This window comes from Dyadobacter crusticola DSM 16708 (assembly GCF_000701505.1).
In the GTDB taxonomy this organism is placed as follows: Bacteria; Bacteroidota; Bacteroidia; order Cytophagales; family Spirosomataceae; genus Dyadobacter; species Dyadobacter crusticola.
The window spans coordinates 403,700-461,370 of sequence record NZ_JNJB01000005.1; the positions used below are offsets into that span (position 1 = coordinate 403,700).

The following is a 57,671-nucleotide window of genomic DNA, read 5'->3' on the forward strand; positions in this document are numbered from 1 at the left end:
CAGTCAGGATTGCCCGAGTTGTCCTTCCAAAGACCTGGCGATGAAATACGCGGATCTGAGAAAGGACCTGGATTATATGCTGCAGCCATTGTTACCTGAGCTCAACAAAGACGCAAACGAGATCCTGGACGAGATATTTACGGGCATTCCTGAGATCTACGAAATGCTCCTGAAAGATGCCAAATCCATCACCGATAATGATCCGGCTTCCGTAAGCATTGAAGAAGTGATTGCAGTGTACCCCGGGTTCACGGCGATTGCTACTTACCGCTTCGCCCACCTTTTTGCGCATTGCGGTATCCCATTATTGCCCAGAATGCTGACTGAGTTCGCGCATAGCCAGACCGGGATCGATATTCATCCGAATGCAGTAATCGGCCATTCTTTTTTCATCGACCACGGCACCGGAGTAGTAATCGGCGAAACGACGCACATCGGTAACAATGTAAAATTATATCAGGGGGTTACGCTTGGGGCAACGCACGTTTCCAAATCGCTCGCTTCACGCAAGCGACATCCTACGATCGAGGACAATGTGGTGGTTTATGCAAATGCCACGATCCTGGGAGGAGAAACTGTGATCGGGCACGATTCGATTATCGGCGGAAATGCCTGGTTAGTAAGAAGCGTACCTCCATTTTCCCAGGTTTATCACCAAAGTAAAATAGAGATACGCCCGCAATCTGCTGCAACTACATAATACTGCGGATAAATCTTCTTACGCCTTCCATATAAATGGGCTCAGCCTGGGAGAATGCATATCTCGGCTGAGTTGTCATGGTAATACCGATGAAACCAAAGGTCAGGCACCACCATTCGTAGTAAGTCTTTGTTACAGCTTCCCCGGACTTTGGTCTCAGGCCCGCTATCATTTCCCAAACCGGGTTTCCCTTGATGCTCATTGCTTGCGAAAAAGCTTTTTTAGAATCACAATAAGCTCCTTCCAGATTAAACATCACCTGAAATACTTCGGGATTCTCAACAGCGAAGTTCCAGATCTTCTGGGCGACTTCCACAAGCTGCTTCTGCGGATTGCTGAAATGACCCTTTATCTTGATAAACTCGGCTTGCAGATGATCGAAACCTTCCAGACGGATCGCCTCCAACAGCTTATCCTTGCTATCAAAATATTCGTAGAGAATGGGGGGACTATATTCAATTACGTCAGCAATTTTGCGAATCGAGACAGCAGTCCAGCCGTCTTCACGGGCGATGTCTTTTGCTGTTTTAACGATGTCCGAACGTACCTGTATTTTAAGCCGTTCTCTTCGTTCTACTATTCCCATGCTTGAGTAGTATTTTGGGGTTGAGTGAGAATGATGTCTTTCAAATATAGTGATATACAACTTACTGCTCAAGAGAGCTCCCCGGCTTATTTGCAAAAATTCTTCCTGATTTTAAGATTTTTAAGAACAAAGTGCGTCCGTTAAATCCAGGCGCGGGTTAGAAAATTTTACGGGTGAAAAATTTTTTTTACCCGTTTTTAATGCGTTTATTCTGGTTTTCTGATAAGACCGCCTTTCTCGATCTTTTCAACCAACCGATAATTTGCATCCTGCGCCCGCACCTTCCCGCGGCCGTCTTCGCTAATCCTAAGGTTGTTCTGGTACAAATCCAGTCGCACTGATTTCTGATTATCATTTGCATAATTCCTAAGCACAATCCGCATTTGGTTTTTGAGCTGCTCGTCGAGTACGGGAAAGCAGATATCAATGCGTCGATGCAGGTTCCGGTGGGTCCAATCGCAAGAACTCAGGAAAATCTCATCATTGCCACGATTGGCAAAATGGAAGATCCGCGTATTTTCAAGATAGCGGTCCACGTGGCGGCTCACAATGATATTGTCGCTGATAGAAGGCAGCCCGGATATCAGCCCGCAGCTTTCACTGACCATCACATGCACCGGTACTCCGGCTTGTCCCGCCTGGTACAGCTTGTCGATCAGAATGTGATCTTGTAGTTGATTTATTTTAATAGTAATAAATGATTTGAGGCCTGCATTGCAGTTCGCGATCTCGCGGTCTATCAGGTCCATCAACTTTTTCTGTAATGTAAACTGCGTAACAAAAAGGTAGTTAAATGGAAGGTACTTGTATTTTTTTGGCTCGTCCTGCGTAGATAAGTAGCCGAAGAGCAGTTCGAGTTCGTTGGTCAGCTCGCGGTGGTGTGTCAGCAAAGCATGGTCGACTATTTCCCGGCTGGTAAGTCTGTAAAAGCCCCCGGTACCTAAGAATGCGTAACGCTCCCACCCTTTCTGCACTTTCCGCTTGATCAACGCCATTTTTGCATGCACTTTCAACCCTGGGACACTCAGGATGATCTTCACGCCGGCATCACGCATTTTCCGCGACCATTGCAGGTTTTCCTGAATATCCATTTTGTTATTCAGCTCCACATAGGTTGTTACCCGTTTTCCATTCCTGGCAGCGCTGATCAATGAGTTCAGAATGAACGAATTCGGGCTGATCTTGTATAAGGAAACGTGAATCTCCCGCACATGCGGATCGACTGCTGCTTCATTGAAAAACCGCACTATAGGCTCATAAGACTGATACGGAAGATGCACCAGCTGATCGCCTTTCTGAATTGCTTCAAAAATAGAGGTATTTTCCTCAAAACCTGGATTGTGGATCGGACGCTGGTGCGGATAATCGAGCCTGCGTGACAATGCAGGAAAGCGGCTAAAATCCTGCAAAAACAGGTAATCGCCGCGCTCGTGAAATTCATTCATCGGTATTGCTACCTTATTCACCAGGTATTCCCGCATATAAAGCGGCATTCCCGACTCATAAAAATACTGCGAGGGTTGAATAAAATTGCGCTTTTCCAGCTGTTTGAGAATGCGTTGCGCAATTTGCATCGGGTACTCATCTTCAATGGAGAGTTCTGTTTCGCGCTCCACGCGGACTGTATAACTTTCCAGCACATTGAAGCCTGGGAAAAGCAGCCGGAGGTTTTCACGAATAATATCCTCCATAAAAGCAACATGCTTTTTCCCATCCCATTCAGGCAGTTCCAGGAACCTCCCGAAAGGCTCAGATGGTATGTTCACCGTCGCATACCAATCCTCCTCAGAATCTTCCAGATGTTGCAAACGGACAACCAGATACAGCTGTTTGGATTCGAAAATCGGCGTTTTAGAGGATCGTTTGGAATCTAAGAACACCGGCTGCAAATACCTGAAAAGCTTGTCAATGAAAAACTTACGGATAAACGGCAGGTGCTCTGCCGCAAATGCTTCCCGGTAATACAAATGCACGCCCTGTTCCTTCAATGCAGGCAGAATACTAGCTGTCAGTATCTCATTGAACTCGCGCAACTGATTTTCAATAGTTTCGCTGACATGTTCCAGCAGTGACTCAGGGAAAAGGTAGAGTTTTGAGCGAATATCATTGCTTACCTCACACATCGCCAGTAGACTCGGAATGCGGACCCGGTAAAATTCCTTGGTCTGATAAGCATACATTCCCAAAAAGCGGAGCCGCTCCCTTACCGGCACTGTTTCGTCATTTGCTTCCAGTAAAAAACGGTAATTATTGGACAGCCAACTCAGATTGGTATCAAAGTAGGGATAAGCAACATCTATCATTTAGGCGGGGTGAAAAAGATTCAAATTTGGTCACAATATAAATACATTTGAGTGGTAAGGGTATAACTTTGCACCACAAAATATAACTCTGTACGATCATCGTTCACTGTTATATTTTGCTTAAAATCTAATTTCAGTTGAATATGCGTTATCAATTATTGGGCCGGTCGGGGCTTAGAGTTTCTGAGGTTTGTCTGGGAACTATGACCTTTGGAAAAGAATGGGGCTGGGGAGCGGATAAACACGAGAGTTACAAAATTTTTGAAGCGTTTGCTGCTGCGGGCGGTAACTTCATTGATACAGCGAACAGATACACAGAAGGATCTTCTGAAAAGTATGTAGGCGAGTTCATTGAGAGTGACCGTGACAGATGGGTACTTGCTACCAAATACACCCTCAAAGACAAAAATGACGATCTGAACTTCGCTGGTAACCACCGGAAGAACATGATGCGCTCAGTTACTTCCAGCTTGAAAAGACTCAATACCGAATATATCGACCTGCTTTGGGTGCATTTGTGGGACAATACAACTCCGACAGAAGAAGTAATGCGCGGCCTCGACGATCTTGTCACAAGAGGTCTGGTGCATTACATTGGTATCTCTGACACGCCTGCCTGGATTGTTTCTCAGGCAAACACTATTGCCGATTTCAGGGGATGGAATGCATTTGCGGCCATTCAGTTTGAGTATTCTTTGTTGCAAAGAACACCAGAGCGGGACCTGCTTCCAATGGCGAAAGCACTGGATTTGGCGGTTACGCCATGGGGCGCGATTGGCGGCGGCGCGCTGACAGGAAAATATTTGAGGGGAGAAAAAGGCCGGGTGCCGGATCACAGCAGCCGCCGAAGCGAACATAGTAGCAACATTGCGCAAACTGTGGTAGATGTGGCCAACGAACTCGGCGTTACTCCGGCACAAATTGCAATCAATTGGACCAGGCACAGGAACCAGGTAATGATCCCTATTATTGGCGCTTCAAAGGAACACCAGATCAAAGATTCGCTCGGCTGTCTGGACTTTACCCTTCCCGAAGCTGCATTGCAAAAATTGAATGCGGCAAGTCAGATTGAGCTCGGTTTCCCGCATGAATTTCTCAAATCGGACGGTGTCAAGGAAGAAGCCTTCGGGGGATTATTTGAGAAGCTGGATAATCATAGGGGCTAGCTTGGATTACTTCGGCTGTCGGCAGTCGGGTGTCAGACTTTGAATACTTCGGCTTTCGGCTGTCGGCTATCAGACTTTGTATACTTCGGCTTTCGGCTGTCGGCTATCAGACTTTGTGTACTTCGGCTTTCGGCTATCAGACTAAAAAAAGCCGACAGCTGATTGCCGACGGCCGAAGTCAAAAAAACTACTTCCCCCATTGATCAGGGGCCTCGCGCCAGGCGCTCAGGCTTTCTACCTGGGAAGCAGACACATAGTTATGCTCCAAAGCGGTTTCTATCAATGCATTATAGTTACTGATCGTACTCAGCTTTACATCCTTTTCTTTGAAGTTATTGGCCGCAACTTCAAACCCATAAGTAAAAATCGCGATCATCCCAGCCACTTCGATGCCGGCTGCTCTGAGCACGTCCACTACTTTCAGCGAGCTTCCGCCTGTCGAAATCAGGTCTTCAATGATGATTACCGATTGACCAGCTTCCAGCCTTCCTTCGATCTGGTTGCCCATTCCATGCTTTTTCGGTTCCGGGCGCACGTATGCGAAAGGCAGTTCAAGTAAGTCGGCCACCAATGCACCTTGCGCAATTCCGCCGGTTGCAACCCCAACTACCGCCTGCACGCCAGGATATTCCTGTTTCACCAGATCAGCCAGTGTCTTTTTGATGAATGTGCGGGTATCAGGATAAGATAATGCGACGCGATTATCGCAATAAATAGGCGATAACCAGCCTGAACTCCATTGAAATGGCTTGTCGGGACTCAACTTGATCGCTTGTGCTTCAAGCAATAGTTCTGCTACTCTTTTACTGATATCTGAACCGTTTAGCATATTATTCTTCTGATTCTTCTTCTTTATTATGATTTACGACTAACAACTTATCAATTCTGCTGCGATCCATATCCACTACCTCAAACTCGAAGTTGCGCCAGCTGAACCTCTCACCTGTGCTCGGAATATTTTTGAGAATATGGAGCACAAATCCGCCCAGAGTGTTAAATCCAACCAGCTCTCTACGGTCAGGTTCGGGAAGATTAATGTTGAAATACTGAATAAAATCGTCAAAAGGTAACTGTGCGTCAATCAGAAAACTTCCGTCGTCGCGTTTCACAATTTCGGATGCTTCTTCGATATCTTCGGAGATGTCGCCGACCAGCGCGTCCATAATGTCGTGCATTGTTAAAATCCCCAGCATACCTCCATATTCATCGACGATGATACCAAAGTAAACGCGCTGCTGCTTGAACTTCTCCAAAGCCTGGTAAGCGCGGTTGCTTTCCGGCAGGTAAACAGGGTCGCGCACGATTGTATTCAATGTGGCCAGTTGAGATTCAATGTCAGTCGCAATCAGATCTTTAACATATACCAACCCGACCACATCGTCGACAGTATCCCGGCAAACCGGATAAATGGAATGGCGGCTTTCGAAGATCTTGGCTTTATTTTCTTCTACAGTATCTTCCAGATCGAGCCAGACAATTTCCTGCCTATTGGTCATCAGCGAAGTAACTTTGCGATCCCCGAGCTGAAATACGTTGTGCACGATCTCCTGCTCGATTTCTTCGAACACCCCGCCGGAAGTTCCTTCCTGGATCAGGCTCTTGATCTCCTCTTCCGTAACCGCATTTTCACTTTGCCGGATATTCAGCACCTTGATGATGAGGTCGCTCGAAATTCCCAGTAATGCAATAAATGGCGCAGTAATCTTGGAAAGCAGGTTCATGGGAGTAGCCATGAACTTCGAAATCGCCTCGGGATTTGACATTCCGATACGCTTAGGTACCAACTCGCCCAATACCAGCGAGAGATAAGTGATAAACACCAGCACACTTCCAACTGCCAGCGAGTGGCTGTAAGCTTGCAGGTAAGGCACATTGTTGATCATGCGCTCGAAGTCAGCGGTGATATTGTCTCCACTGTACATACCCGTCAGAAGTCCGATCAGCGTAATGCCGATCTGAACTGTTGATAAAAACCGGGTTGGTGAGTTGGCTAGATTTAATGCCGCCTTTGCAGTGGCATCGCCACCTTTGGCAGCAGCTTCTAATCGGGACTTGCGGGAAGATACAAGTGCGATCTCGGACATGGAGAAGATACCATTGAGAAGCACAAGTAGTAAAATTATCAGTAGTTCCAAGAACTGTGTATTTGATATGGTTACAAATTTATCAATAATAATCACTGTCTAAACTAAACAGTTTACTTAATTTTGACGGTGATTCACGTACCATTTGAAAAATGACCATTTTTTTTGACGACCGTCCATTCAAAATTGTACGGACCAATCAGCTCTCCCCGGAAACATCCCAATTTGATCAGATCGTGGATTTGCGGCTGGAAAAATTGCAGAAGAGCATGTTTACCGGACATACTCTGTTCCTTAATGCAACCGCAACCACAGTTCTGCAAGTAGTTCAGCTGCTGGAAAAGGAGTTTCCGCGGCAAATGCTCTCGATTACAATGGCTACAAAAGAAAAAGCCGACATCGAGGAAAAGATCAAAGGCCAGTACAAAGTGATCAAGGCGGCCGGCGGTGTGGTGGTAAAAGACGGAAAATGGCTGTTTATGTACCGCCGGAAAAAGTGGGACCTGCCCAAAGGAAAGCTCGATAAGGGAGAAGATTCAAGGACAGCCGCTATTCGCGAAATAGAAGAAGAGACTGGCGTAAAATCAATTATCAAATCAAAAATCTGCACTACCTGGCATACCTATACTCTTAATAACAACCGCATTCTGAAACGTACGAAATGGTACCTGTGCGACAGTATCGACGATTCTAAAATGAAGCCGCAGGCAGAAGAGCAGATAGAAAAGCTGGACTGGTACTCCCCTGAGGACGCGAAGCCGCTCCTGATCAACTCTTACAGCTCGATCCGGTTTGTCCTCGACAGTCTGAATAAAATGCGCAGCGTAAAAAAATCAGGGAAGTAAATCAAATCTGAGAATTGATCTGGTTCAGTTCTGAGAGCGAGTATGGCAGGAAATTATCTACTTCCTGCCCATATCTGTGCAAGTCGCGGATAATACTGGAACTGATCGGCGCCAGAGCGGGCGAAGTGATCAGGAAAACGGTTTCAATCTCTTCATACAAATACCTGTTCACCTGCGAAATGCCATTTTCGTATTCAAAATCGGTGGTATTTCGCAGGCCGCGCAGCAGGAATGTTGCACCTAATTCCCGGGCGGTATGCGCGGTAAGGTCGTCGTAGGTGATCACCTTTACATTCGGGTAGGAAGCGAAGGTTTTCTCAATCATTTCCTTCATCACGTCGAGTGGGAAGTATCTCTTCTTCGTCGCATTGTTACCAATACCGATCACGACCTGGTCAAAGAGCCGCAGACCTCTCAGAACGATGTCCTCGTGTCCTCTCGTAAATGGATCAAAAGAACCGGGAAACAATGCAATGCGCTCCATAAGTGATAGTTATAAGCCCTAAGATGAGACAAGATAGGTATTAAATAGACCAAAATACCTGTGACCCGGCACTTCGGCGCACTGGCTGTTATACTTCAATGTAGTTGGTCGCCCTCCTATTTGCAAGCCGGGCAGAAAATGCGAAAGCTCCTGATATGCATCGGCGGTGGCAGAAATGTCGCCGTAACAGAGCACTTTTACTTCCTCAGGCTCGTAGCCAAGCTGGCCTAATGTAAAAAGAACAATGTAAGCCATTTCATGTACCTCTTTGAACCTAAACCGGTTGCACAAAATCAGCTGCTGACTTTCGGTGACTGTGATCGTAAATTGATCTTTCTCAAAATAAAGCGAAACAATCCTGATTTCCTGGTGTTCCAGGTGGCTCACCAATGCACCAATCACGAGCGGACTGGTAAAATGATAAAACGAAAGGTGCGACGATCTAAAATGGTTCAGGATCCATTCATGCCAGCTTTGCCGCATTGAAAACACGGTATGCGCATGAACCAGCGGCAACTCGTGATGGAGTACAATATCCTGCTTCAAAGGTGCATTTCCGGCTGAAAAAGATAGGTAACCGGCTGCATGCTGTTCGTCGAAAAGTAAATTGGGGACCAAACTGAAAAGTCCGGAATTAACAGAAATACGGACTGAATTCCAGGCGCTGGAAGACCATAGTAAATGTCCTGTAAATACTCTTTTTACCTTTTCGAAAAGCTCCTCCTGCGTAAGTGTCTGGTCAAGCGCATAGTCTTCCAGCCAGACGCATTCCATATTTTCTTCCTTGACAATGCAAAAACGAATCTGCTGATCGCCGAACTCGATGCAAAGTGTACTGGAAGGAATATTAGCCGGGTCAAAGGTCTGATCACCTACGAGTAAGGTAGGGATGATTTCAATGACCTGGTTTTCAGTATTTGCCACAATAAATGGGAGTAATTGCTTTTAACGACATTCACGTCTAAGCAGCGGGAATGTATTTATCTATTTCAAAAATGTCCTGCAAAGAATTCAGGTTTGAGAAAAGCCTGTGAACCTGTGTGGTTTTCAACTTCCTGATTTCCTCTAATGAAAGGAACGCCACATCCTCGATAATCTGTCCACCTGCCGAAAGTTCCGGATCAATGCCCCGGGAGATTTGTCCCTGAATTTGCAGGATCTCGAAAAACAACTCGATTGCGTGGAGTGGCGTTTGAATGTGCTCGTTTACAAAAAGTAACCGGCCTATCTCTGCTTCCAAGCCCGTTTCCTCAGCTATTTCCCTGACCAATGCATCTGGCGCTTTCTCGCCAAACTGAACACCACCACCAGGCGGACTCCAGAACGGTTCGTCGGCGCCGTAAAGCTGGTGACGCACCAGCAGAATGCGTTCATTTTGAATGCAAATACCGCAAGCCCGAACCCGCACGCGTCCACCAAATACCTCGGCTATTTCTGTCGCTACCCTTTGCAAAGCCTGTTTTTGAAGAACAAATATAACTATCCCGACATATTTGGCAAGATATAGTTCACCCTCCGGAATGACTGTCCGTACTGAATTGCAAAGATTGCCAATTTGTATTCAGATCATTTTCAGGAATAAGGACTGCCCGAAATGTAGCTTTCGAGCGTGCTGATATGCTCCTTTTGCTCGTGGATAATAGCGGATACAATGTCATTGATTGAGATAATGCCGACCAATGTACCGTTTTGATTGACAGGCAAATGGCGGATATGTTTGTCAGACATGATCTGCATACATTCCTCGATCTTGTCAAGGGTTTCCACCGTAATAACCTTGCTTGTCATTACTTCCCTGATCAAAGTGTCGCGCGACGCCCTGCCTTGCAGGATCACCTTTCTTGCATAATCCCTTTCAGAAAAAATCCCTATCAGTTCTTCATCTTCCAGTACCAAAACTGCACCAATGTTTTTTGCGGCCATGAGTTCGAGCGCCTCAAACACCGTATTGTCTTGCGTAACCGACCAAATCGCATTGACAGGCTTGTTGCCCATTACATGTTGTACTAGCATAGATGTTTAGGTTTGGAGTTGTGAGGTAAAAGGGATTTCAATATAGACAAATGGCCTGTTAAAATCCAACTAATTCTGAGTATATTTTTGTTACAGAAGAGGCATTTTGATATTGTTCAAGGTTCCGCTAGATTCGTCTCCATGGATACCGATAAAATGCTGCCTTCCCAGCTGCTACGAAAAAAATTCCCTTTCAGACCTACCGAGGGCCAGTTGCGCTTCTTTGAGCAAGCCAACGATTTCCTGGTTGAGGAAAAAGGACTGGAACGTTACCGGGATTGCTTTTTGCTGAAAGGTTATGCAGGAACCGGTAAGACTACCATTATTAGTACGCTGATTAAAGTGCTGAAAAACTTTGGCTACAAATCCGTTCTGCTTGCACCGACAGGCCGGGCGGCAAAGGTTATGTCGGGCTACTCGGACAAGATCGCATTGACCATCCACAAGAAAATCTACAAGCAGACCGCAGACGCATACTCGGGCACGCTGACGTTCCAGCGGCAGAAGAACTACCATGACAACACGCTTTTCATCGTGGATGAGGCCTCGATGATCACCAATGAAGCTGATTTTGGAAGCCGCAGCCTCCTGGCCGATCTGGTCGACTTCGTTTTTGAAAATCCCGGAAATAAGCTGATGCTGGTAGGTGACGTGGCGCAGCTGCCGCCTGTGGGTAAAGAATTAAGTCCGGCACTGGACAGGGAGTATCTTGAAAAAACATACTATATGTCTGTTTTTCAGGAAGAACTGAAGGAGGTAATGCGCCAGGACGAGCAATCGGGCATTCTCTACAATGCGACTTTACTTCGCGAACAGCTCGCATCAGAAAAGCCCGAGATACAAATTACCACGCGCTCTTTCCAGGATGTTTACAAAATGACAGGCGAGCGGCTGGAAGAAGGATTGCGTTATGCGTACGATAAATACGGACAGGAAAACGCGATCATCCTGACGCGGTCCAACAAATCGGCTGTGCAGTACAATGAGTTCATACGGAGAGTGATCAACTTTTCGGAAGAAGAACTCGACGCAGGCGACCGGCTGATGGTAGTGCGTAATAACTACAATATCCTGGACGAAGATTCACCTGCCGGGTTCATCGCGAATGGCGATTTTGTGGAACTGCTGAAAATAAGGAAAACGCAGGAAATACATGGATTCAGGTTCGCCGACGTGACTTTGCGACTTACGGATTACGAAAAACAGCCGGAATTTGACGCCAAAATTTTCCTCGACACGCTGCATTCATCTTCCCCGTCAATGTCCTCGGAAGATAACCGCAAGCTGTACGACAGTGTGCAGCAGGATTATATGGATATTAAATCCAATAAAGAAAGACTGGAAGCATTGCGTAAAGATCCTTTTCTGAATGCATTGCAGGTCAAATTCGCCTACGCGCTTACTTGCCACAAAGCCCAGGGCGGTCAATGGAGTTCCGTCTTCGTAGACCAGGGTTATTTACCTCAGGAGCAGATTAATGCAGAATTTATCCGGTGGCTTTACACTGCCATTACGAGGGCTACGGATGAAGTTTTCCTGATGAACTTTCATCCGCATTTCTTTCGCTAGTACTCCCCTACTCTTGCGTTGCGGCCCGCTTTAGTCTATCGTTGACCGCCAGTCCAAGCCCGGTCATCGGTACCCATTCTGCGACTATCGCTTTTGCATCGGACTTATCCAGCTCGCGCAAGTAAGCAAAAAGATTGTGCGCAGCTTCGCGCAGATCGCCCGTTTCGCTAAGGACAAACTGGTATTTCCTATCAATATTTTCCAGATAATGGTCAAAAAGCAGGTAGCCCATTCCTGTTGGATTAACAGAATGCATTTCATCCCGCGTCAACATTCGCAGTGACTTCCGCGGCGAATAGTGGCTTTTAAGCATCCCCGGCGCTTTTGGGTTGGAGGAGGAAACAGCAGTGAGCCGCACTTTTCCTGCTATCTCCTCAATCTCGCGCACATCAAGACCGCCTAACCTGAAAACAACTACTTCACCATCCTCAAAACCAACGATCGTTGACTCGATCCCTACCTCACAATCACCGCCATCGAGAATGTAAGGTATCTTATCGCCGAGTTGTGCATTGACGTGTCCGGCGGCTGTGGGACTAATATAGCCGAAAGGATTAGCGCTCGGAGCGGCAAGCGGGAAATCAACTAGGCTCAACAGCTCCAGCAATATGGGGTGACGGGGAATGCGCACGGCCACGGTGTCCAGCCCAGAGGTTACCAGATCAGGTATATTGTTCTTTTTCGGGAGCAGCAAAGTCAGCGGGCCGGGCCAGAAACGTTCAGCCAGCGCCCGGGCAGCAGATGGAAATTCTGCAACAAAACTGCTTGCCTTTGCAATCGAATCTGTATGAATAATTAAAGGATCGAATGCGGGTCGGTTTTTGGTCTCAAAGATGGAAAGGACAGCTTTTTCATTCAGCGCATTGCCTGCGAGCCCATATACCGTTTCAGTTGGTATACCTACCAGTTCTCCTTTAATCAAAAACTCTTTTGCAACCAGTATATCTTTTCCGATCTCAGCCAATGGAGTATCCCGTTTTTTGGTGCAAAAATACTTGCCTGGCCATTAAATCCGGCACTATCCCATTTAGATTCTTTTTAAATAACCTTGAATATTGAAGCCGACAGCGGCTCTTATTTAAACGGTGTTTATATTTATTGATCAAAAAATACTATCTAAATAACCCTTTACCTATGTTTCAAATCAAAGAACAACCTACCGTTTTTGATGTATGCATTGTGGGCTCCGGAGCAGGAGGTGGAATGGCAGCCTATCAACTTGCAAAAGCGGGCGCGAAGGTTGCACTTTTAGAAGCTGGCGGATATTTTGACCCAGCTGATCCTAAATACATTACACAATTAAAGTGGCCTTATGAGTCACCTCGCCGCGGTGCTAGCAACCACCGCCCGTTCGGTGATTTCGACGCAGCCTGGGGTGGCTGGGAAATTGAAGGGGAACCCTATACCCGCAAGAATGGTACCCAATTTGACTGGTTCCGGTCGCGCATGTTAGGTGGCCGTACTAACCACTGGGGACGGATTTCACTGCGTTTCGGTCCAAAAGATTTTAAAAGAAAAAGCATCGACGGATTAGGCGATGACTGGCCGATCAGCTACGATGACGTGAAACCATATTACGACCAGGTTGATAAGCTGATCGGGGTTTTTGGTACAGTTGAAAACATGGATAACGAGCCGGACGGGATCTTTCTTCCTCCGCCCAAACCACGTTTGCACGAGCTTTTCATCAAACAAGCAGGTAAAAAGGTAAATGTACCTGTTATACCTTCCCGCCTCTCGATCCTGACCAAACCGATCAATGATCAGCGCGGGGTTTGTTTTTACTGCAGCCAGTGCTCGCGCGCCTGCCAGGCTTATGCTGACTTTTCATCGTCTTCCGTACTTTGTATTCCTGCGGTCAAAACCGGAAACGTGACGCTGATCAACAATGCAATGTGCCGCGAAGTGCTTACCGACCCTACAACCGGACTCGCTACTGGCGTTTCCTATGTGGACAGAGAGAAGCTTACCGAGCATACCATAAAAGCGAAAGTAGTTGTACTTGCAGCCAGCGCAGCTGAATCTGCAAGATTGCTGCTGAACTCGAAGTCGGAGCGCCACCCTAATGGACTTGCAAATTCAAGCGGCGTAGTTGGCCGGTACCTGCACGATTCAACAGGCGCATCTCGCGGCGCATTCCTACCACACTTAATGGACAGAAAACGCTACAATGAAGATGGCGTTGGCGGAATGCACGTTTATACACCCTGGTGGCTGGACAACAAAAAACTGGATTTCCCAAGAGGTTACCACATTGAATACGGCGGCGGAATGGGAATGCCGAGCTACGGTTTCGGTTCCGGAATTGAGAACTTGAATGGGAAGTACCCGACTGCTGCGGGCGTAACGAAGCCGGCCGGCGGCTACGGTTCTTCACTGAAAGAAGATTACCGTCGTTTTTACGGAGCAAACATCGGAATGGCTGGTCGCGGCGAAGCTGTTCCTGATTTTAACAACTATGCCGAGATCGATCCTACGGTTGTTGATAAATACGGTATCCCTGTTTTGCGCTTTCACTACAAATGGTCTGACTACGAGATCAAGCAGGCGAAGCACATGCACGATACCTTCGAAGAGTTGATTCATGCACTGGGTGGTGTGGCAAACGGTGTGAAGCCGGGAGCGGATACTAACTACGGACTTGCTGCGCCGGGCCGCATTATCCACGAAGTGGGTACCGTACGTATGGGCGACGATCCGAAAACGTCCGCGCTCAATAAGTTCTCACAGGCGCACGATGCGAAAAACGTATTCGTAGTTGACGGAGGTTCTTTCGTTTCCCAGGCTGACAAAAACCCAACCTGGACTATCCTCGCATTGTCATGGAGAGCTTCCGATTACATTATCGATCAGGTAAAACAGAAAAATATTTAATTGTTTGAACAAAGTTTCAAATCAGATATATGAAACGTAGAGATTCACTCAAAGCATTAACCCTCAGTTCTCTGGGAATTACCGCACTCAGTCCGCAAGTTGCACTTGCAGAGCAGAGAGAGCTGGAAACACAAATGCCGCCCGAGACCCCGCTTAAAATTCCGGGTGGAAGAACAAAAGATGAAGCGATCCGCGATGCGCGTTTGATGAAGGAGAAATTCCTGACAGCAGCAGAAATGGCTACCATCAAGGTTTTGGTTGACATTATCATTCCTGCAGATGAAAAATCAGGTAGCGCGACACAGGCCGGCGTTCCTGATTTCATTGAATTCATCGTGAAAGATATGCCGCAAAACCAGACGCCTCTACGCGGAGGATTGAAATGGCTGGATCGCGAATCCAGCAAACGTTTTGGTAAAATCTTCACGCTTGCAACCAAGGCGCAGCAGATCCAGATTGTAGATGATATTGCTTATCCTGAGAAGGCCAAACCTATTTACAGTCAGGGAGTTGCATTCTTCAACTTAATGCGCAATCTGACAGCTTCGGGTTACTACACTTCCAAAATCGGCATTGCTGACCTTGGCTACATGGGCAACACACCGAATGTTTGGGAAGGTGTACCTGCCGATGTGTTAAAGCAATATGGTCTGAGCTACGATTAATTTTTTATTATACTATTGAAGACCCCGGTTGTGAAAACGACTGGGGTTTTTCATTTTTAGCCGGGGAATAATTAACAAGATCCGGTATGTAAAGGAAGCACACCTTAACGGACCCTATTGACTTAGTTCGCAGCACGGGCACACACACGCTCGCCAGACAACTGTGAACTATGCTCCCTATCTCTCCTCACCGTGTGCTCGTTGCTTTCATTTGGTTAATGGTTTTCGTAATCATCACCGTATTTTGGGCAACAGTTTTTTATTACGCATACAACTTTCCGTATTACGACGACTTTCAATCCATCGTTTTATTTTTGACTAATTACATTAAGTCGGAAAATGCGTGGGATAAGCTTGGACTGTTTTTCGAGCAGAATTTCGAGCATCGTGTAGTACTCGCGAAGCTCCTGACGCTGCTTGTATTCCTGGTGACTGGTCAGTTGAACATCAAACTCCTCATCATTCTCGGCGATCTGAGCTTGCTTGGAATGCTCTTACTGATGTACTGCTTCCTAATAAAACAGCAGTTATCACTTCCGGCATTCTTTGCGATCGTTTGTCTGCTATTCCAGGTCCAGCACTATGAAGACACCATTTCATGGGCAACTTGCAGTCTCCAACATGCGCCGTGCCTTTTCCTGTCCATGTGGAGCTTTTATCTGGCGCTGAACGGCCGCAAGATCTTCTGGAGTAGTATCCTAGCGATTGTTGCGCTGCTGACAAGCGCGAATGGACTGTTTACCGTTTTCATTATTCTCATCCTTACAGGGTTTTCCACTGTCCCCAGAATTGTAAAGGTGACTCAGGCCGCAGTGCTATTAATGATTACAGGCCTGCATTTGCTGACGATCAAGATACATTCCGGTTCTATCATCGATCACGTTTTCGATAATATTGGCGTTAAATCGATGTTGCTGCTTTCGTTTGTTGGTCAACTAGCTGACACTAATTTCACCAATAGCCTTGTTCCAAGCATTGTGCTTGGAGCAGTGTTCCTATTTCCTGTTGTAATAACTTTGGCTAAAATCATCACCGGCACTGCGTCCCAGTTGACGCAAGTACAATGGTTTAGCGTTATCGGGATTGCTTCACTTCTCTTCGTAGGATTTTTGATAGTGTTTGCGCGCGGTAGCATGCCCGACTTTTACGGCTACCGGCTGGATCGTTACAAAATATATTCCGCATTTTTCGGAATTTTCTCCGTCACTTTCTATGACAGTTGCGTCAAAAACTGCAAAGCGGTATCGGTTTCAAAATGGTTTGTAGCAGCGGGCGCGTTTATCTTTTGTGTCGGCTCCTACTACTTCTATTTCGAGAAGATTACGAATTTTAACAGGGAAATCAGCGCGAATGAACTGAATTACCAATGGAGCAAAACAGTCTACTATCCGGTTATCTATGAAGATCCGGGCCTGAGAGACAATATGGATTTTGCTCAAAGCTCTTTTATGCAGTCTCAGAACACCCGGTTGGCGAAGCTGATCAGCAACATCGACTGGCGCGAAGGTGCAGGGGAGATTAAAGTGGATTTTCAGGAAATGCCTGACTGCTTTGTTATTAAGAAGATAAGACAAGAACCAGAAATCCGGTTAGGCGACGAGCTTTATATTGTTGCCACCAATGCAGCTAATCACCAACCCAGATATTTTTGCCTGGCATCAAACAACTATCTTCCGTCAGTTCGATTTTTTTATTCCAATTTCAAAAGATCTGTCAGCTCTGAATTTGCCGCTACTATCTACAAAAAGAAGTTAGCCCCTGGAAAATACGTGTTGCATCTGCTCTCAATTGAGGATGGTCATTCAGTGACCCATCATACAATAACAAACGTTTCTTTTGAACGGGATTAAAGAAAAGAACGGAATTGCACATGATCCGATTCACTGTTTCGAATCTTAATTCTGCCATACCAGAAACAAAATGTAAAAGGGTGCCCATTTTGAACGTGAGGCACCCTTTTGTAAGTCTTAAGACTTAATGTCTAATAAAGTTTCTGACGCTGCTGTTTTACAGTTTCATCCGTCAGGAAGTCATCGTAGCTCATCAGCTTGTCCAGAATACCTTTTGGTCCAATTTCGATGATCCGGTTGGCGATTGTGTGTACGAACTGGTGATCATGAGAATAGAACAACAAACAGCCGGTGAAATCAATCAATCCGTTGTTCAATGCAGTGATTGATTCAAGGTCAAGGTGGTTGGTGGGATCATCCAAAACCAATGCATTTGCTCCGGACAACATGGTACGTGACAACATACAACGTACTTTCTCACCTCCTGACAACACTTTCGCCTTTTTCAGAGACTCTTCACCAGAGAAGAGCATTCTTCCTAAAAACCCTCTGATAAAGCTTTCATCTTTCTCCTCCGAGTACTGCCGCAGCCAGTCTACCAAGTTCAAATCGACATCAAAGAACTGTCCCGGATCTTTCGGGAAATATGATTTCGTAATGGTAACTCCCCAGGTATATGTACCCTTGTCCGCTTTCTGAACATCACTCACGATATCAAACAGCGTGCTGATCGCCATTACATTCCTGCTTACAAAGGCAATTTTGTCCCCTTTGTTTATAGTAAAGCTTAGATTATCGAACAGCTTTGTCCCGTCCTCGGCAGTTTTAGATAAGCCTTCTACCCGCAGCAACTGGTCCCCTACTTCACGCTCCGATTTGAATGCGATATATGGATATTTCCTTGAAGAAGGTTTGATATCATCAATGGTCAGCTTTTCCAAAAGCTTCGCACGTGAGGTAGCCTGCTTGGACTTAGATGCATTTGCACTGAACCTGCGAATGAATTCTTCCAGCTCTTTGCGCTTATCTTCCGCTTTGCGGTTAGCGTCCTGGCGCTGTTTCAAAGCAAGCTGGCTGGATTGGTACCAGAAAGAATAGTTACCAGAGAACATTTGTACCTTACTGAAATCGATATCTACCACGTGCGTACAAACTTCATCGAGGAAGTGCCTGTCGTGAGATACTACAATGACAGTGTTTTTGAAATCTGCAAGGAAGTTTTCAAGCCATAATACAGTCTCAACATCCAGGTTGTTGGTAGGCTCATCGAGCAGCAGTACGTCAGGATTCCCGAACAATGCCTGCGCGAGCAATACTCTTACTTTATCATTTGAATTCAGGTCGGCCATCATGGTATGGTGCTGATCTTCGGAAAGACCAAGTCCACTCAGCAGCTGAGCTGCTTCTGTCTCAGCTTCCCAACCATTCAGATCTGCAAATTCCGCCTCTAACTCTGCTGCTTTCTCTCCGTCAGCGTCAGTGAATTCTTCTTTTTCGTAAATCGCTTCACGCTCTTTCATGATTTTGTACAACCGCTCGTGTCCCAAAATCACGGTATCCATAACAGAATACGCATCAAACTCATATTGATCCTGTTTCAGGAAAGTCATCCGCTCTCCCGGGTTCATACTTACAATCCCGGTTTGCGGCTCGATTTCACCTGAAAGAATTTTCAGAAAAGTTGATTTCCCCGCTCCGTTGGCGCCGATCACACCATAACAGTTACCAGGGACAAATTTTATATTTACCTCGTCGAATAATACCCTTTTACCGTATCTCAGCGACACGTTTTGAACCGTAATCATCTTAAAAACCGATTATTTATGAATGAGACCGCAAAACTACAAAAATCAAGCTGATTTCAGATGTCACGGCCAATTAAACAAATGAGGCAGACCGGATAGACCAGCCTGCCCCCCTGTACTTATCTTCTCTGCTCTTTATGGAATAACACGCAAAGTATGCGCGCCTTTTCCGACCGCGATTGAGGCGCCTTGTTTCTTCAATGCAGGGGTATCTCCCTTTATTACTGACCAAAATTCAACACCACCGTTTCCGTTTCCATATTGCAGGTATTCAAAAACTGAAACTGCCACGTTGGAACCATCTTTGTCAAATGCAACGCTTTGCGGATAAATGCCTTCAAATGGATAGTCAGCTACTTTGGTCAGGGCGCCGGTTCCGGCTACTTTATACAAGGTCAACGCTGCGCCAGTTCCCGCGCCAGCCTCAGTCCAGGGTGAACCGCTCTTACCGGATGTTGCCGTCACAAGCATTGAACCGTCGGGACTTACTGCAAATGCGCCGGTGTTCAAGCCAACAGCAGCCTGGCCAGCTACCTTATGCTCAGTTGAACCGTCCATTGAAAAATCAACTACGATGATCTCACCGTCACCAGCAGCTTTGCCTTGTGCTCCTTTCGAATCAAGAACCAGGTAATGCTTGCCGTCGGGTGTGAACTTTCCGAAAGAAGGTTCTGTACCAACTTTCACAGGTTTACCAACCATTTCCACATTTTTAAGCTTTCCAGCCTCTCTGATTACTTTGTACAAACCGACTTCATTCGAGTTATCCAAAGTGAATGCGATGAAATCACCCGATGGGTGCCACGAAAGATCTATTATTTTGTTAGAAGAATCGATTGCTGCGGGCAGATTCAAAAAACGCGCTGGCTTTCCATCGGGGCCTGCTTCTATAAATACAAGCTCCTTACCTGCATCGCTGGTTGAAATGATCAGTTCATTTTTATTAATATCAATCGAAGTAGGTTTTTTACCCACAGGGAAACCGAACTTTGCTTTGGGAGCAGCAAGGTTTGTGATGTCTACAACAAACAGCTTCTCTCCTACCGGAAACTCCTTGTAAGGATCTTTGTATTCAGCTACACCGTCCTCTGGCCTGACACGATTTTCAAGAACGTAAGCCAGTCCGCCATTTGCAGGAACAGCTAATGTTTTGGAAAAGCCCAGCGCCGAATTGGACACCATCGCTGTACCTAATCCTTTACTTCCCCGCTCGACCGGGAATTTAATTGTACTTAACTGATCTCTTGAAGTATTATCCCTTAATAACTTACCATCAACAAATGCGGAAGCCGACATATCGGCATCTGACACAACAACCAATCCACGTGCATTGAAGGTGATGGGCGATTGAGCAACTGCCGGAATACTACCCAAAGCTGCTAATCCAGCAAAAAATGCGACTTTTTTCATAAAAAGAATCTTAGGTTTTAGGTGGTTTAAAATGATACTCCTTTAAATCAAAAGAAACCTTACTTAGCTGTGCGGCAAGCAAGGTTTCTCTTTCCTAATTCGCAATATAACAGAAAAACCCCGATAGTTAAACTACCGGGGTGATTTCATCAGTAGAAATTTAAGCTGCTACTGCCAAAGAATTAACAAGCTTCGCCAATTTTGATTTCTGGTTAGAAGCTTTTTTCTTATGGATAATGTTTTTCTTAGCCAAACGATCCAACATAGAAGACACTGTTTTGTAAACTTCAACAGCTACTGTCTTGTCAGTTGTCTCGCGTAGTTTTTTGATGTATGAACGTGTGGTTTTGTGCTGGTAACGGTTACGCAAACGCTTTGTTTCGTTAGCGCGGATTCTTTTTAATGCTGATTTATGATTTGCCATTTCGTATTAATATTTTTCAATTCCTCGTTTTGGTGTGCAAAAATAGAGATTTGAGCACAAATAGCCAAACTTACTCGTAAATAAATTTAGATTTAAGCTGTACTTACTTGGGCATACGTTGTAAGTCAGACGATAAGTACTCTTCAATGCGCGCTTCCAGTTCGTTATATGGGATGTTTCCGTGCAGTACACCTTCCACTGCCAGGGATATCTTCCCTGTTTGTTCCGAAATGACAATCACGATCGCGTCGGTAGCCTCACTCATCCCCATTCCGGCTCTGTGGCGAAAGCCTAACGACGACGGAACGTCCACTCCGTCTGCGACGGGTAACACGCACCTGGCGGCTTTGAGCACGCCGTCCACAATCACCACCGCACCGTCGTGCAGCTCACTATACTGATTGAAAAGGGAAACCAGCAATGGTTTGGAGACGCGCGCATCGAGCAACTCACCGGTTTCTATAAATTTTGTCAGATCATCTCTTTTATTAACGACGATCAATGCGCCCGTAAAGTTGGCAGCAATGGTTTTACTTGCATCAACAATTTCTTTCAGGTTCTTCGCTTTTTGATCGAGTACCGAAGTGCCGATAATTTTTTTTAAAAATCCATTATTCGTGTAAATGGTTGATTTTCCGATAATCAATAAAAACCGCCTGATTTCTTGCTGGAAAATCACGATTAATGCAACTGCTCCCACGCCCATAAAATATTCAAGAATGGCGGTCAGCAGTCCTAAACCCAGTCCTTTTACAACAAGATAAAAGACGTACACGAACAGATATCCTAAAAACACGCGGCTGGCGATACTTCCCCTTACGAGCGTATATACTTGATAAAGCAGAATCGCAACCAGAAAAACATCCAGGACGTCAGTCCAGTTAATGTTTAGAAAACCCACACGCATAAGAAAATCTATAAAATGCAACGACTAAATTAATACTTAATTTCTAACAGTTCCGGCCATCGACCAGAGTTTTACCGCCTCCACAGCCTGCTTTACGTCATGCACACGCAGGATGGAAGCGCCGCGTTCCAGGGCCAGTGTGTTGAGCACGGTAGTACCGTTCAATGCCTCCTCAGCTGATACTTCAAGCGTTTTGTAAATGGTCGATTTTCGTGATAAACCGGCCAGCACCGGATATCCTAACTCTTCGAACTCATCTAAATTGCGTAGCAGCTCGAAATTCTGCTGGATCGTTTTCGCAAAACCAAACCCCGGGTCGACGATGATATCCGTAACTCCCAGCGCCTTCAATGCATTGATTTTAGTTTTCAAATCCTTCAAAATATCCCGCACTAGGTGATCATATTGCGTCAATTTGCTCATGGTCTGCGGGTCGCCGCGCATGTGCATTAATACATAAGGCACTCTCAGCTCCGCTATCGTATCAAACATCCCGGAGTCCAATGTACCTCCCGAAACGTCGTTGATTATACTCGCGCCGCCAGCCACAGCCGCCCTCGCTATTTCAGAACGAAAAGTGTCTACCGATATAATGATTTCGGGCAAAAACTTAGTTATCGTATTCAGCGCCGTTGAAATACTGTTTAATTCCTCTGCCACTGAAATATCTTTTGCTCCCGGCCGAGTTGAATATCCGCCAATATCAATGATGTCAGCGCCTTCCGAGCTCATCGTTTCTACGCGGGCAACCAGCTCATTCTCAGAATTCGCGCGGCTGCCTCCAAAGAACGAATCAGTGGTAATATTGAGAATCCCCATCACCAAAGGCCTGCTCAGGTCGACGATCCTGCCCCGGATGTTGAGCGTTTTTTTGCTAACTTGCAGCATAGATTTTTTTAAATACTAACTCAAAACAGTGAAATCCACCGAATCGGAATATCAGGAAATCATTCAGTATTGCCAAGATCTTTTCACAAAAAAAAACAAGGACTACGGCACCTCCTGGCGGATTCTGCGCATCCCGTCCATTACTGATCAGATATTTATCAAAGCCCAAAGAATCCGTACCATTCAGGAAAAAGGGGTACAGAAAGTGGATGAAAATGTCTCTTCCGAATTTATCGGAATCATCAACTACTGTGTCATGGCGTTAATCCAGATAGATAGTACGGGCCAGCAGATAGACGAGTCAGACCTGACCACTTTGTATAACAAGCAGGTGAATGAAGTGGCAGAGCTGCTTTTCAACAAAAATCATGATTATGGAGAAGCCTGGCGTGATATGCGTGTGAGCTCAATGACAGACATTATCCTGATGAAGTTACTGCGAATAAAACAAATTGAAGATAATAATGGGCTGACGATCGTTTCAGAAGGTGTAAAGGCCGGTTACCAGGATATTATCAATTATTCGGTTTTCTGTCTGATCAAATCGAATGCATTGCAAACCAACTGAATCGAAGCTCCATTCAATACAGCTTTTTAAATGAAAATACTTGCACAGGTATCCCGCGTTATAGTCGGACTTTTATTCATCTTTTCGGGAATCATCAAGCTGAACGATCCGATTGGAACTCAGTACAAGCTCGAAGAATACTTCGAAGTATTCGCTACCGACCTTCCCATGTTCCATGACTCTTTCATGGCACTTATTCCGCTTGCGTTGTACTTCTCCGTATTTCTCTGCACTGCGGAGGTTGTACTCGGGATCGCTTTGCTGGTGGCGTACAAGCCCCGGACGATCTCCTGGCTGCTGCTTCTGATCATCCTGTTCTTCACATTCCTGACATTCTATTCGGCTTACTTCAATAAGGTTACAGACTGCGGCTGTTTTGGTGCGGCGATTAAGCTTACACCGTGGACCTCATTTGGCAAAGACCTGTTTTTGCTTGCATTGATTCTCATTATCGTATTCTACCGAAAGAAATTCCGCGCACTTCCGACGGGTATTATCGTTGTGATCTCCACGCTGGTCTCGCTCGGTATCGCAGTTTATGCATTGCGGCATTTACCTATTTTAGACTTGCTGCCCTACCGTGTCGGAGCCAATATTCCAGCCCAGCTGAAACCCTCTGAACCACTCCGGTACCTTTACATTTTTGATAAAAACGGGAAAACAGTAGAGTATGAACAATACCCAAGTGATACCACATTGGTTTTCAAAGAAATGGTGGTTCTTAACGAAGATGCCAAACCTAAAATCACCGATTACAAAGTCTGGAACGACGAAGGTGATTTTACGGAGGAAACTTTCAAAGGCAACAAGCTTTTCCTGATCATTAAAAACCTCACCGACATTAATACAGCTGCATTGCCTGATATCAATAAGCTGATCAATGCGGTTCGTGGCAAAGGTGTGCAGCCCATTATCCTAACTTCTGGCAGCAGCGAGGAAATCGTAGCATTCCTGAATGCACATCAGCTGAATGCACCTTTCTACTATGTAGACGCGACTGTGTTGAAGACAATTATGCGCTCCAATCCGGGGCTTTGGCTTTTGAAAGACGGGACAGTGAAAGGGAAATGGCACTACAACGACACGCCGGCTGCTGACGAAGTGCTGAACCTTGTTAAATAATCCGGCTGATTAAAATGAAAAATATAGTTCTGGTCGGAATGATGTCGTCTGGCAAAACTACCCTCGGTAAAAAGTTGGCGCGATCGCTGGGTTTCCAGTTCGTGGACCTGGACAAGCTGATAGAGAAAGATCAGCAAATGGAGATTTCGGCAATATTTTCCAGCAAAGGAGAGTCTTACTTTCGGGAAGTGGAAAGTCGCATTCTGAATGAAACTGCCGTGCGTAAGGACATTGTTTTAGCCTCCGGCGGAGGTACTCCCTGCTTTTTTGACAACATGCAGGTAATCAATTCAATGGGCGTTAGTGTTTTTCTTGATGTTCCAGCTGCTGATCTTGCACGACGCATTGAGAGCCACGGAAAAGACGATCGCCCCATCCTGTCCGGCACTACATCCCTGCGCGACACTTTGGAACAAAAAATAAAAGAGCGCCTGCCGTTTTACCAGCAGGCGCACTTGACACTCAAAGGCGAAATTGACGTCAATCAACTGTTGAACGCATTGAAACCGCTTCTATAACTTAGAAATTGAAACCGACCGTCAAAACCATATTCAGCGGCTTGTTCGAGATATTTGCGGTGAAATAGTTGGCCGAATTTTCCAGTGTATAAGGCGTATAAGTTGCTTTGAAAATGGAGTAAGTGCCGGACAAATCCGCAAAAAAGCGATTTACACGCACTCCCAATCCCGCCGAATACAAGAGTTTGTCGCGCTTGATTCCATCCAGGCGCTCAGCATAAGGATCTGAAATGTAAGCCAGACCAAGGCGGCCGCGCATGATTCCGAACCTGTATTCTCCTCCCAGCCTTGCATTGATTACGTTTTTGTACACGTCTTTTACCTCCGCATTGTTGTTCTCACGAAAATCTTTGTTCTCCTGATCTGTCAGGTAACTGGTTCTTAGGCGCATTCCCGCGTAGCCTACATACTCGATTGTACCGGTAACAAATCCGTTGGTATTGAAGAAGTAAGTAGCTCCCGCAGATGCGCGGAACGGACTTACAATGGAATATTCGAAATCATTTGGCACCAATGATATGCTGTTCTGAGTTGGTCCCGTATCCTGTCCAGTATCCTCATTCGTGATTGAACCACGGATATAATTCGCACCCACTCTCCTGTTGAATGTTTCGCGCATTGCTGTGAAGGTAGGCGACGTTAACGACAGACCTGCTTGGACAAAGGGAGAGAACTTGTAAATAACCCCAAATGTAGCATTCAAACCGTTTCCTGACGCAGTAAGATCCTCAGTGTTGGTTGTCGAATGAAAAAACGTTGCATTGATAATTGAGTCATGCAGCATGTGCGTGTATTCGTACCTGATCCTGCTGAACCCTACTGAGCCGCCGAGATAGAGTTTATCATTGTAATTACCGGCATATGCGATGGTCCACTGCGTATTCGCTCCTTTTGAATCGAAGTTTCCCTCCTGCAATGTTGCATTCCGCGCATCATCGCGGCCGTATGGAGGCCCATAACCTTCGGAGGTTGAGACAAAGTTGGTTGGATAAATGGTTTGTAATTGATAATAAGCATGATCCAGGTACCGATAAGTACCCTGATTTTCCTGCAACTCACGATTATAATCTTCGTCAGTCCAGCCGACGTTGTTCGCATCCTCCACAGCACGGTCCAGGAACGAGCTCCTATTATTAAGTCCCTGATATCTGAACCGGTTTTGAAAAGATTGTTGACGAGAAAAGGAGATTCCAAGCGAAGTTCTCTTCCACTTACGCTGAAAGCCTGGCTGACTTGTTATTACCAGCGAGGCGCTGGTCACATTTACCGTGCTTTTCGCAGCAGAAGTAACGCGGTCAATGTACTTGCTTTCGGTATTGATGTTGTTAAGACCAGGGCTGAATGTCACTTCTGATCTGTTGTAGAATCCCAACCCAGCCGGGTTACCGCTAATGGAGCTTGGATCACCGCCCAGTGCAGCGTGGTTTCCACCCACAGCCTGAAAACGGGCCGTACCTGTTTGATTTATTTCTGAATATCTGAAAGCGTCACTCGCATATTGCGCGATCGCTGATGTGGACACTAAAAGGCTTAATGCTAACAGTGGTCCGGAACATGGTTTTTTCATGTCGATGTTGAAAATAGCATTTAAAACTGTAACATTCGTTTAAACGAAGACCCTGCAAAAATATGGCATTTTGCAGGGTCTCTATATGTAATTAAAATTACATCAATTCAATTACCTAGGTCCTCTTGAAGATGGGCTTGAAGCTCGTCCTTCACCGCCGCCACCACCGGATGGTGCGCTGTAACTTCTCGAAGGTGCACTGTAGCTTGGAGCGCTGTATGTGCGGCTCGGTGCGCTATATTCGCTTCTCGAAGGTGTATACGTTCTCGCAGGGCTGCTGTAATCTGACTGGCTGCGCGAAGGTGTGTAAGAAGGTGCAGTGTAAGTACTGCTGCTTCTTGACGATCTTGGCGAGTAAGAATCCGATGTACCGGATCTAGGTTCAGAATACGTGCTTGCGTTGCCCTGGCGCGGACGGGAATAATAAACGTTGTTACCTTCGCTGCTTCCGCGAGAAGAGTAATTTCCGCTTGCTGTTCTTCCACCCGGATTACCGGACTCGCCCCTGTTGTAAGATCTTGACGATCTCGGTGAAACGTAATTGTCGTTTGCAGAGATTGCATTAGATGCTCTTCTACCACCTCTGTCACCCACAACACCACTTGAACGCGAAGGCGCCGAGGTTGCGTTTCTTACTCCACGGGTACCATTTGTAACTACACGCGGTCCGTATGTTCTGGATACGCCTCTTTCAGGACTGTTGACCACGATAACGGGACGGCTGTAAGCCCAGGGCGAGTAGCCGTAGCCCCCGAAACCATATCCGCCACCGTAAAAACCGTCGTAAAATCCGTAAGGATTTCCGAAGCCCCAAGGGCTGGAATAGCCAAACGGGTCGTAACCGTAAGCCATCATACCTCCTCCGTAGCCCCATGGTGAATAGCCGAATGGAGAATATCCGAGCATAGAACCCATTCCAAAGCCCATGCCCATGTAAGGACTGAACCGGAAAGAGTTTCCGTATCCGAAACGCATTCCAACACTCATCATGCCGGGCCAGTAAGACCCCATGTTACCGAAATTTGAAAAACGGCTTGCTTCATTGTAACCGTCTACAAAACCGGCATTGTACCCCACATCCGTAGAAACGGCGCGCTTTACACCTTTCGATGTAAGGTAGGATTCGTCGTAATAGTCACTTGTTCCGTTTTCAGCGTATTCTCCTGTGTAACTGTAGTCCGGATTGTCCGTGCGGGATAATTCCTGATCTGCACCTCTGTCTCTCGTTACTACCCCCGAAGCAGGACCGCCACCGTAAAGGTCGTCGTATCCACCCGAACGCGATATCTGTTGATTATTGGTACATCCCCAAGCTCCCAGCAAAATAAGCAAAGAAAGGTACTTTGCCTTGTTGATTGTACTCATGGCTTTAAAGGATTAAAAGTTTGTTGCTAATATAGCTATAAAATTCATTCCAAACTAGTAAGTAAACGCCTGTTACGTTACATTAATTCCAAAGTTAACATAAAAAACTATCTTTGCAACTGCTGAAAATAAACGCTTTTATAGCAGTATTCTCCATTTCCATTACAAAATAATCCTAATAATGAGTAAATCCCTGCCAACACGAAGTGAAAACTACTCCGAATGGTACAATGAGCTGGTAAAACGTGCTGATTTGGCTGAGAACTCCGCGGTCAGAGGTTGTATGGTGATCAAACCTTATGGCTATTCGATCTGGGAGAAAATGCAGCGGGCACTTGACGATATGTTCAAGGAAACCGGGCATACCAATGCCTATTTCCCGCTTTTTATCCCAAAATCTTACCTGAGCAAAGAAGCTTCACACGTGGAAGGCTTTGCGAAGGAATGCGCCGTGGTCACGCATTACCGATTGAAAAATGACCCGAATGGAAAAGGAGTGATCGTAGACCCGGATGCCAAACTCGAAGAAGAGCTTATCGTCCGCCCGACGTCGGAAACGGTGATCTGGAGTACGTATAAAAACTGGATCCAGTCGTACCGTGACCTGCCTTTGCTGATCAATCAATGGGCGAATGTAGTCCGCTGGGAAATGCGTACGCGTTTGTTTTTAAGAACAGCCGAGTTTTTGTGGCAGGAAGGTCATACCGCCCATGCTACTGCACAGGAAGCGATTGCTGAAAGCGAACAGATGCTTGAAGTATATGCAACTTTCGCAGAAGAATGGATGGCGCTGCCTGTGGTAAAAGGGATCAAAACTGCAAATGAGCGTTTCGCCGGCGCAGAAAACACCTACTGCATTGAAGCTCTGATGCAGGACGGAAAAGCATTGCAAGCGGGTACCTCGCACTTTTTAGGCCAGAATTTCGCGACTGCATTTGATGTTAAATTTCAGGATAAGGACGGTAAACTGGAATACGTCTGGGGAACCTCATGGGGTGTAAGTACACGCCTGATGGGCGCATTGATTATGGCACATTCTGATGACAGCGGCCTGGTACTGCCTCCGAGATTGGCTCCGATCCAGGTTGTGATTGTCCCTATCTACAAGAATGAGGAACAGTTGCAACAGATTTCGGATAAAGTTGCCGAGATCACGAAACAGCTGAAAAAAATGGGCGTTTCGGTTAAATATGATTCCAGCGACGCCTACAAACCCGGCTACAAGTTTGCTGAGTATGAGCTAAAAGGAGTCCCTGTAAGACTGGCACTCGGTGGACGTGATCTTGAAAATGGCACCATTGAAGTGGCACGAAGGGATACCAAAACAAAGGAAACAGTGAGTCTGGACGGTATTGCTGAGCACGTAAGTGCACTCCTGGACAACATACAGGAATCCATTTACAACAAGGCGCTTGCTTTCCGCAAGGAGAATACGCACAAGGTGGATACTTTTGAAGAATTCAACAAGGTACTCGATAACAAAGGCGGCTTTATTCTGGCCCATTGGGACGGTACTTCGGAAACCGAGGAAAAAATCAAGGAAGAGACGAAAGCAACAATCCGCTGCATTCCGCTGGACCAGGAAGCAGAGGCAGGCACCTGCATTTATTCGGGTAAGCCTTCGACCGGCCGGGTTGTTTTTGCCAGGGCATACTAATTTTACGACCAGTTGTACATAAAATCCGGAAGGCTGGATATTTTTAACCACTTAAGAACAAGCAAAATGAAGCAGGCGCAGGCAGGAGATAATGTACAGGTACATTATAAAGGCACTTTACCGGACGGACAACTTTTCGACTCATCGGAAGGTCGCGATCCGCTTAACTTTCAGTTGGGCAGTGGGCAGGTTATCAAAGGGTTTGATGATGGCGTGACAGGCATGGAAGTTGGTGACAAAAAGACGATCCACATTCCGAATGAGGAAGCATACGGGCCGATCAACGAAGATATGATCATCAATTTCGATCGCAGCCAGATACCTTCCGATATACCGCTGGAAATCGGCAGCACCCTGAATATGCATCAGGATGGTGGCCAGGTAATCCAGGTGGTCGTGCGTGAGGTTACTGAGGATACTGTAATTCTGGACGCAAATCATCCGCTGGCAGGTCAGGATCTGATATTTGAACTTGAACTGGTAGGCATCAACTAAATCAATCAAAAGGGATCAGTTAGCGCTGATCCTTTTTGATTATTCGGTCCATTTGAGGCTGAATATTTCCGGTCGTGTTCCCGGTATCTTTAATAAGATCTGTTTGGCAGCCAGATCCTGCAGCATGCGCTCGGCCCTCTTTTCCGAGATATTGATCATGCGGGAAAATAGCTTCGCCGAAACGGAATCTGATGTCTTCAGGTAAGATACAAGGGTTTTTACATGACGGTTCGCCATCAACTTTTCTGTTTGCTCGTCGCGGCCATTGTACAGCAACAGCTTGGGGATGGGAACACTCTTGTCTTTTACCCTGATGTAGATGGTACGTGCGCCCCGCTCGTTCACAACGTAATGCGGCTTATCTTCACTCTCCTGCACTTCCACGACCAGCAGCTTTTTGCCTGCTGATGTTTGCGACTTGATCTGCACAAGCAGCTTCGGCTCAATGTAGTCCGTCAGTGCTTTTTCGAGCTTCTGCAACTCGGTTAGCTCCGAAATTACGCCGGTAACAACCCCAGTATCCGCTACCCCGATCAGCAATGTGCCGCCGGAGGTATTTGCAAAGGAAACAATGGTCTTTGCAATTCTTGCAGGACTGTCGATCTTACTTTTAAACTCAACCGCCAACCCCTCACCTTTCCTGATTATTTCTTCAACATTTACGCTCATTCATCAAATTAAACTGTATTTCTTACCTGGTAACGACCTGATCATACCCTGAAATTCCAGGTTCAGCAATAATGTTGCCAATTTATTCAAATGCATACCCGATTGCCAGGCCAGCTCGTCTATCTGAGTAGCACCTTTTTGTTTCAGCATTGACAATATCTGACCTTCATCCTGGGTAAAGCCTTCAAAGCTGATCTGCTGCGGCTTTTCTTCGAGTGGGGACGTTTCTGCATTGCTTAGTGTCCAGTTCAGGGCGGCTGCAAGATCTTCGACGGAAGTAAAAATAGAAGCTTTATGGTCCCTGATCAGCGCATTGCAGCCTTCCGACTGACTGTTCCCGATCATTCCAGGAACTGCATACACATCGCGGTGATAGTTCTGAGCAAATTCAACCGTGATCAGACTGCCGCCTTTCTTCCCCGACTCTACCACAATCACAACATCACTCAGTCCCGCAATAATTCGGTTCCGCGCCGGAAATCTCATGAAGTCGGGTTTCGTCTGTAAAGTATTCTCCGTCACAATCCCACCATTTACCTGCATTTCCTCCGCGGTGCGTTTGTGAGCTGCTGGATAGATCACGTCCAGCCCGCTCGCCATTACACCTATCGTGGAAAGGTTATGTTTAATGCAGGCGCGGTGTGCGGTGATATCTACTCCGTAGGCGAGTCCGCTCACGATTAATGCCTCGTAGGGTTCCAGATCTCTCACAATTGTTTCGGTTACTCCCTTACCATAGTCGCTGATTTGCCGCGTGCCGACGATCCCAACCGCCCTTTTTGCATTAAAATCAATATTTCCGCGAGAGTAGAGAACGATGGGCGCATCGTAAAGCGGCTTTAATCGCAGCGGATAAGTACGATCAGTGAAGAAATGAAGGCTGATATGCTCCCTTATACATCGTGCGTATTCCTTTTCCGCCCAGTCCAGCTCGCTTTTGCAAAGAATGGTTTTTACCACCTTATCTCCCACGCCGGGAATTTTGATCAACTTTTTGTAATCGGCGGCAAATACCTTTGAAGCGCTGCCACAGTAACTAATCAGTTGCCTGATCGTGACCGAACCCACTCCCGGGGTTTGTACAAGTGCGAGAATGCAGATCTTTTCTGCTTCTGAAATTTCCTCCATTGAAGTGTGTTTTTGAGTAAAAGCAGCGCCATGTACGAAGAAACAATGTGGCATGCATTTTGTCAATATACGTCAATGATCCACCTAAATACAACTTCTTTTACCAAACAGCTAGTATGGAAAATTTTAATACCGATAATACCGACACGATTAAACATTATGAGGGTATGGGAGCTACCTGTTATCCCGAAGGTGTATATTATCGGGTTTGGGCGCCGCATGCTGAGAGTGTATCCGTAATTGGCACCTTTAATGATTGGAATGAAACTGCGAATGTACTCAACGCCGAGGAAAATGGCTTTTGGGGACTTCTGGTTGAAAACTCCAAAGAAGGTGATGAATATAAATTTTTGTTAAAAACCCCTGCCGGTGATTTGCATAGGAATGACCCGTATGCATTGAGAATGACAAATTCGGCAGGTAACTGTATCGTGTACAATCACGCTTCTTTCGACTGGCAGGATACGCATTTTCAGATTCCCAGCTGGCACGAAATCGTAATTTACGAGTTACACGTTGGTACCTTCAACGTAAAGGATAACGATCAGGTTGGTACCTTTTACACTGCTATTGAGAAACTTCCTTACCTCAAAGAAATGGGTTTCAATGCAATTGAGCTGATGCCCTGCGCTGAATTTCCCGGCTCCCGTTCCTGGGGATACAATCCGGCAAACCCGTTTTCAATAGAAGCAGATTACGGCGGTCCGGACGGACTGAAAGCATTCGTGAAAGCGGCCCATGAAGCAGGATTAGCTGTGATTCTGGACGTGGTTTACAACCACTTTGGACCATCTGATCTTGATTTATGGCAATTTGATGGCTGGTCTGAAAACGATGGCGGCGGTATTTACTTTTACAACGACTGGAAAGCGGAAACTCCCTGGGGAAGTACTCGCCCGGATTACGGCCGCGGCGAAGTGCGTCAGTACATCCGCGACAATGCATTGATGTGGCTGAAAGACTACCGTGTGGACGGACTGAGAATGGATATGGTACCTTATATCCGCAATGTAAAAGCAGATGGTAATCCCGGCAACGACATTCCAGAAGGAATTTCCCTGATGCAATGGATCAATTCTGACATTCGCCAGCATTACCCCAACTGTATCACTATCGCTGAGGATATGCATTCCCTCGATTTCATCACCAACTCGGTTGAAAATGGCGGCTTGGGCTATGGTTCACAATGGGATGCACAGTTTGTGCATACTGTAAGAGACGCGATCATAACCCAAAACGATCAGGACAGGGACATGCTGAAAGTTGCTGACGCGATCAACTGGCGATATAATTCGGATTCTTTCCAGCGCATTATCTACACAGAATCGCATGACGAAGTTTCAAACGGTCAGGCAAGGGTGGCAGAAGAAATTGCAGACGGAGATGTAAATAACTGGTATTCCAAAAAGCGTGCGGCACTTGGCGTGGCGCTTGTACTTACTTCACCCGGAATTCCAATGATATTCCAGGGTCAGCCGCTTCTGGAAGACAAGTGGTTCTCAGACAGCGATCCGATTGACTGGTCGAGACTAGAAAAATTCAGCGGCTTTGCTAATTTGCACCGTGACCTGATCCATTTAAGAAGAAACTGGTTTGGCGTGACAAAAGGTTTGCAGGGACAAAACGTTGAACTGATTCGGGTAGATAATGACAAGAAAGTGATTGCAACGCACCGGTACAGCGACGGCGGACCAAAAGACAGTGTTATTGTCGTTTTAAATTTCTCAATTGAAACTTTCGATGATTACAAGATTGGTTTTCCAAGAGGTGGAAAATGGAATCTGAGGTTTAATAGCGATAACGAAAACTACGATCCGGAATTCTCACACATTGGTATCAAGGATGTTGAAGCTTTGGAAGGTAAAATGGATAACCTGCCATTTCATGGTTCTTTGCAGATCCCACCTTATACCGCGCTGATATTCTCTCAGGAAGACTAATGCGGTCGCAAATCTAATTAAAAGCCCGATTTGAAATCTCAAGCCGGGCTTTTTACTACCTGATAATCCGAAATACCCGGTCCCAGCGGATCTTCTGAAAAAAGCTGGTCGGGTTCGGATCAATAGACATCCATACAAATACTGCTTTGCCGACAATGTGATCCTTGGGAACAAAGCCCCAGTAGCGCGAGTCGGCCGAATTATGGCGGTTATCCCCCATCATAAAATAATAATCTTGCCTGAAAGTATAGCTCTCAATCGCTTTTCCATTTTGTAATACCTTTCCGTTTTGAATGGTAATCCTTGTGTTACCGTCGTAGTTTTGGATGATTTCGGAGTACAATGCAACGTTTCCTGCATTGAGCGTGATGGTCGCACCTTTTTTCGGTATCAATATAGGGCCGTAGTTATCTTTATTCCAGTCAAGCTGATCTGAGTTAGGGAACAAAAAAGGTTCTTTCAAACCTTTGTCCAATAGAATCGGCTGAATGCGTTTGACGAAATCGTACGTTTTAAGTTTCTCGACAGTTGCTTCGGTCGTCTTGATAATGTATCCGAACTCATCATTGGCCGCGATCGTGTCGCCAAAATCTTCGGTGAACGGGGAATAATCTACTACCCCATTCCGACGAAACACATTCTCTTCATTAACCTGCGTGGTAGCCGATAAGAAATATTCCTGCTGCATGCCAGGCGGATTCGCTGCCGGAACTCCGTTGATCACGACCTGTCCCGCTCTTACTTCCAGCTTGTCGCCGGGAATTCCGACACACCTTTTGATGTAATTGGACCGAAGATCAACCGGATGCGGGTGCAGATCTGGGAGTACATTGCTATATTTCAGGTAAGTTTCCGGGTGCTCTACCGGCAGATTAAATACAACTACATCTCCATTCTTCACGTCCGTAAAGCCCGGCAGCCTGAACTGCGGGAGCTGAATCCAATCCAGGTAAGAAGGCATTTGCGTTCCCCAGATTGTCTGGTGTGTGAGCGGCACCTGCAAAGGAGTAATGGGTGTAGTGGTACCATAATGCAGCCTGCTCACAAAAAGATAGTCGCCCACCAGCAAGCTGTTCTCCATTGACGGAGTTGGGATTACGAATGCACTAAAGAACAGCCACCTGATCAGCGAGGCCGCCACAACAGCGAAAAGGACGGAGTCAAACCACTCACGAAGGGGTGTCTTTTTACGAGCTTGCTGTGTGTTCTTAGGTGTAATTTCTAGGACGGGCATAAGTAAGGGTCAAAGATGCATTTGCAAGATAGTTATTACACGCATAACTAATAAATATGTATATTATTTTTTCTTATATATAAACAAAAAGAGAGGCCTTACAGCCTCTCTTTTTTAAGTGTATTTAGCTCTTGCTAGTTAATAACGCGGAATATCCGGCTCCAACGAATTTTATTGAAAAAGCTGGTTGGATTCGGATCAATGGACATCCAGACGAATACCGCTTTTCCTACAATATGATCTTCCGGAACAAATCCCCAGTAGCGTGAATCCGCCGAATTATGCCGGTTATCGCCCATCATGAAATAGTAGTTTTGCTTGAAAGTATAGCTAGTAATTTCCTTTCCAGCAATTTTGACCGACTTTTCACCAAGCTCTACATTTTCATTTTCCTCATAGTTCTTGATCACCGTACCATAAAGCGCGACACTCTCAGGAGTCAACTGTACAGTTACGCCTTCTTTCGGTACAGTTACAGGTCCGTAATTATCACGGTTCCATTTGAACAATGTAGAATTCGGATACAGCATTGGTTCGCTGATATCTTTTGAAGATTTTACCAGTGTGATACCCTTTACAAAATCATAGGTTTTCAACTTGGCGGCAATTTCCTCTGTTGTAAAAACGAGATACCCCTGCTGGTCATTTCCGGGAATAGTGTCATTGTAGCTTTCTGAATAAGCATTGTATTCAGAAATTCCATTCTCTTTGAACACTTTGGCTTCATTTACCGCGGTAGTTGTGGCAACGAAATACTCGTTTTCCATTCTTGCCGGATTTGGTTCAGCGGTGCCATTTGCATAAACCTGTAAATCGCGTACTTCCAGCTTATCGCCGGGCAAGCCCACGCAGCGTTTGATATAGTTGGTTTTCAAATCAACCGGATGCTGCATTTCAGGCGGGTAATTGAACACCACCACATCGCCGCGCTTTACTTCGCTGAAACCCGGCAGTCTGTATTGAGGAAGCTGGATCGCGTCGGTATAGGAAGGAATGTTGGTACCCCAGATCGTCTGATGGGTCAATGGTACCTGCAATGGAGTTTTTGGTGTGCGGGTACCGTAATGCAATTTGCTGACAAACAAAAAGTCCCCTACCAGCAAACTGTTTTCCATCGAGGGAGTAGGAATTGTAAATGCTTCAAAAAACAGCCAGCGGATCAATGTCGCCGCGATCACAGCAAAGAGAATGGAGTCAAACCACTCCCGGACTGCCGATTTTTTCTTTCGTGTACTCACTTTATCTGAAATTAACTCTTTGTCAATAGCCATGCTTTGTATTACTTTTTAAGATAGAAGGGGCGTTTAATCAAGATTTTCCAGCAGATCATTCATCCCGAACACACCGGCTTTGCCAGGCAGCCACTCGGCTGATACTACTGCACCCAATGCAAATCCGTCGCGGTTGTGGGCTGTGTGCGTAATTTCAATGGTATCTACCTGGGACTCGTACCGTACAATATGGGTACCCGGTACTTCCCCCAGCCTTTTAGACTCGATTTGTATAAAGCCTTCTTCATCTTCGGGCGCGAGTTTCCATCCTTTCTGCTCGCCGCTGCCCTCGATTATTCCTTCGGCCAGGGTGATCGCGGTTCCGCTTGGCGCATCCAGTTTGTGGATGTGGTGTATCTCCGTCATGGAACTGCGGTATGCCTGCCCCTTCATTAAGCGGGCAAGCTGCTTATTCAGCCGGAAGAACAGGTTCACGCCAATGCTGTAGTTGGAAGCGTAGAAGAATGCGCCATTTGTATCCTGGCAGAGCTTTTCTATTTCTGCCTTATGTTCAAGCCAGCCAGTTGTCCCGCTTACAATCGGCCAGCCCTTTTTCAGACAATATGTTATATTCTCAAAAGCAGATTCCGGAGAACTGAATTCAATGGCCACGTCTACATCTTCCCGGCCCAATGCTTCCATTTCTCCCCGGTTTTGCAAATCGATTTTTGCCACGATTGTATGCCCTCTTTCGATGCCGATTTTCTCAATCGTTTTCCCCATTTTGCCATAACCGAGTAACAGTATTTTCATTAACTATAATTTATGATTCAATAAAAGCTACTTAATATTAAAAACCAGCCGCACTCCGGGAGCCGGTGTCCGCATCGCAGGTTGCTGGAACTTAGGCTCCACCCGCAATGTAAGGTCATCAGAAAGATCGAAAGTCTTCAAGTGTGCCGCCACATTGGCCTCAATAATTGAAAGTGTGTAAATCAGCCCGGTTACGATCAATGCAAATCCGCGGTTCCGGCGCCAGTAGTTTTTGCCTCTCAAAGCCTGGTCCCTGCTGGCAGGCTGATAAGTGCTGCTGGTATTAAGCAGGTTTCTTACCCTTACCGTCACGGTGGAGTCAATCAGCTCCGGCTTCTGTTGTCCGTACGTTTTACTGTTCTCGTCCAGATCGTAAAACTCCTTGTATGCCGAAAGATAGTCGTGGTATTTCAAAGAATTCAGGTAGTAAGTGTAGAGCCCGCCGCCGAATGCGAGGTATACGATAGGTGCTTTCCAATAGTCGCGGTTATAAATCTGGCCGAGCCCCGGAATCAATGCCAACCGCGTCGCAGTTTTGGGCACAGGCATGAAACCTTTAACTTTTTTTAACGAATCACCGGGGAGCAAAACAGTACTATCGTTCAGTACAATGGGAACATTCAAGGTCCCGACGCTGTCTCTTGGGACTGTATTCTGAGCCGATACTACGCCGGATAGTAGCACAATTAGCCCCGGCAAAAACCAGTTTTTCAAGTCTTATTTGAATTTCAATGTTTCTAAAATCTTCTTTAATTCATCCTGAGACGTAAAAGGGATCTTAATCTCTCCTTTGTGGTTCTCATTGCTTTTTACGGAAACCTTAGCTCCGAAAAACGAAGATAATTGAAATTGTAACGACTTTATTTCCTGATTAATTGTCACCGGCTTCTTGTCGCTCAGTGAGCTGCTGCTCATCATCCCGAGCTTTCTTACCTCATCTTCTACCTTGCGGACCGACCAGCCTTCTTCTATGATTTTGTTGAAGATTTTGAGCTGGCTCTGGTCGCTGTTGATTGTAATTATCGCCCTGGCGTGTCCCATGCTGATCTTATTGTCCCGCAATGCAGCCTGGATCACGGGTGGTAATTTCAATAAGCGGATATAGTTGTTGACTGTAGTCCGGTTCTTACCGACCCGGATACCCAACTCTTCCTGTTTAAGATTACATTCCAGTATCAATCGCTGGTAACTGAGTGCAATCTCTATCGAGTTGAGGTTCTCGCGCTGGATGTTTTCGATGAGCGCCATTTCCAGCATTTGCTGGTCATTGGCAGTTCTGACGTAGGCAGGAATGGTATCCAGCCCGATCAGCTTCGAAGCCTGCAGCCTGCGTTCTCCCGAAATCAACTGGTAGGCATCATCGGAGATCTGCCTTACTGTAATGGGTTGGATAATGCCTTGTACGCGGATCGAATCTGCCAGTTCCTGCAATGCTTCCTGGTCAAACTTGGTACGCGGCTGGTAAGGGTTGGCTTCTATCTGGTCGAGGTTGATCTCGTTCATAGAGCCAACTATCTCGGCAGCCGGTAATCTTGAAGTTGTTCTTGAATTATTGACTTTCTCAGAATCCTGCAGAAGAGCACCCAAACCTCTCCCCAGCCCTGTCATCTTTTTGGTCTTGCTGCTGTTCTCCATCGTTTCGCTATTTGATCGTTATTAGTTGACCCCTAGTTTCTTATCCGAGGATAGCAGACCGTTTTTGCTTAATATTTCTCTTGCCAGATTCAGGTAACTTACTGCTCCCTTACTATCTGAATCCTGCGCCATTACCGGGATACCATAACTCGGAGCCTCACTGATCCGCACGTTTCTTGGGATGATCGTATTGAAAACAAGCGACTCGAAGTGGTTGGTAACCTCATTCACAACCTGGTTCGACAAGCGCAAACGTAAATCATACATTGTCAACAAGATACCTTCTATAATAAGCCCCGTATTAAGTCTTGACTGAATGATCGTGATTGTGTTCAGCAGCTTTCCAAGTCCTTCCAACGCAAAGTACTCGCATTGAACGGGAATGATCACTGAATCCGCGGCTGTGAGACTGTTGATCGTGATCAAACCAAGTGAAGGTGAGCAATCGATGATGATGAAATCGTAAGCGTCGCGTACTTCTGCGATCGCATCTTTCATTCGGTTCTCCCGGTTTTTCAGATTGATCATCTCAATCTCAGCTCCAACCAGGTCTATATGTGAAGGCAGTAAATTCAGGTATGGAAAATCGGTTTCCAGAATGATTTCAGAGGCTTTTGCCTGTTCAACCATACATTCATAAATGCTGTTTTCCATTTCCTGCGGGTTAAAACCCAACCCGGAAGTCGAATTAGCCTGTGGGTCAGCATCGATGATCAGAGTCCGGAATTCCAATGCAGCCAAACTGGCGGCCAAATTGATAGCGGTGGTCGTCTTTCCTACTCCTCCCTTTTGATTCGCAATTGCAATTACTTTGCCCATGTATCCTTTTGTGTTACCAATTTCAAATTTCAGTTATTCGGGGCAATTCACCAAAAAATGTTCCACGGAGATTTGCTTAAAACATTTATAAGATTGGCAGTCAGAGCAGTAGAATAGATTATTATTTAGTTAGAATAAAAAATGAAGCATAAATGGGCCTATGTTTCACGCCCAGACCTGCGTTCCCTCTGTACAATTCTTGCACATTTCGATCTCGGAACGGGAGCGGATCAGAGAGGCCCGGAAGTCCTGGTATTTTTTGCCTCGCCAGAGCTGGCGGAAAGTCTGGCGCTTCATATCACCCAGCTTGTATTCGGCATCTTTATCAAAGCAGCAGGGCACCACGGAACCATCCCAGGTAATCACGCACGAATGCCACATTTTCCAGCAGTGATCCACGAATTTGTTTTTAATCGAATAACTTCCGTTCTCCTGTTTCTGGTAGCGGGAATATTTGTCAATGGTCGGGATCAGTTCAGAACCTTCTTCGTAGTCGTATATCTGGGCAGTTTTCAATCCAACCTCGTCAACGCCCATTTCTTCCGCCAGCTTCTTCACCTCCTCAATCTGGTGCTCGTTTGGCTTTACAACAAGGAACTGGAAAATCACGTGCGGCGTGCTCGATTTAAGCTCCTTTTTCCACTTGATGATATTGCGCGTTCCTTCAAGTACCTTCTCCAGGTTACCTCCTACCCTGTATTGCTGATAAACGTCCTGCGTAGTGCCGTCAATGGAAATAATGAGCCGGTCTAGTCCCGATTCAACTGTTTTCCTTGCCTTCTCGTCAGTAAGGTAATGCGCATTGGTGGAAGTGGCTGTGTAAATTCCTTTGTCGTGAGCATATTGAACCAGTTCAAAGAACTTCGGATGCAGGTAAGGTTCGCCCTGAAAGTAGAAAATCAGGTACAAAAGCGTATCAGCAAGCTCGTCAATGGTTTTTTTGTATAGCTGCTCCTCCATCATTCCGGTAGGCCGGGTAAAGGACCGCAGTCCGCTTGGACATTCGGGGCAGCGCAGGTTGCAGGATGTGGTAGGTTCAAAAGAGATAGCGATCGGCATTCCCCAATGCACGGGGTTCCCTGTCATTTTGGAATAGAAATAACTGCTCAATATCTGAATCGCATTCCAGGCGCGTTTGGGCGTTACCTTCGACATTAAATTCAGTCCATCCTTAAAGTTTTTGTTCATTCGTTGGAGAAGCTACTGGCTTTTAGCTTTTGGCTATTAGCTGTTGGCTTTTAGCTTTATAGTTGATAAATATGTCAGTTGAATATGAATAGATCGCTTACTACAATTGCTACCGAATGAGGCCTAATAGCTAATAGCTAACTGCCAATAGCCAGCAGCCAACTTCTATCCTACTGCAATCCCGGTCGTATGCTTTATCTCGGAAATTACGAAATAACTGCTGATGTGTAACACGCTTTTCAATGCAGAAAGTTTTTGCTGGTAGAATTGATTATAAGCTTCCCCATCCTCAACGACTACTTTCAACATATAGTCGAAGTTACCCGATACCACCGAACATTCCAGTACTTCGCTCATCTTCACAATCGCCTGATTGAAATCCTCAAAGCTCTCCTTGCGCTGCTTGTCGAGCGTAACGTTACAGTACACAACCAGACTTTTGCCAAGCTTGCGCCTGTTCAGCAGACACACATATTTATCTATAAACCCCTCTTTTTCAAGCTTTCTGATACGTTCATGAACGGGAGTGACAGACAGGTTGATGCGGCTTGCTATTTCCTTCATGGTAAGCTGCGCATTGTCTTGCAGTAAGGCCAGAATTTTACGGTCCGTAGCGTCAGGTTGCATATAGTTTTTTTTTCTGATTGCCGACTTCCAGCAAAACCGACATAAAGGATTTTTTCTCGTCGATCGCCCTAAAATTAGTTTTCTTTTCTGTCTTACCGCTACTTCATGGTACCTTTTTCCTTAACAGGTTAATTTTGAAGATCTTTCCGCAGATCAAAATAACAAATCACTATTCACATGATAATTGGTGTTCCCAAAGAGATAAAAAACAACGAAAACCGCGTCGCGCTGACTCCAGCCGGCGTCACCGAGTTCCGTAAGCAAGGTCATGAAGTGTACATTCAGGCTGAGGCCGGGAGAGGAAGCGGGTTCAGTGACGAAGAGTACGCCGGCGCCGGCGCAATTATCCTGCATACGATAGAAGAAGTGTATGCAATTGCCGAAATGATCATTAAAGTGAAAGAGCCGATTGAAAGTGAGTACGCGCTCATCAAAGAAGGACAGCTGCTCTTTACCTATTTCCACTTTGCTTCCTCAGAGCCGCTTACCCACGCGATGATAGAAAGAAAGGCAGTATGCCTGGCTTACGAAACTGTTGAGAAAACAGACAGAAGCCTGCCTTTGCTGGTACCAATGAGCGAAGTTGCCGGCAGAATGGCTGTACAGGAAGGTGCCAAGTACCTCGAAAAACCAATGGGCGGATTTGGTATCCTGCTCGGCGGGGTAGCCGGTGTGAAGCCTGCTAATGTGCTTGTGCTGGGCGGAGGTATCGTAGGTACCCAATCTGCAAAAATGGCTGCCGGCCTCGGTGCTAATGTTACGATTGTGGATATCAGCCTGCCGCGCCTGCGCTACCTGGAAGATATTATGCCCGCCAATGTGGATACGGTCATGTCTAACGAATACAATATCCGTGAACTGGTAAAAGGTGCGAACCTGATTATCGGCGGAGTACTGATCCCCGGCGCGAAAGCCCCTTCCCTGATTACTCGTGATATGCTCAAACTGATGAAGCCGGGTACCGTAATGGTTGACGTTGCGATTGATCAGGGCGGCTGTTTCGAAACATCGAAAGCAACTACCCACGAGCACCCGATCTATGACGTTGACGGTGTGGTGCATTATTGTGTAGCAAATATGCCGGGTGCCGTGCCTTATACATCTACGCTTGCTTTGACAAATGCAACTTTGCCTTATGCACTTCAGCTGGCCAATCAGGGTTGGAAAGCAGCTTGCACCAATAATGAAGAGCTCAGAAAAGGGCTCAACGTAGTGAATGGAAAAGTAGTGTTCAAGGGCGTTTCTGAGGCATGGAACCTCCCTTATACAGATGTGAAAGAGCTATTCTGATTTGACAAACCTGCTAAGTAAACCTGACCGAGATCCTTCTGTCAGGTTTTTTGTTTTCTAAAAATATTACAATTACTTTTTACCTGAGGTTGTTTTTTCGATTATAATTCTTACTTTTGCATAAAATTAACGAACATCCGTTCGCTTCTCTGCTTCATACGGTCAGGCATTAATCAAGTAGCACTCGACCTCTAATCGACGGTAATAACGACCGTTCAAATGCAGAGCCCCACGGATGGTTTGTGGTGGGCTGTGCGCAATCCCTTTTTTTAAATTTTCATGTAAGCTCTCGTCATTTCGACAGAGGCCATTTGTCTGAATAAGAAATAACTGTTTTAGTCCAGGTTTATTTTTGTTTTGACAAAACCAGAGTTGCCAATGCAGCAGAGCTGATTTTTCCAACCAGAATAATACTAATAAACAGATAATGACAACTGAAACAATTGAATCTTTTTCAGAGCTTGGTCTCTCTGAGAATATCCTGAAAGCCCTTACAGAAATGGGTTTTGAAAAACCCTCACCTATTCAGGCGCAGGGAATCCCGGCTGTAATGCAAGGTTCTGACGTAATTGGTCAGGCGCAAACCGGTACCGGTAAAACGGCCGCTTTCGGTATTCCCGTACTTGAAAGAATCGACACTTCAAGCAATGCAGTTCAGGCACTGGTTTTGTGCCCTACCCGTGAGTTGGCCGTGCAGGTTTCTGAGGAAATCGGTCGCCTTGCCAAATTCCAGAGAGGTATTAAAATTGAAGCTATCTATGGCGGAGATTCTATCGACAGACAAATTCGTTCCCTGAAAAAAGGCGTACATATCGTAGTAGGTACTCCCGGTCGTGTAATGGACCACATGGAGCGCAAGACTTTGAAATTTGACGAAGTCAGAATGATGGTTTTGGATGAAGCAGACGAAATGCTCGATATGGGCTTCCGTGAAGATATTGAAAGCATTCTTGCTGATATGCCGGAAGATCGTCAGACTATCTTGTTCTCGGCAACCATGTCGAAGCCGATTATGTCGATCACAAAACGCTTTTTAAATGATCCTATCCTTATTAAAGTTGTCCGTAATGAGCTGACTAACCAGAATATCGAGCAGGTTTATTTCGAGGTAAAACCGCAGGCGAAAGTAGAAGTAATGACCCGCCTGATCGATATGCACCACTTGAAATCGCTTCTTGTTTTTTGCAACACGAAACGCAAAGTAGACGAGATCGTGGAAGATCTTCAATTGAGAGGCTATGCTTCCGAAGGTATTCACGGTGACTTGCGCCAACAGCAGAGAAGCAATGTAATGAGCAAATTCAAAGCCGGTGTAACCACTATTTTGGTTGCGACTGACGTAGCAGCACGTGGTATAGATGTGAGCGGACTTGATGGTGTGATCAACTATGACATTCCTCTTGACGAAGAATATTACGTACACCGTATCGGCCGTACCGGTCGTGCCGGAATGTCCGGAAAAGCATTCTCTCTGGTTGCCCGTGACGAGAAATATCGCTTGAAATCCATTGAAGGATATACCAAAGTTAAAATCGAAAAAGGAGTAATTCCTTCTTACGAAGATATTGTTGGTGTTCGTAAAGCCCGCTTCGTAGAAAGCATTTCAGCTTCTATCCAGGAGGGCGACGATCAGGAGCTTTTCGGTGACATCCTGGAAATGCTGAATCACGCAGGCTATACAACCGAGCAGGTTGTAGGTGCAATGGCAAAGCAGATCATGGGTGTTCAGAAAAATGAATACGCTGACGCTAACCTGGCATGGGAAGAAAGACGTGGTGAGCGCGAAGGTGGCCGCCGTGAAGGTGGTGACCGGTTTGAAAGACGCTCGACTGGCAGCCGTTTCGAAAGAGGCGGAGACAGAAGAGAAGGTGATCGCAAGAGCACTGACCGCTACGCACCAAAAGGTGATTTCCGTCGCCCGGAAGGTAGCCGTGACGGGGAACCACGTCGCCAATCTGCACCGGAAGCTGGCATGACACGCTTGTTTTTAAGCCTCGGAAGAAAAGATCATATCATGCCGAAGGACATTGTGGGTGCGATTGCAGGAGAAGCTAACATTCCTGGAAAAACAATCGGCGCGATTGATATTTATGACAAATTTACATTCGTCGACGTACCTGAGCGTGATGCTCGTGCCGTACTTCGCGCAATGGACGGCAACACCATCAAAGGCAAGCCGGTTCAGATCGATATTGCGAAATAATCGGAATCAATAATTGGAAGAAGGGGCTCTCAACAAGCCCCTTTTTTATTTACCTTGGGGCGATGAATGCAAAATCAAATCTGGAAGTTTGGCTGCGCGGCCCGCTGCCTGATCTCACCCCGGCATTGCAACCGGCAGCACACGCTCTATTGCAGGCCGTGGAAGAACTGACCGCTATTGAACAGCAATTCCCGAATTCACTTTTATGGGAAAAACCAGCAGGAGTAGCCTCTGTTGGGTTTCATTTGCAACACCTAACCGGCGTGCTCGACCGGCTTTTCACTTACGCCAGGCAGGAATCGCTTACAGAAAGTCAGCTTGAATACCTCAAAAATGAAGGTATACCACAAGATGCCACTTCTTTCAAATCCCTTTTGAAACAATTTCATGACCAGGTTGACAAGGCGGTTGCTCAACTCCGGCAAACAGACGAAACTACATTATCGGAGATCAGGTATGTGGGCCGTGCTATGATTCCTTCCACACAGCTCGGGTTGTTATTTCATGCAGCCGAGCACTCGCAGCGGCATTTGGGACAATTGCTGGTGACAGCGAAAGTGTCAATGGCGACAGGAGAAATTTAGCAGTCGGCTTCAATTGAGACAGTACCAAGTGCATTAATTATCTCCTTCTTGCCTCACATTTTGTACTTCCTGGCTTTGCTGCTCTTCCTGGGATGATTCTTCGGCTGGCATGGAACTTACAAGCAGCTGTAAATCCGGCTGACCGGCGTTGATCCAGCAGGTATACCAGAGATCGCCTACCATTCGAATCGAAGCTTTCATTCTTCGTTCCACTTGGCCTTGCAGCATGCGATGGTACCTCTCCGAAAATTCCCGCGAATAGCTGCGGGTAAGCACATTGTTTCGTAGTTCGTAGCTGTACTTGCCGTCATTTCTGAACTGCTCAGTCAATTCTTTTTCAAACAAAAAAACTGAATCTACTGATGCATGGGATTCTGCGACGATCTGCCACGCTCTCTCGGCAATGCGATCAACATATGCGACCGGACCATTCCATAAGTCATACTCATCGGCAAATAACTCCGGCAGTCTCGACTCCCAGAATGCGTGAATACCTTCCTGGTTACTCAATTGCCCATTATAGTTTCGAGTTGTATGCAGCGGCACGTGGGCGTCGGCAACATAGTGCCCCAAGTCCGCAGACACACGCAGAATCTTCGCTGCATTATTGCTCTTGAAGGCTTCTGTAAGTTGATATGCCGATAATTGTATCTGCCAGGGAACAATGCCGTGCTTGCGCAAACTATCCTCGCCCAACTTTAAAATTGCCGCCTGCCAGTACCTGGGCAGTTTCACGACCGCACTGTCACCATACATATCCAGGTCGATATAATGCCGCTCGGCTTCTCCCACCACAGCATACCTTCTTTTATCCGGATTGGTGGCGTTTTCAGTGAGAAAATCAATGTTTCTTTTGTAAAATACTTGCATTGGAACCGGCAAGCGAAACACGGCCAGACGGTTGATTCTCTTATGTGCCCAAAAGCCCCACACAGGTTTGTGCGCCGGAAATGGTCTGGGAAATGCACTTAGCTGACTGGAAATCAGCACAAGCAGCAGGAAAACAGCAAAAATTTTTAATAGTTTTTCCAAGAAGCTAGAAAATGCGTCCATATAAAATTTGGATGGCTAAAAAAAAGGTTATCACACCTGTTTAGACGCATTTTGCATTTTCTGGTCACTTCAATAGAGTTTTGCAAACCTGTCTCAGCTACTTACTAAGCTTCTATAACAAAAAAGCGGCTGAATAGGCGGGTACGAGCATGCACTTCGAAAAAAATGGCATGCTACCAGGTGCAGAAGAAAATTTTGAAAAGCTGAAAAGACCGATATAAATCATTTCCAGTACCGACATTATTCCAAATAAGTTATATTTAATATGTAAATAATGCAATTACCCAATATTGTCTTACTTTTGTAGCAATAAGAATCAATCATGGTATACTTGACTTTGCTATAAATGAAAACTCGAAATAAAACATTAGGTTACCTTGTTCCCGTCTTTGCGCTTTGTGTATTTATGCTAATCATTTACGGGGCTTATGTTCCGCACAGACCAGCGGAAACTCAAAAAGTAGTTTGCATCAAGTTCAAAGAAGGTGTTACTGCTCAGGATATTGAAAAGCATTTGAGAGACTTTGCGTCTATGAAGAGCTCTGTGAAGGATCTGGTAGCCTACTCAGCTGGCCGGGTTCAGAAAGCAGAAGGAAGTACGAATGAATTTGATGTAATCCATTATCTGACTTTCCGTACCGATGAGGGAGCGCAGCAGTATGCTTCCAATGCCGACCGCAAAGCGTTCATTCAGACGAACGAGGCGCATTGGGATAAGGTTTTAGAAATGAATTCAGATATTGTAAAATAATAACAATAGTAATAGGAGTGAAAATTGGAAAAAGAGTCGGGCATCCCGACTCTTTTTTTTTACCATTCAATTGGTTCGAGCCCCTGGGATTCCAAATAGGCATTTGCTTGACTAAAGTGCCGGGTACCAAACCAGCCTCCGCTGTTAGCCGACATAGGTGACGGATGTTTCGCTTTCAGGATCAGATTTTCGTTCCCATTGATTATTACGCCTTTATCCTGCGCATATCTGCCCCAAAGCATAAACACAACGTGCTTCTTTTCATCCGAAATGGATTTAATCACCGCATCCGTAAAGCGCTCCCACCCTTTATTCTGATGTGAACCCGCCAGGCCGCTTTGGACAGTCAGGGTTGCGTTGAGCAGCAAAACACCTTGCTTAGCCCATCTTTCCAGGTTGCCGCTTTTCGGGATCGGCTTTCCCAGATCATCATGGATCTCTTTGAAGATGTTAACCAGTGAAGGCGGTACCCTCACTCCATCATTAACGGAAAAGCAAAGTCCGTGCGCCTGGCCCTGTCCGTGATAAGGATCTTGTCCGAGGATTACGACCCTGCATGCATCAAAGGGGCAATAATTAAATGCATTGAATATTTGTTTCGCAGGCGGAAAGACCTGTTTGGTTTTGTATTCCTCCTTAACAAATGCGGTCAGAGTTTCAAAATAAGGCTTCTCAAACTCTCCCTGCAGCTTCTCTTTCCACGAAGGCTCTATCTTTACATCCATATTTTAGTCTTTAGTTTCGACGCCCAAATTATATGTTTTTGATTTGCTTTTATCAGTATTTGATTGCTATTTTCGTTTAAATGGAAGTACCGCAAATTACCAACACCCTCAATTCATATGGTTTCTAAAGTGACAGATGGTGTGAAAGTCACCGTTTTGACAGAATATCAGCCGGACTACTCCAATCCTGGTCAGGAACACTACGTTTTTACCTATAAGATCCTGATCGAAAACCACAGCGAGCATACTGTGAAGCTGCTGCGCAGGCACTGGCTGATTTACGATGCAAATGGAACCGTACGCGAAGTAGAAGGTGCGGGGATCGTGGGCTTGCAGCCTATTTTGGAGCCAGGCGATGTACATGATTATGTATCGGGTTGCAATCTGAAAACTGATTTAGGAAAAATGGCTGGAACTTACCTGATGGAGCGCGTACTCGACGGCCGTCAGTTTCGGGTTATCATTCCTGCATTCTCTTTAGTCGCCCCTTACCGCCTGAACTAAGCAGCCAGGCCTTGTAGCCTCCTCTTTATCCTATATTAAACCTTACGCTATTGATTGCCGCTTATTTTAAGTATCTCTTCCGCGCAGGAAACGCACACGCCATTCACTCGCCATTTGTCTTTGATCTTTATAATAGACTAATTAACGTCAAGGACAGCAACGAAGATTATACACAGATTCAAAAGCTGAGGAAAGAGCTTCTCTCATCTACGGAAATCATTGAGATACTTGATCTTGGGGCAGGTTCAAGGGTTAATAAATCCAACAAACGCAAGGTTAAAACCATCGCGAGAAACGCAGAGAAGCCTGAAAAATTTGGGAGGCTGTTTTATAGGCTGATCAAAAACTTTCAGCCGCAAAGCATTTTGGAGCTGGGTACTTCGCTGGGACTTACCACACTTTATCTTTCTAAAGCAAATCCCGATGCCGCTATTACCAGCTTTGAAGGCTGTCCCCAAACAGCCGCAAAAGCGCGCTCTAACTTCGAAAGAATGGGCGTGAGAAATGTTGAGGTTGTACTAGGTAACATCGATCAAACATTACCGGAAAAACTCCGTCAACTTAATCAGAAGATTGATTTCGTACACGTAGATGCTAACCACCGCTACGAGCCTACTGTCCGTTATTTCGAAGACTGTCTATCCTACGTACATGAGAATTCTCTTTTCATATTCGACGATATCTACTGGTCAGCAGAAATGACTGCGGCCTGGAAGTATATCAAAGCCCACCCGGATGTAACGGTAACGATTGACCTTTTCTGGATTGGCCTCGTCTTCTTTCGAAAAGGGCAAGCCAAGGAGGATTTTGTGCTGCGTTTTTAATGATATACCGTTAGAAAAATAGAACTTTCCGGTAAATAAATTAAATCTCCGCGCACAGCCCTACGCATTCGAATCTTGCTAATTTGAGGCATACTTCGCCGCCTTATCAATGACAACACAAGAGCTTCTGAATGCTTTAACCGGAAAAGGCATTATCTCCACAAAACAAGCGGATGCAATAAGCGTCTTCGAGTCTGCCAAAGCGTTTTCCATTCACTGGGAGCTTCGCACGATCCTCTACCTGGGAATTCTGCTATTCAGCTCCGGGATAGGAATCCTGATTTACGAGAACATCGACACAATCGGTCATCAGGTGATCATAACCCTGATCGCCGTTTCAACTTCGGCTTGTTTCTGGTACACATACAAGAACCGCCTGCCTTTCAGTCGGTACGAAGTTGATAATCCTAATAAGTTTGTCAGCTACACCCTGCTGATCGGCTGCATGCTTTTCCTTGCCTTGGAAGGATACCTCCAATTTCAATACGCTTTTTTTGGAACCAAATACGACGCAGCAATCCTGATACCCACTATTCTTTTCTTCCTGTGCGCTTACAGATTCGACCACACAGGTGTACTCTCAATGGGGATCACGGGCCTTGCTTCCTGGCTCGGGCTGACCATCGCACCACTTTCGGTTCTAACAAAAAATGATTTTACAGACAGTAAACTGGTCTGGTCGGCTATTGCTCTAGGAATTTTACTTGTATCTTTTGCTTGGCTATCTCACGTGAAAAGATGGAAAGCACATTTTGCAAATGCATATCTGCTGCTCGGCGGAAACCTGGCCTTTATAGCAACGCTAGTAGGTGCGTTCACATTGGAGCCGCTCTTTGTGTTCTTCCTGCTGGGCATTGCGCTCGCTGTTTTCTTCATATTATCAGCCCGCCGCGTGCAATCGTTGCTATTCCTTTTGATGGGTGTCGTATACGGATATATTCACGTCACTTACCTGATCGGAAAGCTGTTGGGTGAAGATCTGGTGTTTGCTCTGGCGACAATTTATTTTACCATATCCAGCATAGGTGTAGTCTTGTTCCTGCTCAATTATAAAAAGTTTTTAGGGATAAAAAGATGATCAAAGCCTACAACAATCTTTGGATTCAAAACAAACATATCCGGCAGGTCGCGCAGGAATGGTTTCGCAAGAGCCTGCTCACCGCGGATCAGCTTGAAACGATCAATGCCAACTTCTCCGGTCAATTCTACCGGCCCGGTATCTTCGTAACTATCGGACTTTTCTGCTTCGGACTGATTTCATGCTCCTTTTTTGGCGGCTTCGTATCCATTTTCTTCATTGGTACCGGCTCCGACGAAACACTTTCGCTGCTAAGTCTGTTTTGTGCCGCTTGCTTCATTTTGGCACTGGAAGTGTTGATTAAAGAGAAGAAGTTGTTCCATTCAGGAGTAGACAATGCATTGTTGTATTCGGCGATAGCATGTGCGGTAACGCCGGTTTTTTTGCTTTTTGAAGATGCGCCCCTGGGTGTGTACTGCATTGTCACGCTATTGTTTCTTGTTCCGTCTATTTTGAGATACGCCGATCTGCTTGTGACTGCGGTCGCATTCTTTGTATTGCTGCTCTTGATAGGCTCCACATTTATCGAGCTCCCGTTGGGAAAGGCGCTTTTGCCTTTTGCTCTCATGATTGTTTCAGCTGCGATTTATACTTACGTAAGAAAGAACGACGATATCTATTACCTGAGATGCCTGAAAATCGTGGAAGCGCTTTCGCTGGCTGTATTTTACCTGTGTGGAAATTACTTCGTCGTACGCGAAGGGAATGCAATGCTCAACGATTTGCCGGCTTCGGTAGAAATTAGTTTCTCTTACCTCTTTTATTTACTAACCGCAGCAATCCCGGTCGCTTACATTTATTTCGGACTTAAAAAGCACGATCGCATACTGTTTGTCACAGGCTTATTGACATTTGCTGCATCCGTCTTGACGTACCGCCTGTACTTTTTCAAACTGCCGCCTTCTCAGGAACTTACGATCGCCGGCATTCTGCTGATTGTACTTGCTGCCGCATTGATCCGTTACCTGAAAACACCTCGCCACGGTATCTCAGACGAGCCCGAAAAGCGTAGAAGGTTTGTTAATCTGGAAGCTATTCTGGTCTCCGAAAGTATAGGCGAGCTGCCCGCGGAGACCGGAATAAAGTTTGGTGGAGGAAATTTTGGCGGGGGCGGAGCCGGAGAGGCATATTAATTTAGGTAAAAATTCAGAACTTTACCAAGGTTAAAACTTACGCCTGTTAACTTCTGATGAAAAACTATCTTTCCTTATTCCTGGTCTGCATTCTAAGTACCTGTTCTTTTTCACAATCGGCAAAAAAGTCGGCGGGCAACCCCGTTTTCAAAGGCTGGTACGCAGATCCTGAGGGAATTATCTTTGACAAAACCTTCTGGATCTACCCTACTTTTTCCGCGCCTTACGAAAAGCAAGTCCACTTTGACGCATTCTCATCCAAAGATCTTGTAACCTGGAAAAAGCACGAGAACATCCTCGATACGTCGGCAGTTAAATGGGCGAAACGGGCGATGTGGGCGCCTTCCATCATTGAAAAAGATAAAAAATACTATTTCTTTTTCGGAGCCAACGATATCCAGAGTGACAATGAAGTAGGCGGAATCGGGGTGGCAGTAGCCGATAAGCCGGAGGGTCCGTACAAAGATTACCTTGGCAAACCCCTCATCGATAAATTCCACAATAAAGCACAACCCATCGACCAGTTCGTTTTCAAAGATAAAGACGGTCAGTACTACCTATTCTACGGCGGCTGGCGCCATTGTAACGTAGCCAAGCTGAAACCTGATTTCACCGGGTTCATTCCCTTTGAAGACGGCAGTACATTCCGCGAAATAACTCCAAAAGGTTATGTTGAAGGCCCGTTTATGTTCATCCGCAACGGAAAATACTATTTCATGTGGTCGGAAGGTGGCTGGACAGGACCAAATTACTCGGTAGCTTACGCAATAGCTGACTCTCCTTTCGGGCCATTCGAGCGTGTTGACAAGATTCTGCAGCAGGATCCCAAAGTAGCTACCGGTGCCGGCCACCACTCGGTTATCCAGGTTCCCGGCCAAGATGAATGGTATATAGTCTATCATAGAAGACCGTTGAGCGAGACAGATGGAAATCACAGGGAGACCTGCATTGATGTGATGACCTTCGATGAGAAAGGTTTGATTAATCCTGTTAAAATTACCTTTGAAGGTGTAAAGCCTGTTAAAATCAAATAATTCGTTTCAATGAATTGTAACCGCAGCACTGCTCCCGGACCAAATTGGTCCGGAGTTTTTCTTGCAGTCATGTTCCTGCTGGGTAGTGCAGGAACCGGCAAGGCACAACGGTTTTTCTCCGTGGTATTCGAAAAATTGCCGCAGGATTTTCAGTTATATCCCCGTGACCAGAACAGTGAAGCTGCAATTCCAATCTCCGGGATTGTGGAAGCAGCCGGCTGGGACTATGTTTCTGTACAGATTACCAGGAACAATGCACCTTTCAAATACCTGAAAGCGAACCTGCAATATGCCGGAGGCAGCAACATTGGTAAGTTTTCAACCGAAACGAAGATCAAAGCAGAACATGCCGGATACAATTTTGCGGTTTACGTATGCAAAGGAGCGGACTCTGTGCTGGTGGTCAACAGAAAAGATGTGGTGAGCGGCGATGTGTACATTGTTTCGGGACAATCCAACTCGACCGGGTTCTTCACTGAGCCGGATACGAACCGTTTTTGCCGGACCTTTGGAAGAATTACTGACAATCTCAATACGGTGACCTACAATCCCGCCGATACACTCTGGTCGTATTCCAACATGAACCTTTACCAGAACGGTGTGGGAACAATGGGATTCGAGATCCAGAAACAAGTAATGCAAAAGTCGGGTATCCCGAACTGCCTGATCAATGCAGGATTTCACTGGTCGGCTGTAGGTGATCATGCAAAAAGAAATGAGAACAATCCCGCAGACCTGAATACTGGATATGGGAGAATGCTTTACCGGCTGCAAAAAGGCGGACTGATCAATGCAGCCAAATCATATATTTTCCGACAAGGTGAAACAGAGACTTACCACGAAGCTTTCAACTGGCCGGGTAACTTCGATCAACTGCATAAAAACCTCAAACTGGATCTTCCAAATCTTCAAAAAATCTACAGCTTCCAGATCGATATCATTTACTTCCCGTCCCCGACAGGTGCCGAAATCCGCGATTACCAGCGAAGGCTTCCTGACATCTACGGTGATATCACGACTGTAGCTACCGTTGGGACAGCAGAATTCGACGGATTGCATTACGGGCGGTCGGGTAATCAGCAAAGTGGATTTGAGCTTTCGAGGATTATTCTTAAAGATTTTTACAACTCCTCAGATACTTCCAATATACTTTCTCCTTCGCTCAAAAAGGTCTTTTATAAAACCCCGGAGAAGAAACAGCTTGTACTGGTGTTTGACGAAGGCCAGGAGCTGGTTTACCCCACTACCTACCGTACTCCCTCAGGTGTAAACCTCGAAATGAAAGATTTTTTCTACCTCGACTGGGGCTCAGGAATGGTCACCTCGGGGAAAGCCGAAGCCAATAAAATACTGCTTGAACTAAGCGGTCCGCAGGGAGCCAAAAGCATTAATTATTTGCCAATGTACCTGCCGGAGGGCGGACCGTATTACCCATTTACCGGACCTTATATCAAGAACAGCAAAGGAATGCGCGCGCTCACTTTCTACAATGTACCCATTGGAACCGCATTGGCCAAGCCTGTCCTGACAGCTGAAAAGCAGGGCGACACGGATGTGAAGCTCAGCTGGCTGGCCGTACCAGAAGCGAGCAGGTATATATTGGAGCGGCAGCTGGAAAGTACATCTGCATTCACCCGCATCGCAGTACTGGACTCGGTTACAACACAGTTTGTTGATCAGCCAAACCATGCAGATAAGATCAGGTATAGGCTCAGGGCAGAAAACAAACTGGCAGAATCTGACGAATATGGGTTTGCCGAGATTGAAATGCCTGTTATACTCGGCGTAGAAAAGGATCGTGGCGACGCGTTTTCAGTTTACCCGAACCCGACGCGGAGGAATGATCGCCTGGTAGTGAAGTTCAACAAATCCGTTACGGGAGAAATCAGCTTTTTGGACGTGAATGGGCGCGCATTGTCGGCACAGGCGGTTAAGAATGCGACAGAAACAGTGGTGACTGTGCCAGCCTCGGTACAGGGCATTCACTTGATCAGGCTGAAAGCAGGGGAAAAGGAATGGACAAAGAAAGTGTGGGTACAATAATTCGACATATAGATACCATCGTGAATTAACTAAACATGCATTCTCTTCAAATAGGGCTTGAAATTGCCGGGGTACTGATCGTACTCTTTTCATTAATCCCGCTGGTCAGAAACGATTTCTGGGCATTCAGAGTGTTCGAATATCCCAGACTTCAAAAGCTTTTTATTAACGTATTGATCCTGATCATTTACCTGGCATTGTTCCGGGTTTCATCTCCTTTTCAGATCGGATTTGTTGTGGTGCTGGTGCTGAATACGGCTTATCTGGTCTATCAGGTTTTCCCCTTTACCTTTCTATCTAAACGCACGCTGCTCAAAGCGGACAGGAATGATCCCGATAATACGGTGAGCATTATTTCTTCCAATGTGTACCAGCACAACAAGAATATTGCGGGTTGTCTGAAAGTTTTGAAAAAGTATAATCCGGATATTATCCTGCTGCTTGAAACAGACGAATTCTGGCGTAAAGGCACCGAAGAGCTTAAACAAAGCTATCCATACCAGCAGCTCGTCCCGCTTGACAATACTTATGGAATGCTGCTGTATTCACGCCTGAAACTAATGGATACTGAAGTGCGGCACCTGGTAGATGAAGAAATTCCGTCGATCAAAACATGTGTGGAACTTCCTTCCGGAAAAAACTTCCAGCTGCATTGCGTGCATCCTACCCCGCCTGTACCGGGCGAAAACGTGTATTCTACCGAGCGCGACAAAGAGTTGCTGCTCGTTGCCAAGGAAGTAAAAGAATGCCCGATTCCCACAATCGTGGTAGGTGACCTGAACGACGTCGCATGGTCTTATACAACGCAACTTTTCAAGAAAATCAGCGGAACACTCGATCCTCGTGAAGGCCGCGGCTTTTTCAATACTTTTCACGCAAGGTACCCATTTTTAAGATTCCCCCTGGACCACGTTTTTTGTACTACGCACTTCAAACTGATCCACTTGAAGAGACTCGAAAACTTTTCATCCGACCACTTCCCTATCCTGATCTCACTCCAGTATGAAGCCGCCGCAGAAATGCAGCAGGAAGAGCCGGAACCAGACAAGGAAGATCTTGAACTAGCCGAAGAAAAGATCAGCAAAGAGACGGAGTAATGATTTGGAATGATTTTTGCTAAACAAGATCAGATTCCAATAACTAACGTACTCTGTCCTTCCCGATCTTTATCTTGACTGTTATGCATTTCAGCACATACGAGGAAAATACCAGACTTGAACTGTTGAAGTGGCAGCACAAAATGCAGAAGCGGCCGAATTTTGTTGACCGGACTTCGAAAGCTGTTCAGGATAAAATTAATAACATCATTCCCGACAAAGTCCATCAGGCGATCACTGCAACAATAAAGCAGATGATCCGCGCTGTGCTCACCGGTGCAGAATTCACAACCGGTATCCCCCAGCAGCGTAACAGTCTGGAAGAAATTGACATTGAAGCAAAGAGACGCATTGAATTCTATAAGAAGGCCAGTGCGGCTGAGGGAGGTATCACAGGCGCCGGCGGCTTCCTGCTTGCACTCGCAGATTTCCCCATTCTCATCGGGATCAAACTGAAAATGCTTTTTGAGATTGCCGCGCTCTATGGCCGGCCGGTTAACGACTATAAAGAGCGGCTCTTCATCCTGCACGTTTTCCAGCTTGCTTTTTCAAGCCAGAAGCAAAGACAGCATGTATTCAGTCAAATGCAAGACTGGCAGGTAAAAAGTCAGCACTTACCAGACGATATCCACCAGTTTGACTGGAAGACCTTTCAGCAGGAATACCGCGATTATATAGACCTGGCTAAAATGGCGCAGATGATCCCGGGGATCGGAGCGGCTGTCGGCGTGATCGTGAATTACCGCTTGCTGAATAAGCTTGGAACAACAGCTATGAATGCATATAGAATGAGGTGGTTTGAAGAAAGATCGCTTCCTGGGACGAAACAAGTTCTCCCATTGAGCATCTGAAAGGAAGCAATGAAAAACAAAAATCACTTTGCCAAAAACTGAATGAGCACAAAGAAAAGGGAACACGTTTATACAAAAGGATTAGACTCAGCCTTCCTGGCGGTTTATAATGGCTACGTATTCTTTATCAGATTTTTCCGCGAAGTCTTCAAGGGCCGGATGGAATTTCAGGAGATCGTCAAGCAATGCTACGCGATTGGAAATAAATCGCTGCTGCTGATCGGACTTACGGGCTTTATTACCGGAATGGTATTTACAAAACAGTCGCGCCCCTCGCTTGCAGAATTTGGCGCGGTATCGTGGCTGCCTTCACTTGTGGCAATCGCGATTGTACGCGCATTGGCTGCACTGGTGACTGCATTGATCAGCGCGGGTAAGATCGGTTCGAGTATCGGTGCAGAGCTGGGCTCTATGCGGGTTACGGAACAGATCGACGCCATGGAAGTTTCGGCTGTCAATCCATTCAAATTTCTGGTAGTAACAAGGGTACTCGCTTCGACGATCGCCATTCCAATTTTGATGTTTTATTGTACGCTGGTCAGCTTGCTTGGCGCATTCCTGAATGTGACACTCAACGAAGGAACGAGTTTTATCGCATTTTTCGAAAGTGCATTTGAGCAGATCACCTTCCTGGACATTTTCACCTCGCTGGCGAAAGCAATTGCTTACGGCTTTACGATCGGAATTGTGGGGTGCTACCAGGGTTACAATGCAAGCAAAGGAACCGAAGGCGTTGGAAAAGCGGCCAACTCAGCGGTGGTAATTTCGATGTTCCTCATTTTTATTGAGGAAGTGATCATTGTTCAGGTATCTAATTATTTCAGGATATAAAATGGAAGAAGTAACTCAGCCAGAAGCACCGGTAATTGACATCGAAGACCTTCACAAGTCGTTCGGAAGTCTGCACGTGCTTCGCGGAGTAGATTTAAAGGTCGAGAAAGGCGAGAATGTAGTAGTACTGGGCCGCTCTGGTACCGGTAAGTCGGTCTTGATCAAGATCATAGCCGGACTACTTAAACAAGATCGGGGCAAGTGCATGGTGTTGGGAAGGGAAGTATCTCAGCTCAATGAAAAAGAACTGAGGGATTTAAGGATGAAAATCGGTTTCTCTTTTCAGAACAGTGCACTGTACGATAGTATGACCGTACGAGAAAACCTGGAATTCCCACTTGTAAGAAACGTAGCCAACCTGACACGCGCCGAGATCAACGAGCAGGTTGAATATGTACTGGATGCAGTCGGACTTCTGCAGACCATTAATCAGGTACCATCGGAACTATCCGGAGGCCAGCGGAAAAGGATCGGTATCGCTCGGACATTGATCCTTAAACCCGAGATCATGCTTTATGACGAGCCTACTGCCGGATTGGACCCGATCACGTGTCTGGAAATTAACGAGCTGATCAACGATGTAAAAGAGAGGTACCATACT

General features: G+C 46.0%; 55 protein-coding genes (2 of these 55 running past the window's edge). 27 read left to right on the forward strand and 28 right to left on the reverse strand.

Features of this window, described 5'->3' with window-relative positions:
• A protein-coding gene (epsC, locus tag Q369_RS0107940) for a serine O-acetyltransferase EpsC (protein WP_031527271.1) crosses the window boundary here: on the forward strand, positions 1-700 show its 3' portion. Its footprint begins 131 nt before the window's first position; only the last 700 of its 831 coding nucleotides appear in the window; its start codon lies beyond the left edge, outside the window; it ends in the stop codon at positions 698-700.
• Here epsC and Q369_RS0107945 read toward each other — a convergent pair.
• Positions 693-1,286: a TetR/AcrR family transcriptional regulator gene (locus Q369_RS0107945; RefSeq protein WP_031527272.1), complete on the reverse strand. Its 594-nt coding sequence runs from the start codon at positions 1,284-1,286 to the stop codon at positions 693-695. The genes epsC and Q369_RS0107945 overlap by 8 nt on opposite strands.
• A gap of 206 nt (positions 1,287-1,492) precedes the next feature.
• On the reverse strand, positions 1,493-3,589 hold the full coding sequence (gene ppk1, locus Q369_RS0107950; RefSeq protein ID WP_031527273.1) for a polyphosphate kinase 1: 2,097 nt from the start codon (positions 3,587-3,589) through the stop codon (positions 1,493-1,495).
• 143 nt (positions 3,590-3,732) lie between these two features.
• Here ppk1 and Q369_RS0107955 point away from each other — a divergent pair, with 143 nt between their 5' ends.
• A complete protein-coding gene (locus tag Q369_RS0107955; protein WP_031527274.1) occupies positions 3,733-4,755 on the forward strand; it encodes an aldo/keto reductase in 1,023 nt (340 codons plus the stop codon).
• Positions 4,756-4,942: 187 nt separating this feature from the next.
• On the opposite strand, the gene pyrE is transcribed toward Q369_RS0107955, so the two are convergent.
• Both pyrE and Q369_RS0107965 read right to left on the reverse strand, forming a co-directional pair.
• A complete protein-coding gene (gene pyrE / locus Q369_RS0107960; protein WP_031527275.1) occupies positions 4,943-5,584 on the reverse strand; it encodes an orotate phosphoribosyltransferase in 642 nt (213 codons plus the stop codon).
• Between the two features lies 1 nt (position 5,585).
• On the reverse strand, positions 5,586-6,890 hold the full coding sequence (locus Q369_RS0107965) for a hemolysin family protein (protein ID WP_084165675.1): 1,305 nt from the start codon (positions 6,888-6,890) through the stop codon (positions 5,586-5,588).
• Between the two features lie 101 nt (positions 6,891-6,991).
• Between Q369_RS0107965 and Q369_RS0107970 the strand changes: the two genes are divergently transcribed.
• Positions 6,992-7,684 (forward strand): NUDIX hydrolase, encoded by a 693-nt coding sequence (locus Q369_RS0107970; RefSeq protein WP_031527277.1) that lies wholly within the window; start codon positions 6,992-6,994, stop codon positions 7,682-7,684.
• Between the two features lies 1 nt (position 7,685).
• Here the strand turns inward: Q369_RS0107970 and coaD are convergent, their stop codons facing one another.
• The 4 genes from coaD to Q369_RS0107990 form a co-directional block, all read right to left on the reverse strand.
• Positions 7,686-8,168 carry a pantetheine-phosphate adenylyltransferase gene (gene coaD / locus Q369_RS0107975; protein WP_031527278.1) on the reverse strand — a complete coding sequence of 161 codons (483 nt, stop codon included), beginning with the start codon at positions 8,166-8,168 and terminating at the stop codon, positions 7,686-7,688.
• Between the two features lie 18 nt (positions 8,169-8,186).
• Positions 8,187-9,092 (reverse strand): DUF3822 family protein, encoded by a 906-nt coding sequence (locus Q369_RS0107980; protein WP_031527279.1) that lies wholly within the window; start codon positions 9,090-9,092, stop codon positions 8,187-8,189.
• Between the two features lie 37 nt (positions 9,093-9,129).
• Positions 9,130-9,621: an NUDIX domain-containing protein gene (locus Q369_RS0107985; protein WP_031527280.1), complete on the reverse strand. Its 492-nt coding sequence runs from the start codon at positions 9,619-9,621 to the stop codon at positions 9,130-9,132.
• 119 nt (positions 9,622-9,740) lie between these two features.
• A complete protein-coding gene (locus Q369_RS0107990; RefSeq protein WP_031527281.1) occupies positions 9,741-10,181 on the reverse strand; it encodes a CBS domain-containing protein in 441 nt (146 codons plus the stop codon).
• 141 nt (positions 10,182-10,322) lie between these two features.
• Between Q369_RS0107990 and Q369_RS0107995 the strand changes: the two genes are divergently transcribed.
• On the forward strand, positions 10,323-11,750 hold the full coding sequence (locus Q369_RS0107995) for an ATP-dependent DNA helicase (RefSeq protein ID WP_031527282.1): 1,428 nt from the start codon (positions 10,323-10,325) through the stop codon (positions 11,748-11,750).
• A gap of 7 nt (positions 11,751-11,757) precedes the next feature.
• Here Q369_RS0107995 and Q369_RS0108000 read toward each other — a convergent pair whose 3' ends face one another.
• On the reverse strand, positions 11,758-12,714 hold the full coding sequence (locus Q369_RS0108000) for an L-threonylcarbamoyladenylate synthase (protein ID WP_031527283.1): 957 nt from the start codon (positions 12,712-12,714) through the stop codon (positions 11,758-11,760).
• Between the two features lie 170 nt (positions 12,715-12,884).
• Here Q369_RS0108000 and Q369_RS0108005 point away from each other — a divergent pair, with 170 nt between their 5' ends.
• The 3 genes from Q369_RS0108005 to Q369_RS0108015 all read left to right on the forward strand — a co-directional run bounded on the left by Q369_RS0108005 (position 12,885) and on the right by Q369_RS0108015 (position 17,139).
• Positions 12,885-14,624: a GMC oxidoreductase gene (locus Q369_RS0108005; RefSeq protein WP_031527284.1), complete on the forward strand. Its 1,740-nt coding sequence runs from the start codon at positions 12,885-12,887 to the stop codon at positions 14,622-14,624.
• Between the two features lie 29 nt (positions 14,625-14,653).
• Positions 14,654-15,289, forward strand: coding sequence for a gluconate 2-dehydrogenase subunit 3 family protein (locus Q369_RS0108010; RefSeq protein ID WP_031527285.1), 636 nt, complete (start codon positions 14,654-14,656; stop codon positions 15,287-15,289).
• A gap of 170 nt (positions 15,290-15,459) precedes the next feature.
• The gene (locus tag Q369_RS0108015; RefSeq protein ID WP_157488100.1) at positions 15,460-17,139 is read left to right on the forward strand and encodes a hypothetical protein; all 1,680 of its coding nucleotides are present in this window, start codon (positions 15,460-15,462) and stop codon (positions 17,137-17,139) included.
• Between the two features lie 131 nt (positions 17,140-17,270).
• On the opposite strand, the gene Q369_RS0108020 is transcribed toward Q369_RS0108015, so the two are convergent.
• From Q369_RS0108020 to folP, 5 genes are all read right to left on the reverse strand, one after another.
• Positions 17,271-18,884 carry an ABC-F family ATP-binding cassette domain-containing protein gene (locus Q369_RS0108020; protein ID WP_031527287.1) on the reverse strand — a complete coding sequence of 538 codons (1,614 nt, stop codon included), beginning with the start codon at positions 18,882-18,884 and terminating at the stop codon, positions 17,271-17,273.
• 135 nt (positions 18,885-19,019) lie between these two features.
• On the reverse strand, positions 19,020-20,294 hold the full coding sequence (locus Q369_RS0108025) for a lactonase family protein (protein ID WP_031527288.1): 1,275 nt from the start codon (positions 20,292-20,294) through the stop codon (positions 19,020-19,022).
• A 160-nt stretch (positions 20,295-20,454) separates the two neighbouring features.
• Positions 20,455-20,718 carry a 30S ribosomal protein S20 gene (gene rpsT, locus Q369_RS0108030; RefSeq protein ID WP_031527289.1) on the reverse strand — a complete coding sequence of 88 codons (264 nt, stop codon included), beginning with the start codon at positions 20,716-20,718 and terminating at the stop codon, positions 20,455-20,457.
• A gap of 103 nt (positions 20,719-20,821) precedes the next feature.
• A complete protein-coding gene (gene cdaA / locus Q369_RS0108035; protein ID WP_031527290.1) occupies positions 20,822-21,625 on the reverse strand; it encodes a diadenylate cyclase CdaA in 804 nt (267 codons plus the stop codon).
• A gap of 36 nt (positions 21,626-21,661) precedes the next feature.
• A complete protein-coding gene (gene folP / locus Q369_RS0108040; protein ID WP_031527291.1) occupies positions 21,662-22,513 on the reverse strand; it encodes a dihydropteroate synthase in 852 nt (283 codons plus the stop codon).
• Between the two features lie 28 nt (positions 22,514-22,541).
• Here folP and Q369_RS0108045 point away from each other — a divergent pair, with 28 nt between their 5' ends.
• From Q369_RS0108045 to Q369_RS0108055, 3 genes are read left to right on the forward strand one after another with little or no spacing between them, the layout of a single operon-like run.
• A complete protein-coding gene (locus Q369_RS0108045; protein ID WP_031527292.1) occupies positions 22,542-23,081 on the forward strand; it encodes a DUF1599 domain-containing protein in 540 nt (179 codons plus the stop codon).
• 30 nt (positions 23,082-23,111) lie between these two features.
• A complete protein-coding gene (locus Q369_RS0108050; protein ID WP_031527293.1) occupies positions 23,112-24,203 on the forward strand; it encodes a BT_3928 family protein in 1,092 nt (363 codons plus the stop codon).
• 14 nt (positions 24,204-24,217) lie between these two features.
• Positions 24,218-24,721, forward strand: coding sequence for a shikimate kinase (locus Q369_RS0108055; RefSeq protein WP_031527294.1), 504 nt, complete (start codon positions 24,218-24,220; stop codon positions 24,719-24,721).
• Between the two features lies 1 nt (position 24,722).
• Here the strand turns inward: Q369_RS0108055 and Q369_RS0108060 are convergent, their stop codons facing one another.
• Positions 24,723-26,243 (reverse strand): OmpP1/FadL family transporter, encoded by a 1,521-nt coding sequence (locus tag Q369_RS0108060; RefSeq protein WP_229206770.1) that lies wholly within the window; start codon positions 26,241-26,243, stop codon positions 24,723-24,725.
• A gap of 156 nt (positions 26,244-26,399) precedes the next feature.
• The gene (locus tag Q369_RS0108065) at positions 26,400-27,653 is read right to left on the reverse strand and encodes a hypothetical protein (protein WP_031527296.1); all 1,254 of its coding nucleotides are present in this window, start codon (positions 27,651-27,653) and stop codon (positions 26,400-26,402) included.
• A gap of 181 nt (positions 27,654-27,834) precedes the next feature.
• Between Q369_RS0108065 and proS the strand changes: the two genes are divergently transcribed.
• Positions 27,835-29,310: a proline--tRNA ligase gene (gene proS, locus Q369_RS0108070; RefSeq protein WP_031527297.1), complete on the forward strand. Its 1,476-nt coding sequence runs from the start codon at positions 27,835-27,837 to the stop codon at positions 29,308-29,310.
• Positions 29,311-29,376: 66 nt separating this feature from the next.
• Positions 29,377-29,805, forward strand: coding sequence for an FKBP-type peptidyl-prolyl cis-trans isomerase (locus Q369_RS0108075; RefSeq protein ID WP_031527298.1), 429 nt, complete (start codon positions 29,377-29,379; stop codon positions 29,803-29,805).
• 39 nt (positions 29,806-29,844) lie between these two features.
• Here the strand turns inward: Q369_RS0108075 and Q369_RS0108080 are convergent, their stop codons facing one another.
• Together Q369_RS0108080 and dprA are read right to left on the reverse strand one after the other, a co-directional pair.
• A complete protein-coding gene (locus tag Q369_RS0108080; RefSeq protein WP_031527299.1) occupies positions 29,845-30,474 on the reverse strand; it encodes an AlbA family DNA-binding domain-containing protein in 630 nt (209 codons plus the stop codon).
• Positions 30,475-30,477: 3 nt separating this feature from the next.
• Positions 30,478-31,602 carry a DNA-processing protein DprA gene (gene dprA / locus Q369_RS0108085; protein ID WP_031527300.1) on the reverse strand — a complete coding sequence of 375 codons (1,125 nt, stop codon included), beginning with the start codon at positions 31,600-31,602 and terminating at the stop codon, positions 30,478-30,480.
• 116 nt (positions 31,603-31,718) lie between these two features.
• Here dprA and Q369_RS0108090 point away from each other — a divergent pair, with 116 nt between their 5' ends.
• Positions 31,719-33,542, forward strand: coding sequence for an alpha-amylase family glycosyl hydrolase (locus tag Q369_RS0108090; RefSeq protein WP_031527301.1), 1,824 nt, complete (start codon positions 31,719-31,721; stop codon positions 33,540-33,542).
• A gap of 55 nt (positions 33,543-33,597) precedes the next feature.
• Here the strand turns inward: Q369_RS0108090 and lepB (Q369_RS0108095) are convergent, their stop codons facing one another.
• The 8 genes from lepB (Q369_RS0108095) to Q369_RS0108130 form a co-directional block, all read right to left on the reverse strand.
• Positions 33,598-34,776 carry a signal peptidase I gene (gene lepB / locus Q369_RS0108095; protein ID WP_031527302.1) on the reverse strand — a complete coding sequence of 393 codons (1,179 nt, stop codon included), beginning with the start codon at positions 34,774-34,776 and terminating at the stop codon, positions 33,598-33,600.
• Between the two features lie 134 nt (positions 34,777-34,910).
• Positions 34,911-36,047 (reverse strand): signal peptidase I, encoded by a 1,137-nt coding sequence (lepB, locus tag Q369_RS0108100; protein ID WP_031527303.1) that lies wholly within the window; start codon positions 36,045-36,047, stop codon positions 34,911-34,913.
• 33 nt (positions 36,048-36,080) lie between these two features.
• A complete protein-coding gene (gene dapB / locus Q369_RS0108105) occupies positions 36,081-36,800 on the reverse strand; it encodes a 4-hydroxy-tetrahydrodipicolinate reductase (RefSeq protein WP_031527304.1) in 720 nt (239 codons plus the stop codon).
• A gap of 27 nt (positions 36,801-36,827) precedes the next feature.
• The gene (locus tag Q369_RS0108110; RefSeq protein ID WP_031527305.1) at positions 36,828-37,514 is read right to left on the reverse strand and encodes a DUF5683 domain-containing protein; all 687 of its coding nucleotides are present in this window, start codon (positions 37,512-37,514) and stop codon (positions 36,828-36,830) included.
• Between the two features lie 3 nt (positions 37,515-37,517).
• Entirely contained in the window at positions 37,518-38,435 is a 918-nt protein-coding gene (locus Q369_RS0108115; RefSeq protein WP_031527306.1) for a ParB/RepB/Spo0J family partition protein, read from the reverse strand.
• Between the two features lie 21 nt (positions 38,436-38,456).
• Entirely contained in the window at positions 38,457-39,254 is a 798-nt protein-coding gene (locus Q369_RS0108120) for a ParA family protein (RefSeq protein WP_031527307.1), read from the reverse strand.
• A 165-nt stretch (positions 39,255-39,419) separates the two neighbouring features.
• The gene (locus Q369_RS0108125; protein ID WP_031527308.1) at positions 39,420-40,442 is read right to left on the reverse strand and encodes a radical SAM/SPASM domain-containing protein; all 1,023 of its coding nucleotides are present in this window, start codon (positions 40,440-40,442) and stop codon (positions 39,420-39,422) included.
• A gap of 165 nt (positions 40,443-40,607) precedes the next feature.
• Positions 40,608-41,069 carry an Lrp/AsnC family transcriptional regulator gene (locus Q369_RS0108130; protein ID WP_031527309.1) on the reverse strand — a complete coding sequence of 154 codons (462 nt, stop codon included), beginning with the start codon at positions 41,067-41,069 and terminating at the stop codon, positions 40,608-40,610.
• Positions 41,070-41,246: 177 nt separating this feature from the next.
• Here Q369_RS0108130 and ald point away from each other — a divergent pair, with 177 nt between their 5' ends.
• The 3 genes from ald to Q369_RS0108145 all read left to right on the forward strand — a co-directional run bounded on the left by ald (position 41,247) and on the right by Q369_RS0108145 (position 45,146).
• The gene (gene ald, locus Q369_RS0108135; RefSeq protein ID WP_031527310.1) at positions 41,247-42,359 is read left to right on the forward strand and encodes an alanine dehydrogenase; all 1,113 of its coding nucleotides are present in this window, start codon (positions 41,247-41,249) and stop codon (positions 42,357-42,359) included.
• A gap of 427 nt (positions 42,360-42,786) precedes the next feature.
• Positions 42,787-44,562, forward strand: coding sequence for a DEAD/DEAH box helicase (locus tag Q369_RS0108140; RefSeq protein ID WP_031527311.1), 1,776 nt, complete (start codon positions 42,787-42,789; stop codon positions 44,560-44,562).
• A gap of 62 nt (positions 44,563-44,624) precedes the next feature.
• Positions 44,625-45,146 (forward strand): DinB family protein, encoded by a 522-nt coding sequence (locus tag Q369_RS0108145; RefSeq protein WP_031527312.1) that lies wholly within the window; start codon positions 44,625-44,627, stop codon positions 45,144-45,146.
• 33 nt (positions 45,147-45,179) lie between these two features.
• Here Q369_RS0108145 and Q369_RS0108150 read toward each other — a convergent pair whose 3' ends face one another.
• The gene (locus Q369_RS0108150) at positions 45,180-46,199 is read right to left on the reverse strand and encodes a zinc dependent phospholipase C family protein (protein WP_035333135.1); all 1,020 of its coding nucleotides are present in this window, start codon (positions 46,197-46,199) and stop codon (positions 45,180-45,182) included.
• A gap of 346 nt (positions 46,200-46,545) precedes the next feature.
• On the opposite strand from Q369_RS0108150, the gene Q369_RS0108160 reads away from it, so the two are divergent.
• Positions 46,546-46,950, forward strand: coding sequence for a Dabb family protein (locus Q369_RS0108160; RefSeq protein ID WP_031527314.1), 405 nt, complete (start codon positions 46,546-46,548; stop codon positions 46,948-46,950).
• A 59-nt stretch (positions 46,951-47,009) separates the two neighbouring features.
• Here Q369_RS0108160 and ung read toward each other — a convergent pair whose 3' ends face one another.
• Positions 47,010-47,675, reverse strand: coding sequence for a uracil-DNA glycosylase (gene ung, locus Q369_RS0108165; RefSeq protein ID WP_031527315.1), 666 nt, complete (start codon positions 47,673-47,675; stop codon positions 47,010-47,012).
• A gap of 117 nt (positions 47,676-47,792) precedes the next feature.
• On the opposite strand from ung, the gene apaG reads away from it, so the two are divergent.
• The 10 genes from apaG to Q369_RS0108215 form a co-directional block, all read left to right on the forward strand.
• Positions 47,793-48,179, forward strand: a complete 387-nt coding sequence (gene apaG / locus Q369_RS0108170; protein ID WP_031527316.1) for a Co2+/Mg2+ efflux facilitator ApaG/CorD — start codon at positions 47,793-47,795, stop codon at positions 48,177-48,179.
• 50 nt (positions 48,180-48,229) lie between these two features.
• Complete coding sequence (locus Q369_RS0108175; protein WP_031527317.1) at positions 48,230-49,003, forward strand: O-methyltransferase; 774 nt, start codon at positions 48,230-48,232, stop codon at positions 49,001-49,003.
• Positions 49,004-49,112: 109 nt separating this feature from the next.
• Positions 49,113-50,081, forward strand: a complete 969-nt coding sequence (locus Q369_RS0108180; protein ID WP_031527318.1) for a DUF2157 domain-containing protein — start codon at positions 49,113-49,115, stop codon at positions 50,079-50,081.
• Complete coding sequence (locus Q369_RS0108185) at positions 50,078-51,214, forward strand: hypothetical protein (RefSeq protein ID WP_031527319.1); 1,137 nt, start codon at positions 50,078-50,080, stop codon at positions 51,212-51,214. The genes Q369_RS0108180 and Q369_RS0108185 overlap by 4 nt, the downstream gene beginning before the upstream one ends.
• 56 nt (positions 51,215-51,270) lie before the next feature.
• On the forward strand, positions 51,271-52,248 hold the full coding sequence (locus Q369_RS0108190) for a glycoside hydrolase family 43 protein (protein ID WP_031527320.1): 978 nt from the start codon (positions 51,271-51,273) through the stop codon (positions 52,246-52,248).
• A 9-nt stretch (positions 52,249-52,257) separates the two neighbouring features.
• Positions 52,258-54,291, forward strand: coding sequence for a T9SS type A sorting domain-containing protein (locus Q369_RS0108195; RefSeq protein ID WP_084165676.1), 2,034 nt, complete (start codon positions 52,258-52,260; stop codon positions 54,289-54,291).
• A gap of 35 nt (positions 54,292-54,326) precedes the next feature.
• The gene (locus Q369_RS0108200) at positions 54,327-55,388 is read left to right on the forward strand and encodes an endonuclease/exonuclease/phosphatase family protein (RefSeq protein WP_031527322.1); all 1,062 of its coding nucleotides are present in this window, start codon (positions 54,327-54,329) and stop codon (positions 55,386-55,388) included.
• An 83-nt stretch (positions 55,389-55,471) separates the two neighbouring features.
• Positions 55,472-56,239, forward strand: coding sequence for an EcsC family protein (locus Q369_RS0108205; protein ID WP_031527323.1), 768 nt, complete (start codon positions 55,472-55,474; stop codon positions 56,237-56,239).
• 42 nt (positions 56,240-56,281) lie between these two features.
• A complete protein-coding gene (locus Q369_RS0108210; protein ID WP_031527324.1) occupies positions 56,282-57,070 on the forward strand; it encodes an MlaE family ABC transporter permease in 789 nt (262 codons plus the stop codon).
• Position 57,071: 1 nt separating this feature from the next.
• On the forward strand, positions 57,072-57,671 hold the 5' portion of the coding sequence (locus tag Q369_RS0108215) for an ABC transporter ATP-binding protein (RefSeq protein WP_031527325.1). Its footprint extends 165 nt past the window's final position; the window shows 600 of its 765 coding nt (coding positions 1-600); its start codon is at positions 57,072-57,074; the stop codon falls past the right edge of the window.

Excerpts from the sequence above, each read along its gene's own strand:
- Q369_RS0108020 (WP_031527287.1), bottom strand. The coding sequence starts at position 18,884 with ATGATTACGGTTCAAAACGTGTCGCTGAGATACGGTAAAAGGGTATTA.
- Q369_RS0108160 (WP_031527314.1), top strand. The coding sequence starts at position 46,546 with ATGAAAACTCGAAATAAAACATTAGGTTACCTTGTTCCCGTCTTTGCG.
- coaD (WP_031527278.1), bottom strand. The coding sequence starts at position 8,168 with ATGGAGCGCATTGCATTGTTTCCCGGTTCTTTTGATCCATTTACGAGA.
- Q369_RS0108125 (WP_031527308.1), bottom strand. The coding sequence starts at position 40,442 with ATGAACAAAAACTTTAAGGATGGACTGAATTTAATGTCGAAGGTAACG.
- Q369_RS0108015 (WP_157488100.1), top strand. The coding sequence starts at position 15,460 with ATGCTCCCTATCTCTCCTCACCGTGTGCTCGTTGCTTTCATTTGGTTA.
- Q369_RS0108200 (WP_031527322.1), top strand. The coding sequence starts at position 54,327 with ATGCATTCTCTTCAAATAGGGCTTGAAATTGCCGGGGTACTGATCGTA.
- rpsT (WP_031527289.1), bottom strand. The coding sequence starts at position 20,718 with ATGGCAAATCATAAATCAGCATTAAAAAGAATCCGCGCTAACGAAACA.
- Q369_RS0108050 (WP_031527293.1), top strand. The coding sequence starts at position 23,112 with ATGAAAATACTTGCACAGGTATCCCGCGTTATAGTCGGACTTTTATTC.
- Q369_RS0107995 (WP_031527282.1), top strand. The coding sequence starts at position 10,323 with ATGGATACCGATAAAATGCTGCCTTCCCAGCTGCTACGAAAAAAATTC.
- lepB (WP_031527302.1), bottom strand. The coding sequence starts at position 34,776 with ATGCCCGTCCTAGAAATTACACCTAAGAACACACAGCAAGCTCGTAAA.
- Q369_RS0108025 (WP_031527288.1), bottom strand. The coding sequence starts at position 20,294 with ATGAAAAAAGTCGCATTTTTTGCTGGATTAGCAGCTTTGGGTAGTATT.
- pyrE (WP_031527275.1), bottom strand. The coding sequence starts at position 5,584 with ATGCTAAACGGTTCAGATATCAGTAAAAGAGTAGCAGAACTATTGCTT.
- Q369_RS0108075 (WP_031527298.1), top strand. The coding sequence starts at position 29,377 with ATGAAGCAGGCGCAGGCAGGAGATAATGTACAGGTACATTATAAAGGC.
- Q369_RS0107970 (WP_031527277.1), top strand. The coding sequence starts at position 6,992 with ATGACCATTTTTTTTGACGACCGTCCATTCAAAATTGTACGGACCAAT.
- Q369_RS0108205 (WP_031527323.1), top strand. The coding sequence starts at position 55,472 with ATGCATTTCAGCACATACGAGGAAAATACCAGACTTGAACTGTTGAAG.
- Q369_RS0108065 (WP_031527296.1), bottom strand. The coding sequence starts at position 27,653 with ATGAGTACAATCAACAAGGCAAAGTACCTTTCTTTGCTTATTTTGCTG.
- Q369_RS0107945 (WP_031527272.1), bottom strand. The coding sequence starts at position 1,286 with ATGGGAATAGTAGAACGAAGAGAACGGCTTAAAATACAGGTACGTTCG.
- Q369_RS0108180 (WP_031527318.1), top strand. The coding sequence starts at position 49,113 with ATGACAACACAAGAGCTTCTGAATGCTTTAACCGGAAAAGGCATTATC.
- ung (WP_031527315.1), bottom strand. The coding sequence starts at position 47,675 with ATGGATGTAAAGATAGAGCCTTCGTGGAAAGAGAAGCTGCAGGGAGAG.
- lepB (WP_031527303.1), bottom strand. The coding sequence starts at position 36,047 with ATGGCTATTGACAAAGAGTTAATTTCAGATAAAGTGAGTACACGAAAG.
- apaG (WP_031527316.1), top strand. The coding sequence starts at position 47,793 with ATGGTTTCTAAAGTGACAGATGGTGTGAAAGTCACCGTTTTGACAGAA.
- Q369_RS0108190 (WP_031527320.1), top strand. The coding sequence starts at position 51,271 with ATGAAAAACTATCTTTCCTTATTCCTGGTCTGCATTCTAAGTACCTGT.
- Q369_RS0107990 (WP_031527281.1), bottom strand. The coding sequence starts at position 10,181 with ATGCTAGTACAACATGTAATGGGCAACAAGCCTGTCAATGCGATTTGG.
- Q369_RS0108145 (WP_031527312.1), top strand. The coding sequence starts at position 44,625 with ATGAATGCAAAATCAAATCTGGAAGTTTGGCTGCGCGGCCCGCTGCCT.
- Q369_RS0108140 (WP_031527311.1), top strand. The coding sequence starts at position 42,787 with ATGACAACTGAAACAATTGAATCTTTTTCAGAGCTTGGTCTCTCTGAG.
- Q369_RS0108185 (WP_031527319.1), top strand. The coding sequence starts at position 50,078 with ATGATCAAAGCCTACAACAATCTTTGGATTCAAAACAAACATATCCGG.
- Q369_RS0108210 (WP_031527324.1), top strand. The coding sequence starts at position 56,282 with ATGAGCACAAAGAAAAGGGAACACGTTTATACAAAAGGATTAGACTCA.
- Q369_RS0107955 (WP_031527274.1), top strand. The coding sequence starts at position 3,733 with ATGCGTTATCAATTATTGGGCCGGTCGGGGCTTAGAGTTTCTGAGGTT.
- Q369_RS0108090 (WP_031527301.1), top strand. The coding sequence starts at position 31,719 with ATGGAAAATTTTAATACCGATAATACCGACACGATTAAACATTATGAG.
- Q369_RS0108055 (WP_031527294.1), top strand. The coding sequence starts at position 24,218 with ATGAAAAATATAGTTCTGGTCGGAATGATGTCGTCTGGCAAAACTACC.
- Q369_RS0108150 (WP_035333135.1), bottom strand. The coding sequence starts at position 46,199 with ATGGACGCATTTTCTAGCTTCTTGGAAAAACTATTAAAAATTTTTGCT.
- Q369_RS0108120 (WP_031527307.1), bottom strand. The coding sequence starts at position 39,254 with ATGGGCAAAGTAATTGCAATTGCGAATCAAAAGGGAGGAGTAGGAAAG.
- Q369_RS0108195 (WP_084165676.1), top strand. The coding sequence starts at position 52,258 with ATGAATTGTAACCGCAGCACTGCTCCCGGACCAAATTGGTCCGGAGTT.
- folP (WP_031527291.1), bottom strand. The coding sequence starts at position 22,513 with ATGCTGCAAGTTAGCAAAAAAACGCTCAACATCCGGGGCAGGATCGTC.
- ppk1 (WP_031527273.1), bottom strand. The coding sequence starts at position 3,589 with ATGATAGATGTTGCTTATCCCTACTTTGATACCAATCTGAGTTGGCTG.
- dapB (WP_031527304.1), bottom strand. The coding sequence starts at position 36,800 with ATGAAAATACTGTTACTCGGTTATGGCAAAATGGGGAAAACGATTGAG.
- Q369_RS0108130 (WP_031527309.1), bottom strand. The coding sequence starts at position 41,069 with ATGCAACCTGACGCTACGGACCGTAAAATTCTGGCCTTACTGCAAGAC.
- Q369_RS0108005 (WP_031527284.1), top strand. The coding sequence starts at position 12,885 with ATGTTTCAAATCAAAGAACAACCTACCGTTTTTGATGTATGCATTGTG.
- Q369_RS0108080 (WP_031527299.1), bottom strand. The coding sequence starts at position 30,474 with ATGAGCGTAAATGTTGAAGAAATAATCAGGAAAGGTGAGGGGTTGGCG.
- Q369_RS0108115 (WP_031527306.1), bottom strand. The coding sequence starts at position 38,435 with ATGGAGAACAGCAGCAAGACCAAAAAGATGACAGGGCTGGGGAGAGGT.
- Q369_RS0108010 (WP_031527285.1), top strand. The coding sequence starts at position 14,654 with ATGAAACGTAGAGATTCACTCAAAGCATTAACCCTCAGTTCTCTGGGA.
- cdaA (WP_031527290.1), bottom strand. The coding sequence starts at position 21,625 with ATGCGTGTGGGTTTTCTAAACATTAACTGGACTGACGTCCTGGATGTT.
- dprA (WP_031527300.1), bottom strand. The coding sequence starts at position 31,602 with ATGGAGGAAATTTCAGAAGCAGAAAAGATCTGCATTCTCGCACTTGTA.
- proS (WP_031527297.1), top strand. The coding sequence starts at position 27,835 with ATGAGTAAATCCCTGCCAACACGAAGTGAAAACTACTCCGAATGGTAC.
- ald (WP_031527310.1), top strand. The coding sequence starts at position 41,247 with ATGATAATTGGTGTTCCCAAAGAGATAAAAAACAACGAAAACCGCGTC.